The organism is Streptomyces albus subsp. albus (assembly GCF_000725885.1).
GTDB lineage: Bacteria > Actinomycetota > Actinomycetes > Streptomycetales > Streptomycetaceae > Streptomyces > Streptomyces albus.
The window spans coordinates 1-55,579 of the sequence record NZ_JODR01000019.1 but is presented as its reverse complement, the minus strand read 5'-3'; the positions used below and the strand labels follow the sequence as shown (position 1 = coordinate 55,579).

General features: G+C 72.0%; 56 protein-coding genes (1 of these 56 cut by a window edge). 37 read left to right on the top strand and 19 right to left on the bottom strand.

Features of this window, described 5'->3' with window-relative positions; genetic code table 11:
• Both IO40_RS0122530 and IO40_RS0122525 read right to left on the bottom strand, forming a co-directional pair.
• On the bottom strand, positions 1-765 hold the 5' portion of the coding sequence (locus IO40_RS0122530) for a LacI family DNA-binding transcriptional regulator (RefSeq protein WP_031176017.1). 285 nt of this gene lie to the left of the window's left edge; only the first 765 of its 1,050 coding nucleotides appear in the window; its start codon is at positions 763-765; the stop codon falls past the left edge of the window.
• A 162-nt stretch (positions 766-927) separates the two neighbouring features.
• The gene (locus tag IO40_RS0122525) at positions 928-1,710 is read right to left on the bottom strand and encodes a response regulator transcription factor (RefSeq protein ID WP_016472299.1); all 783 of its coding nucleotides are present in this window, start codon (positions 1,708-1,710) and stop codon (positions 928-930) included.
• Positions 1,711-2,038: 328 nt separating this feature from the next.
• Between IO40_RS0122525 and IO40_RS0122520 the strand changes: the two genes are divergently transcribed.
• The 11 genes from IO40_RS0122520 to ygfZ all read left to right on the top strand — a co-directional run bounded on the left by IO40_RS0122520 (position 2,039) and on the right by ygfZ (position 11,868).
• Positions 2,039-3,106, top strand: a complete 1,068-nt coding sequence (locus IO40_RS0122520; protein ID WP_016472298.1) for an alpha/beta hydrolase family protein — start codon at positions 2,039-2,041, stop codon at positions 3,104-3,106.
• 12 nt (positions 3,107-3,118) lie between these two features.
• Positions 3,119-3,385, top strand: a complete 267-nt coding sequence (locus IO40_RS0122515; protein WP_016472297.1) for a MoaD/ThiS family protein — start codon at positions 3,119-3,121, stop codon at positions 3,383-3,385.
• On the top strand, positions 3,382-5,007 hold the full coding sequence (locus tag IO40_RS37710) for a hypothetical protein (protein ID WP_176572830.1): 1,626 nt from the start codon (positions 3,382-3,384) through the stop codon (positions 5,005-5,007). The genes IO40_RS0122515 and IO40_RS37710 overlap by 4 nt, the downstream gene beginning before the upstream one ends.
• A 103-nt stretch (positions 5,008-5,110) precedes the next feature.
• Positions 5,111-5,824 (top strand): LmeA family phospholipid-binding protein, encoded by a 714-nt coding sequence (locus tag IO40_RS0122505; protein ID WP_031176013.1) that lies wholly within the window; start codon positions 5,111-5,113, stop codon positions 5,822-5,824.
• Positions 5,825-6,414: 590 nt separating this feature from the next.
• Entirely contained in the window at positions 6,415-7,251 is an 837-nt protein-coding gene (locus IO40_RS0122500) for a sulfurtransferase (RefSeq protein ID WP_031029133.1), read from the top strand.
• Positions 7,252-7,292: 41 nt separating this feature from the next.
• On the top strand, positions 7,293-7,580 hold the full coding sequence (locus IO40_RS0122495) for a DUF1416 domain-containing protein (RefSeq protein WP_016472293.1): 288 nt from the start codon (positions 7,293-7,295) through the stop codon (positions 7,578-7,580).
• 90 nt (positions 7,581-7,670) lie between these two features.
• Positions 7,671-8,042, top strand: a complete 372-nt coding sequence (locus tag IO40_RS0122490; RefSeq protein WP_016472292.1) for a DsrE family protein — start codon at positions 7,671-7,673, stop codon at positions 8,040-8,042.
• 233 nt (positions 8,043-8,275) lie between these two features.
• Positions 8,276-8,839, top strand: coding sequence for a heme-binding beta-barrel domain-containing protein (locus IO40_RS0122480; RefSeq protein WP_016472290.1), 564 nt, complete (start codon positions 8,276-8,278; stop codon positions 8,837-8,839).
• Positions 8,840-9,321: 482 nt separating this feature from the next.
• Positions 9,322-10,152 (top strand): LAETG motif-containing sortase-dependent surface protein, encoded by an 831-nt coding sequence (locus tag IO40_RS34945; protein WP_031176012.1) that lies wholly within the window; start codon positions 9,322-9,324, stop codon positions 10,150-10,152.
• A 76-nt stretch (positions 10,153-10,228) separates the two neighbouring features.
• Positions 10,229-10,705, top strand: coding sequence for a Fur family transcriptional regulator (locus IO40_RS0122470; protein ID WP_016472288.1), 477 nt, complete (start codon positions 10,229-10,231; stop codon positions 10,703-10,705).
• 152 nt (positions 10,706-10,857) lie between these two features.
• Complete coding sequence (ygfZ, locus tag IO40_RS0122465; protein WP_041968944.1) at positions 10,858-11,868, top strand: CAF17-like 4Fe-4S cluster assembly/insertion protein YgfZ; 1,011 nt, start codon at positions 10,858-10,860, stop codon at positions 11,866-11,868.
• 353 nt (positions 11,869-12,221) lie between these two features.
• Here ygfZ and dtd read toward each other — a convergent pair whose 3' ends face one another.
• A complete protein-coding gene (dtd, locus tag IO40_RS0122455) occupies positions 12,222-12,647 on the bottom strand; it encodes a D-aminoacyl-tRNA deacylase (RefSeq protein ID WP_030407969.1) in 426 nt (141 codons plus the stop codon).
• Between the two features lie 159 nt (positions 12,648-12,806).
• On the opposite strand from dtd, the gene IO40_RS0122450 reads away from it, so the two are divergent.
• The 3 genes from IO40_RS0122450 to IO40_RS0122440 all read left to right on the top strand — a co-directional run bounded on the left by IO40_RS0122450 (position 12,807) and on the right by IO40_RS0122440 (position 14,891).
• Entirely contained in the window at positions 12,807-13,385 is a 579-nt protein-coding gene (locus tag IO40_RS0122450) for an RsiG family protein (RefSeq protein WP_016472285.1), read from the top strand.
• Positions 13,386-13,497: 112 nt separating this feature from the next.
• Entirely contained in the window at positions 13,498-14,448 is a 951-nt protein-coding gene (locus tag IO40_RS0122445; protein ID WP_031029147.1) for an asparaginase, read from the top strand.
• Between the two features lie 23 nt (positions 14,449-14,471).
• A complete protein-coding gene (locus IO40_RS0122440; RefSeq protein WP_016472283.1) occupies positions 14,472-14,891 on the top strand; it encodes an ankyrin repeat domain-containing protein in 420 nt (139 codons plus the stop codon).
• Between the two features lie 255 nt (positions 14,892-15,146).
• Here IO40_RS0122440 and IO40_RS0122435 read toward each other — a convergent pair whose 3' ends face one another.
• The 3 genes from IO40_RS0122435 to abc-f all read right to left on the bottom strand — a co-directional run bounded on the left by IO40_RS0122435 (position 15,147) and on the right by abc-f (position 18,674).
• Positions 15,147-15,905 (bottom strand): class I SAM-dependent methyltransferase, encoded by a 759-nt coding sequence (locus IO40_RS0122435; protein ID WP_030407971.1) that lies wholly within the window; start codon positions 15,903-15,905, stop codon positions 15,147-15,149.
• Positions 15,906-16,080: 175 nt separating this feature from the next.
• Positions 16,081-16,980 (bottom strand): Vgb family protein, encoded by a 900-nt coding sequence (locus IO40_RS0122430; protein WP_031176010.1) that lies wholly within the window; start codon positions 16,978-16,980, stop codon positions 16,081-16,083.
• Positions 16,981-17,027: 47 nt separating this feature from the next.
• Positions 17,028-18,674, bottom strand: a complete 1,647-nt coding sequence (gene abc-f, locus IO40_RS0122425; RefSeq protein ID WP_031176009.1) for a ribosomal protection-like ABC-F family protein — start codon at positions 18,672-18,674, stop codon at positions 17,028-17,030.
• A gap of 482 nt (positions 18,675-19,156) precedes the next feature.
• On the opposite strand from abc-f, the gene IO40_RS33920 reads away from it, so the two are divergent.
• Positions 19,157-19,762 (top strand): TetR/AcrR family transcriptional regulator, encoded by a 606-nt coding sequence (locus IO40_RS33920; protein ID WP_033229461.1) that lies wholly within the window; start codon positions 19,157-19,159, stop codon positions 19,760-19,762.
• Between the two features lie 96 nt (positions 19,763-19,858).
• On the opposite strand, the gene IO40_RS0122415 is transcribed toward IO40_RS33920, so the two are convergent.
• A complete protein-coding gene (locus IO40_RS0122415) occupies positions 19,859-20,839 on the bottom strand; it encodes an ArsR/SmtB family transcription factor (protein ID WP_031176008.1) in 981 nt (326 codons plus the stop codon).
• 593 nt (positions 20,840-21,432) lie between these two features.
• On the opposite strand from IO40_RS0122415, the gene IO40_RS0122410 reads away from it, so the two are divergent.
• Positions 21,433-22,728 (top strand): MFS transporter, encoded by a 1,296-nt coding sequence (locus IO40_RS0122410; protein ID WP_063830988.1) that lies wholly within the window; start codon positions 21,433-21,435, stop codon positions 22,726-22,728.
• A 15-nt stretch (positions 22,729-22,743) separates the two neighbouring features.
• Here IO40_RS0122410 and IO40_RS0122405 read toward each other — a convergent pair whose 3' ends face one another.
• Positions 22,744-23,670: an NAD(P)-dependent oxidoreductase gene (locus IO40_RS0122405; protein WP_078659752.1), complete on the bottom strand. Its 927-nt coding sequence runs from the start codon at positions 23,668-23,670 to the stop codon at positions 22,744-22,746.
• A gap of 64 nt (positions 23,671-23,734) precedes the next feature.
• On the opposite strand from IO40_RS0122405, the gene IO40_RS0122400 reads away from it, so the two are divergent.
• Both IO40_RS0122400 and IO40_RS0122395 read left to right on the top strand, forming a co-directional pair.
• Positions 23,735-24,100: a winged helix-turn-helix transcriptional regulator gene (locus IO40_RS0122400; RefSeq protein WP_031176005.1), complete on the top strand. Its 366-nt coding sequence runs from the start codon at positions 23,735-23,737 to the stop codon at positions 24,098-24,100.
• A 201-nt stretch (positions 24,101-24,301) separates the two neighbouring features.
• Positions 24,302-24,907 (top strand): GNAT family N-acetyltransferase, encoded by a 606-nt coding sequence (locus IO40_RS0122395; protein WP_031176004.1) that lies wholly within the window; start codon positions 24,302-24,304, stop codon positions 24,905-24,907.
• A 47-nt stretch (positions 24,908-24,954) separates the two neighbouring features.
• Here IO40_RS0122395 and IO40_RS0122390 read toward each other — a convergent pair whose 3' ends face one another.
• Together IO40_RS0122390 and IO40_RS0122385 are read right to left on the bottom strand one after the other, a co-directional pair.
• Positions 24,955-26,139, bottom strand: coding sequence for a GDSL-type esterase/lipase family protein (locus tag IO40_RS0122390; RefSeq protein ID WP_031176003.1), 1,185 nt, complete (start codon positions 26,137-26,139; stop codon positions 24,955-24,957).
• Positions 26,140-26,217: 78 nt separating this feature from the next.
• Positions 26,218-26,790, bottom strand: a complete 573-nt coding sequence (locus IO40_RS0122385) for a TetR/AcrR family transcriptional regulator (protein WP_030407979.1) — start codon at positions 26,788-26,790, stop codon at positions 26,218-26,220.
• A gap of 71 nt (positions 26,791-26,861) precedes the next feature.
• Between IO40_RS0122385 and IO40_RS0122380 the strand changes: the two genes are divergently transcribed.
• Entirely contained in the window at positions 26,862-27,362 is a 501-nt protein-coding gene (locus tag IO40_RS0122380; protein ID WP_016472269.1) for an FBP domain-containing protein, read from the top strand.
• A gap of 536 nt (positions 27,363-27,898) precedes the next feature.
• Here the strand turns inward: IO40_RS0122380 and IO40_RS33915 are convergent.
• A complete protein-coding gene (locus IO40_RS33915) occupies positions 27,899-28,405 on the bottom strand; it encodes a MerR family transcriptional regulator (protein ID WP_016472268.1) in 507 nt (168 codons plus the stop codon).
• A gap of 7 nt (positions 28,406-28,412) precedes the next feature.
• Here IO40_RS33915 and IO40_RS0122370 point away from each other — a divergent pair, with 7 nt between their 5' ends.
• The 4 genes from IO40_RS0122370 to IO40_RS0122355 all read left to right on the top strand — a co-directional run bounded on the left by IO40_RS0122370 (position 28,413) and on the right by IO40_RS0122355 (position 31,614).
• Positions 28,413-29,183 (top strand): methyltransferase domain-containing protein, encoded by a 771-nt coding sequence (locus IO40_RS0122370; RefSeq protein WP_030407980.1) that lies wholly within the window; start codon positions 28,413-28,415, stop codon positions 29,181-29,183.
• A 413-nt stretch (positions 29,184-29,596) separates the two neighbouring features.
• Positions 29,597-30,061, top strand: coding sequence for a helix-turn-helix domain-containing protein (locus IO40_RS0122365; RefSeq protein WP_031176002.1), 465 nt, complete (start codon positions 29,597-29,599; stop codon positions 30,059-30,061).
• Between the two features lie 322 nt (positions 30,062-30,383).
• Positions 30,384-31,058, top strand: a complete 675-nt coding sequence (locus tag IO40_RS0122360) for a hypothetical protein (protein WP_031029174.1) — start codon at positions 30,384-30,386, stop codon at positions 31,056-31,058.
• Between the two features lie 211 nt (positions 31,059-31,269).
• Positions 31,270-31,614 (top strand): DUF2516 family protein, encoded by a 345-nt coding sequence (locus IO40_RS0122355; protein ID WP_016472263.1) that lies wholly within the window; start codon positions 31,270-31,272, stop codon positions 31,612-31,614.
• A 387-nt stretch (positions 31,615-32,001) separates the two neighbouring features.
• On the opposite strand, the gene IO40_RS0122350 is transcribed toward IO40_RS0122355, so the two are convergent.
• Together IO40_RS0122350 and IO40_RS0122340 are read right to left on the bottom strand one after the other, a co-directional pair.
• Positions 32,002-33,459: a PP2C family protein-serine/threonine phosphatase gene (locus tag IO40_RS0122350; protein WP_394298498.1), complete on the bottom strand. Its 1,458-nt coding sequence runs from the start codon at positions 33,457-33,459 to the stop codon at positions 32,002-32,004.
• 272 nt (positions 33,460-33,731) lie between these two features.
• Positions 33,732-34,772 carry a C40 family peptidase gene (locus IO40_RS0122340; protein WP_016472261.1) on the bottom strand — a complete coding sequence of 347 codons (1,041 nt, stop codon included), beginning with the start codon at positions 34,770-34,772 and terminating at the stop codon, positions 33,732-33,734.
• A gap of 375 nt (positions 34,773-35,147) precedes the next feature.
• On the opposite strand from IO40_RS0122340, the gene pstS reads away from it, so the two are divergent.
• The 4 genes from pstS (at position 35,148) to pstB (ending at position 39,324) form a co-directional block, all read left to right on the top strand.
• On the top strand, positions 35,148-36,272 hold the full coding sequence (pstS, locus tag IO40_RS0122335; RefSeq protein ID WP_031176000.1) for a phosphate ABC transporter substrate-binding protein PstS: 1,125 nt from the start codon (positions 35,148-35,150) through the stop codon (positions 36,270-36,272).
• Positions 36,273-36,495: 223 nt separating this feature from the next.
• On the top strand, positions 36,496-37,464 hold the full coding sequence (gene pstC / locus IO40_RS0122330) for a phosphate ABC transporter permease subunit PstC (protein ID WP_031175999.1): 969 nt from the start codon (positions 36,496-36,498) through the stop codon (positions 37,462-37,464).
• Complete coding sequence (gene pstA / locus IO40_RS0122325) at positions 37,461-38,534, top strand: phosphate ABC transporter permease PstA (RefSeq protein ID WP_030407986.1); 1,074 nt, start codon at positions 37,461-37,463, stop codon at positions 38,532-38,534. Before pstC ends, pstA begins: the two co-directional genes overlap by 4 nt.
• Before the next feature lie 13 nt (positions 38,535-38,547).
• Positions 38,548-39,324, top strand: coding sequence for a phosphate ABC transporter ATP-binding protein PstB (pstB, locus tag IO40_RS0122320; protein ID WP_016472257.1), 777 nt, complete (start codon positions 38,548-38,550; stop codon positions 39,322-39,324).
• Between the two features lie 145 nt (positions 39,325-39,469).
• Here the strand turns inward: pstB and IO40_RS0122315 are convergent, their stop codons facing one another.
• Entirely contained in the window at positions 39,470-40,465 is a 996-nt protein-coding gene (locus tag IO40_RS0122315; protein WP_031175998.1) for an inorganic phosphate transporter, read from the bottom strand.
• 6 nt (positions 40,466-40,471) lie between these two features.
• A complete protein-coding gene (locus tag IO40_RS0122310) occupies positions 40,472-41,092 on the bottom strand; it encodes a DUF47 domain-containing protein (protein ID WP_016472255.1) in 621 nt (206 codons plus the stop codon).
• Between the two features lie 206 nt (positions 41,093-41,298).
• Between IO40_RS0122310 and IO40_RS0122305 the strand changes: the two genes are divergently transcribed.
• Positions 41,299-41,667 (top strand): metal-sensitive transcriptional regulator, encoded by a 369-nt coding sequence (locus IO40_RS0122305; RefSeq protein ID WP_016472254.1) that lies wholly within the window; start codon positions 41,299-41,301, stop codon positions 41,665-41,667.
• 374 nt (positions 41,668-42,041) lie between these two features.
• On the opposite strand, the gene IO40_RS33910 is transcribed toward IO40_RS0122305, so the two are convergent.
• Both IO40_RS33910 and IO40_RS0122295 read right to left on the bottom strand, forming a co-directional pair.
• Positions 42,042-42,272: a hypothetical protein gene (locus IO40_RS33910; RefSeq protein WP_016472253.1), complete on the bottom strand. Its 231-nt coding sequence runs from the start codon at positions 42,270-42,272 to the stop codon at positions 42,042-42,044.
• A 144-nt stretch (positions 42,273-42,416) separates the two neighbouring features.
• A complete protein-coding gene (locus tag IO40_RS0122295) occupies positions 42,417-43,361 on the bottom strand; it encodes an SCO4651 family lipoprotein (RefSeq protein WP_031175997.1) in 945 nt (314 codons plus the stop codon).
• Positions 43,362-43,475: 114 nt separating this feature from the next.
• Between IO40_RS0122295 and IO40_RS0122290 the strand changes: the two genes are divergently transcribed.
• A complete protein-coding gene (locus IO40_RS0122290; protein ID WP_031175996.1) occupies positions 43,476-43,676 on the top strand; it encodes a hypothetical protein in 201 nt (66 codons plus the stop codon).
• Positions 43,677-43,832: 156 nt separating this feature from the next.
• Here IO40_RS0122290 and IO40_RS0122285 read toward each other — a convergent pair whose 3' ends face one another.
• Entirely contained in the window at positions 43,833-44,543 is a 711-nt protein-coding gene (locus IO40_RS0122285; protein ID WP_031175995.1) for a phosphatase PAP2 family protein, read from the bottom strand.
• A 263-nt stretch (positions 44,544-44,806) separates the two neighbouring features.
• Complete coding sequence (locus tag IO40_RS0122280; RefSeq protein WP_016472249.1) at positions 44,807-45,787, bottom strand: C40 family peptidase; 981 nt, start codon at positions 45,785-45,787, stop codon at positions 44,807-44,809.
• 374 nt (positions 45,788-46,161) lie between these two features.
• On the opposite strand from IO40_RS0122280, the gene IO40_RS0122275 reads away from it, so the two are divergent.
• The 8 genes from IO40_RS0122275 (at position 46,162) to IO40_RS0122240 (ending at position 55,512) form a co-directional block, all read left to right on the top strand.
• A complete protein-coding gene (locus IO40_RS0122275; RefSeq protein WP_016472248.1) occupies positions 46,162-46,470 on the top strand; it encodes a hypothetical protein in 309 nt (102 codons plus the stop codon).
• A gap of 66 nt (positions 46,471-46,536) precedes the next feature.
• Complete coding sequence (locus tag IO40_RS0122270) at positions 46,537-47,184, top strand: O-methyltransferase (protein WP_016472247.1); 648 nt, start codon at positions 46,537-46,539, stop codon at positions 47,182-47,184.
• Positions 47,185-47,393: 209 nt separating this feature from the next.
• Complete coding sequence (locus IO40_RS0122265; RefSeq protein WP_031175994.1) at positions 47,394-48,257, top strand: maleylpyruvate isomerase family mycothiol-dependent enzyme; 864 nt, start codon at positions 47,394-47,396, stop codon at positions 48,255-48,257.
• Between the two features lie 339 nt (positions 48,258-48,596).
• Complete coding sequence (locus tag IO40_RS0122260) at positions 48,597-49,451, top strand: DUF8175 domain-containg protein (RefSeq protein ID WP_031175993.1); 855 nt, start codon at positions 48,597-48,599, stop codon at positions 49,449-49,451.
• The gene (locus IO40_RS0122255; RefSeq protein ID WP_031175992.1) at positions 49,441-50,781 is read left to right on the top strand and encodes a hypothetical protein; all 1,341 of its coding nucleotides are present in this window, start codon (positions 49,441-49,443) and stop codon (positions 50,779-50,781) included. The genes IO40_RS0122260 and IO40_RS0122255 overlap by 11 nt, the downstream gene beginning before the upstream one ends.
• Entirely contained in the window at positions 50,778-52,343 is a 1,566-nt protein-coding gene (locus tag IO40_RS0122250; protein WP_030409790.1) for an SCO6880 family protein, read from the top strand. The genes IO40_RS0122255 and IO40_RS0122250 overlap by 4 nt, the downstream gene beginning before the upstream one ends.
• Before the next feature lie 84 nt (positions 52,344-52,427).
• Positions 52,428-53,858, top strand: a complete 1,431-nt coding sequence (locus tag IO40_RS0122245; protein WP_016472242.1) for an ATP-binding protein — start codon at positions 52,428-52,430, stop codon at positions 53,856-53,858.
• A 94-nt stretch (positions 53,859-53,952) separates the two neighbouring features.
• Positions 53,953-55,512 carry a type IV secretory system conjugative DNA transfer family protein gene (locus IO40_RS0122240; protein ID WP_031175991.1) on the top strand — a complete coding sequence of 520 codons (1,560 nt, stop codon included), beginning with the start codon at positions 53,953-53,955 and terminating at the stop codon, positions 55,510-55,512.
• Positions 55,513-55,579 lie beyond the last annotated feature (67 nt).

The window sequence follows — 55,579 nt, the reverse complement described above, 5'->3', positions numbered from 1 at the left end:
GGCCTGGTCGTCGGTGGCGCAGAACAGCGCGGTGGGCCGGTCGGGCCGCGCCAGCAGGCCGAGGGCGACCCGGTAGGTGTCGTACCTGTTGTACGGGGACTGGAAGAGCCGGCCCTCGGTGGACTTGCCGGCCTCCCGCATGGCGCGGGCCCAGCCCTCGATGTGGTCGGTGACGGGGTCGCCGTGCTTGGGGGTCTCCTCGACGCCGCCGAGGCAGGCCACGTACTCGTGACCGTGCTCCAGCAGGTGCCGGGTGGCGAGCTGGGCGCCGCCCACGTCGTCGAGGACCACGGCCACGTCGTCGATGGCCTCGGGCCGCCGGTGCATCAGTACGACGCGCGCGTCCCAGGCGTCGATCTCCGTGGCCGCGTGCTCGCTCAGACCGGCGCTGATGAGGATGAGTCCGGAGACGCGCATCCCCAGGAAGGCGCGCAGGTAGTGGACCTCGCGCTCGTCCAGGTAGTCGGAGTTGCCGACGAGCACCATCTTCCCGCGCTCGGCGGCCACGCGTTCGACCGCGTGGGCCATCTCCGCGAAGAACGGCTGGCGGGCGTCGGGGACGACCAGCCCTATCAGGTCCGTACGCCGGGAGGCCATCGCCTGAGCCACGCGGTCCGGGCGGTACCCCAGCTCCTTGATCGCGGCGAGCACCCGCTCCCGCGTGGCCGGGGCGACCGGCCGGGGACCGTTGTTGATCACATAGCTGACGACGGCCGTCGAGGTTCCCGCCATTCTCGCCACGTCGTCCCGCGTCACCTTGGCCACGGGCCAGAGTCTACGCGGGATGAGCGGCCTTCCGCCCCGGCGCGGCACCGGATCTCCGGCACCGCGCCGGGACCCTCGCCGCGCGCGGCCCGCACCGGGACGGGGGCCACGCGGGGCGGGGGCCTCACGGGGGCGAGGGGCCGCCGCGGGACGGCGGGGCCGTCAGTCGCCGCCCGTGGACGGACGCCGGCCGGACGGGGAGTTCGCCGCCGCCCGCGCCACGCGCTCGGCCTCGTCCGCGACGGACCCGCCCGGCTCGGCGGGCGCCTCCGTCTTCTCGGACGAGACGAAGCGGTACCCCACGTTGCGGACCGTCCCGATCAGGGCCTCGTGCTCGGGGCCCAGCTTGGCGCGCAGCCGCCGCACGTGGACGTCCACCGTGCGGGTCCCGCCGAAGTAGTCGTAGCCCCACACCTCCTGGAGCAGCTGGGCGCGTGTGAAGACCCGGCCCGGGTGCTGCGCCAGGAACTTGAGCAGCTCGAACTCCTTGAAGGTCAGATCCAGCACCCGGCCCTTGAGCTTGGCGCTGTAGGTGGCCTCGTCCACCGACAGATCGCCGTTGCGGATCTCCAGCGGGCTGTCGTCGGCGGCGATCTGCCGCCGCCCGGTGGCCAGCCGCAGCCGGGCCTCGACCTCGGCGGGGCCCGCCGTGTCGAGGAGGACGTCGTCCACGCCCCACTCCGCGGTGACGGCGGCGAGCCCGCCCTCCGTGACGATCAGCAGCAGGGGACAGCCCGGCCCGGTGGAGCGCAGCAGCTGGCACAGGGAGCGCACCTGCGGCAGATCACGCCGGCCGTCGACCAGGATCACATCGGCGGACGGGGCGTCCACCAGTGCCGGGCCCTCGGCGGGGGCGACCCGCACGTTGTGCAGCAGCAGGCCCAGGGCGGGCAGCACCTCCGAGGAGGGCTGAAGAGCGTTGGTGAGGAGAAGCAGCGAACTCATGCGCGGGCCCCCTCCCGCTGTACGAGGGGGTGGATCGGGGGCTGGGGCGGACGTGGATGGTGCGCTTTCGAACGGCCTCGGTTCCGGTCTCGGCTCTGCATTCGCTTGCCCATGACGTCGAAGTTCCCTCCTGGCGCCCTGCGCCCGGGCGCCACCCGGGCCGTCGCCCGGGGGAATGTGGCGGCACTGCTTCGTACGGCACTGCCCGAGGGCTGGGCCGCGGCCTCGGTCCCGGCCCGGCCCCCAGAAAGCACAAAAGGATCCGGGGGCGACGCTGCCCGGATCCTGCTTGCCCAGCAGAATACCCGCAGGAATGACGGAGCGGCATGTGACATCGCTCGCCCTCCTCGAACGGATCATGACGGAGCGTGACCACGTGGGCCAGGTACGGACGCGGCTGCGGACGGCGGACGGTGTCCGGATCGAGGCGGAACACCTCCCCCGTACGACGTCCGCCGCCCCCGCGCCCGACGCGGGGGTGATCGTGCTGGCGCACGGTTTCACCGGCTCGCTCGACCGGCCCGCGGTACGCCGCGCCGCGGGCGTCCTCGCGGCGCACGCGGCGGTCGTGACCTTCTCCTTCCGCGGTCACGGCCGCTCCGGCGGGCGTTCGACGGTCGGCGACCGCGAGGTGCTGGACCTGGCGGCGGCGGTGGCCTGGGCGCGTTCCCTCGGGTACCGCCGGGTGGCGACGGTCGGTTTCTCGATGGGCGGTTCGGTCGTCCTGCGGCACGGCGCCCTCTTCCGCGACGCGGCGGCCGGCCCCGCAGACGGTCACGCTCCGTCGAATGGCGAGCCAATGGTGCACGAGGGGCGCACGGTCGCGCGGCCGGTGGGCAGTCCCACGGCGGACGCCGCAGCGCACGCCGACGCAGTGGTGGCCGTGAGTGCGCCCGCGCGCTGGTACTACCGGGGCACCGCCCCCATGCGACGGCTGCACTGGGCCGTCCAGCACCCGGTGGGCCGGCTGGTCTCCCGGTACGGGCTGCGCACCCGCGTCCACCACCGCGACTGGGAACAGGTACCCCTCTCCCCCGTCGCCGCCGCTCCGCTGATCTCCCCGGTGCCGCTGCTGCTCGTCCACGGCGACCAGGACCCCTACTTCCCCCTGGACCACCCGCTCTCCCTCGCCGAAGCCGCCGACCCGGCCCGCACCACCCTGTGGCTGGTGCCCGGTTTCGGCCACGCCGAGAAGGCCGCCGCGCCGTCACTGCTGCACCGGATCGGCGACTGGGCGGCCACCTGGCTGCACGCGCCCGCCGCGAGGCCCCATCATGGGAGCCGCGACGGCACAGTCGCGGCGGACGGCACGGACGGCGCCACCCTCCCGGACAGTACGGACAGTTCGGGCGGCACGGTCGGCGCCGTCGGCAGCACCGACGGCACGGACGGCTGAGAGGGACCCACCATGGCCAGCGGCACGATCCGCTACTGGGCGGCGGCGAAGGCCGCGGCAGGCACGGCAGAGGAGCCGTACGACGCCGGCACGCTCGCCGACGCGCTCCGGCACGCCCGGGAGACGCACACCGGGCAGCCCGAGTTCGCGCGCGTCCTGCTGCGCTGCTCCTTCCTGGTCGACGGCAACCCCGTCGGGACCCGCGCCCACGAGACCGTCTCCCTCAGCGAGGGCGGCACGGTCGAGGTGCTGCCCCCCTTCGCGGGCGGCGCCCGATGACCGACCGCACCCCGCACCAGGATCACGACCCGCACCAGGCGCAGCAGCCGCCCCACCCGTACGGCGGGGACGCCCACGGCCGGCCGCTCCCCCCGTACCAGTCGGAACCACAGCCCGCCTGGACACCGCCCGCGTCCGGAGCCCCGCAGGGTCAGCAGTACGCGCCCCAGGACGAGTCCCAGCCCCACCACCAGCCCCACCACCAGTCGCAGTACGAGCCGCAGTACGGGTCGTCGTACGACGCGATGTACGAGGTGACGTACGAGGTCACCCGGGTCACCGACTCCGCTGGCCCGCCCGGCTCCCCGCAGCCGTACGCCCCGGAGCAGTACGGGCAGCCGGCGCCGGGACCCTCGCACGGCCCCGGCCCCCTCCCGGGCCCCGCCCCCCAGCCGCAGCCGCAGCCGCAGCACATGGCACAGCCCCAGCCCCAGCAGACGGCGCAGCCCCAGCCACCGCACCAGCCACAGCCGTACGCCCACCCCGGTGCCGCCGGCCCCCTCCCACCCGAACACCACCCCCGGTCACAGCCGATGCCCCAGCCCCAGCCGCACCCCGCGCCGCACCCGCCCGCAGGCTCCCAGCCGCAACCCCAGCCGTACGCCCAACCCCACGCGCACCCCCACCAGCAGCCACCACCACAGCCGCACGCGACCCCGTACGCGCCGCAGCCGCACCCCCAAGCACAGGGCCACCCACAGGCACAGGCACAACCCCAAGCCCCCCAGGCTCAGCCCCATCCGCAGTCCCAACCCCATCCGCAGGCCGCTCCGGGCGGTGTCGCAACGGCGGCAGCCCCCGCAGCACCGGCCGGGGCGGCGGCCCCCGCCGCCGGCACCCCGGGAACCGCCGCCCCCGCGGCGGCCACGTCCCGCGGGGCACGGCCGCGTACCGGGTCGCCGATCATCCCGCCGGGCTTCCCCTCGGCGGGCGTCACAACGGTGCTGGCCGCACTGCTGGCGGCCACCGCACCGCTGGGGCAGGGCGCGCTGACCGCCGCCGTGGTGCTGCTCCAGGCGCTGACCGCGGCGGGCTGGTACCGCCTCAACGGGATGTGGCCCGCCCGGCAGGGCATCGCGCTCGCGTTCGTCGCGGGACTGTCGGCGGACGCCGGACTGCTGCTGACCGACGGCCCGGGGAGCACTCCCACGGTGCTGATCGGCGCCGCCGGCGTCTGGTGCGTGCTGTCCCTTGTGCTGCAGTTGCGCAACAACTCCAGCCCGGACGAACGCCTGTACGCGGTCACCGCCGGATTCGCCGCCACCGGGCTGACGGTGCTCGCCGCCGGGGTGATCCCCGCCGAGCCGGAGGCGGTCACGCTGGGGGCCGCCGCCGTCGCCGGGGCGGCGCTGCTGCGTGCCGTACCGCTGCCCGCGGTGCTCTCGCTGCTGATCGCGCTCGCCGCCGCGGCCGGTGCCGCCGTGGGAGCGGCCCAGCTCAACGGGGTGGAGAACCTCGACGCGGCGCTGCTCGGCGCCGGCGTCGGGGTGTGCGCACTGGTCGGGCTGCGGGTGGCCAGCTACGACTGGCCGTCCCGTTTCGTCCATATGACGGCGGGGGTCGCACTCCCCCTCACACTGGCCACCCCCGCGCTCCACATCCTGGGGAACGTACTGCTGTGAGATGAGTCGTACGGAGACGGCCGGGGGTCTCGCGCCACCCGGAAACCCCGGCCGTCGCGTTACGCTCGCCGCTAGCCAGCCGACTCATGGGGGAACGGACGCGATGCGCGCACTACGCACGGTGGTGGTGATCCTGGTGGTTCTCGCCGGGCTGTTCGTGGCAGCCGACCGGATCGCCGTCAACCTCGCCGAGGACGAGGTGGCCAAGAAGCTCAAGGGCGAACTGGGCTCCACCTCGGCCGGCGAGCCGTCGGTGTCCATCGACGGCTTCCCCTTCCTGACCCAGGTGGCCGGAAAGGACCTCGACAAGGTCACCGCCGAGGTGGAAGGCGTCACCGCGACGGCGGGGGACCGCCGGGTACGGCTGAGCAAGATCACCCTGGAGGCCGAGGACGTCAAGCTGTCCGGCGACTACAGCTCGGCCGTCGCCGACCGGGCCACCGGCACCGTGCACCTGTCGTACGCGGACCTGTCCGAGGCGGCGGACGACGGCGTGCGCGTCGAGTACGGGGGCAAGAACGCCTCCGGCAAGGCCCAGGTGAAGGTCACCGGCAGTGTGGTGCTCCCCGTGCTGGGCACCGTGGAGCGCAGCGTCTACAGTACGGTCAGCGTCGGCGAGGGCAACACCGTGCGGCTGCGGGCCGACGAGATACCGGGCGACAAGATCCCCGGCATCGAGGGCGCCATCCGCAAGAAGACGGACTTCGACCGCACGATCGACAAGCTGCCCCAGGGCATCAAGCTGACCGGGGTGAGCGCCGACAAGGACGGCGTGGACATCTCCATGGAAGGCTCCGACGTCCACCTGGCCGGCTGACCCCCTCCTTTCCGGGCAGGGCATGCGGGGCCGCCCGCACGACAAGGTGCAGACGCCCGGCACCCGGGCAGCGGGTTCCGCGATACGAGACGGCACGAGGCGCGCGCAGCCGTCCCGGACCGAACGCGGCGGGAGGCGGCGGGTGCCGCCCCGCGCCGCAAGCTCTTTGATCCCACATCACGGACGTCTTCGTCTCGCCATCCGGATCGGCGGTGACACGGCCCGCCCGTCGTCCTTACGATCGGGCCCATGAAGCGACAGGCGGACCTCACGAAGCGCCGGGCAGTGGACCTGTGCCGCATCGCCGCCATGCTCTGTCGCGGCTCCCGCTGACGCGTTCCGCCCGTGCCTCGGCAACCGGCGCCCACCAGCGTGCCGGCGCTCCGCAGCGCACCGTCCGGCGGCGCGGCAGCCCGCCCTCGCGTACGCCCGCCCGCGCACCCTCGCCCTTGCCCGCCGCCTCCCCGGCCGCATTCCGCGTGGTGCACCCGACCCGTGGTCCGCGTCGATCCGCACCACCGCGTCGACGCGTACGCGTACCCCTGTTCGCCCCTCCCCGCCGCATCCACCCACCCATGAGGAGAGACAGCATGAGCCGCAACGACGTCCTCGTCGACGCCGACTGGGTCGAGGCCCACATCGACGACCCGAAGGTGGTGATCGTCGAGGTGGACGAGGACACCTCCGCCTACGACAAGAACCACATCAAGAACGCCATCCGCATCGACTGGAAGCAGGACCTCCAGGACCCGGTCCGGCGCGACTTCGTCGACCAGGAGGGCTTCGAGAAGCTGCTGTCCGCCAAGGGCATCGCCAACGACGACACCGTCGTCCTCTACGGCGGCAACAACAACTGGTTCGCCGCCTACGCCTACTGGTACTTCAAGCTCTACGGCCACCAGGACGTCCGCCTCCTCGACGGTGGCCGCAAGAAGTGGGAGCTGGACTCCCGCGACCTGGTCGCCGAGGTCCCCGAGCGCCCGGCCACCGAGTACAAGGCCAAGCCGCAGGACACCTCCATCCGCGCCTTCCGCGACGAGGTCGTCGACGCGATCGGCACCAAGAACCTGGTGGACGTGCGCTCCCCCGACGAGTTCAGCGGCAAGCTGCTGGCCCCCGCGCACCTGCCGCAGGAGCAGTCGCAGCGCCCCGGCCACGTGCCGACCGCGCGCAACATCCCCTGGTCGAAGTCGGCCAACGACGACGGCACCTTCAAGTCCGACGAGGAGCTGACGGAGCTGTACCAGGGCGAGGGCGTCGACCTGGGCAAGGACACCATCGCCTACTGCCGCATCGGCGAGCGCTCCGCCCACACCTGGTTCGTCCTGCACGAGCTGCTGGGCCAGGAGAACGTCAAGAACTACGACGGCTCCTGGACCGAGTACGGCTCCCTCGTCGGCGTCCCGGTCGAGCTGGGCTCCAACTGACCACCTGACCACCCGCCCCGAGAACCACCAGGAGAGACACCATGTGCGGAGCACAGGCAGGCGGCCCGGACGCCGCCACGATCAAGCCGGGCGAGACGACCATCCAGGGCAGCGTCACCCGTGACGGGGAACCCGTGACCGGGTACGTACGGCTGCTCGACTCCACCGGGGAGTTCACCGCGGAGGTGCCCACCTCCGCCACCGGCCAGTTCCGCTTCTACGCGGCGGAGGGCACCTGGACCGTCCGGGCCCTGGTGCCCGGCGGCACCGCCGACCGCACGGTGGTGGCCCAGCAGGGCGGCCTCGCCGAGGTCACCATCGCGGTGTGACCCCGGCCCGGGGTGCGGGGCAGGAGTGCGTCCCCGGCGCACGCCCGCCCCGCACCCGGGTGGCCGGCGGCGAACCGTAGGCTGAGCCGTATGAGCCGTCGCAGCAAGCTCGTCGTCAAGGTCACCGCGGGCGCGGACGCCCCCGAGCGGTGCTCGCAGGCGTTCACCGTGGCGTCCGTGGCCGCCGCCAGCGGCACGGAGGTGAGCCTCTGGCTGACCGGGGAATCGTCCTGGTTCGCCCTCCCCGGCCGCGCCGCGGAGTTCACGCTGCCGCACGCGGCGCCCCTGCCGGATCTGATCGCGGCGATCCAGGCGGGCGGCGGCAGCATCACGCTGTGCACCCAGTGCGCGGCCCGCCGCGGCATCGAGGAGAAGGACCTGATCGAGGGGGTCCGGATCGCGGGCGCCCAGGTCTTCGTCAGCGAGATCATGGCGGAGGACGTGCAGGCCCTCGTCTACTGAGCGGCCCCTCCGCAGGCCGCCCCACCGGCCGCCGACTAGACTCGGCCGGGTAAGAGAACACCGCGCCAAGGAGAGCCGCCCCGTGCTTGAGGCATTCTTCACCGCCCTGATGGTCCTGGTCTGCGTCGGCACCGTGGCGTTCGCCGGGCTGACCTTCAAGAAGCTGTACCAGGGCCAGCGCTGAGCGCCCGACCGCCGCTGCCGCGGGCCGCCACCGACCGACAGAGCACATCATGATCGAGATTCCGTCCGACCTGCACCCCGACCTCGTCCCCCTCGCCTTCCTGCTGGGCAACTGGGCGGGCGCCGGCGTCGCAGAGTTCGAGGGCCAGGACAAGTGCAACTTCGGGCAGGAGGTCACCTTCACCCACGACGGCCGTGACTTCCTGGAGTACGTCTCGCACTCCTGGGAGCTGGACGCGGAGGGCAAGAAGGTCCGCCCGCTGGAGACCGAGACGGGCTACTGGCGGATCGACAAGGACCGCAAGGTCGAGGTCGTCATGATCCGGGACCAGGGGATCGCCGAGGTCTGGTACGGCGAGCTGGCCGACCAGAAGCCGCAGATCGACCTGGCGACCGACGCGGTGGCGCGGACGGCCGCGGCCGGCGAGTACAGCGGCGCCAAGCGGCTCTACGGCTATGTGAAGGGCGACCTGATGTGGGTCGGCGAGAAGGCCACCCCGCAGGTGCCGCTGCGGCCCTACATGTCGGCGCACCTGAAGAAGGTGGTCGACCCCAAGGAGTGGGCGAAGGACGTCGTGGACCTCCCGGACGACGGCATCGCCTTCTTCCGCTGACGCAGTCCGAAGCCCGCAGTCCGAAGCCCGAAGTCCGCCGACAGGCCTCTGTCGGCGGTCTTCTGCTGACGGCCCCCTGTCGGCAAGCCTCCGGTCCGCCTGACGGAGGCCGTACGCGGCCCGTTTCCCTCCCCCTTCCCGCCCCCCGTCCGCTTCCGTACGTGTGTGCGTGTGTGCGTACGGAACCAGGCGTCTCAGTGGTGTCACGAATGTGAAAGCTCCGGCATAGCCGCTCCGGCGGAACGGGCGGCTCCTTCGCTCACCGGCCCGGTAAGCGCAACGAACTCGCAGGTCACAGCGGGGTCGTAGACGCTACCGGGCCGTTTTGTGACTCAGCGCAGCGGAGCTAATGCGCAGCCGTGAGTGATAAGAATGGCGTAAACATTCAGCGGCACGGACGGAACCGGCGTCGCCCGCGACGCGTTCCGAGACGCGGCGGCACCGCCGCTCCCGGCCGTCCCAACGGGGAAAAGGCTCTTTCAGTGAATCGTTCACGCATCACCTCCGCCGCCGTCGGCCTCGCGCTCCTCGGCGGACTGGCAACCACCCAGGTGGCCACCGCGGCAGGCGCATTCGCGTACGAGAGCGGCGCCGAGATGACCGTCGGCCTGACGTCGGGGATCGTCTACGACAAGAACACCGGCAAGGTCCTCGGCGACGGCATCGGCGGCACGTTCGGCAACCACGGCCCCGAGGCCGACACGGCCACCGTCACGGTGACCGCGGTCAAGAACGTGAAGTTCACCGCCAAGCCCAAGGTCGACAAGGGCACCGTGAAGTCCTGGAACGCCGAGAAGGTCGTCATCGAGGCCGAACTGGCCGCCAACGGCGACGAGCTGGAGAAGATGGACCTGCCGGCCAGCCTCTCCGGCAAGAAGCAGACGCTGCGTGCCGAGATCAAGGGCATCAAGACCGACCCGGACACCAGCAACAACACCGTCACCCAGACCTACAGCGTCGACGCCACCAAGCCGAAGCCGACCGACAAGCCCACGGACAAGCCCACCGACGACCCCACGGACAAGCCCACCGGCAAGCCGTCCGGGAAGCCGACGTCCAAGCCTTCCGAGAAGCCCACCGACAAGCCCTCCAGCAAGCCTTCCGCCACGCCGGGGGACGACTCCTCGCCGGCCAACACACCGGCACCCGCGGGCGGTTCGGACAAGGGCGGCGGTACGGGCGGTGACGGCAGCCTCGCCCAGACCGGTGGCGGCTCCCACACCCCGCAGCTGATCGGCGGAGCCGGCGCCCTCGTGGTGCTCGGCGGCGCCGCCCTCGTCCTGGCCAAGCGGAGGAAGAGCGGCCAGAACTGATCCCTTCCTCCTTCCGGAACAGCGGGTCCGGGTGCCACGGGGGCACCCGGGCCCGCGCCGCTTCTACACTGGACGCGTGGCTACCACCGACTGGCAGAGCGATCTCCGAGCGCGCGGATACCGGCTCACTCCGCAGCGCCAGCTCGTGCTGGAGGCCGTGGACAAGCTGGAGCACTCCACCCCGGACGACATCCTCGCCGAGGTCCGGCGTACGGCCGGCAGCGTCAACATCTCGACGGTCTACCGCACGCTGGAGCTCCTGGAGGAGCTGGGACTCGTCTCCCACGCCCACCTCGGCCACGGCGCCCCCACCTACCACCTGGCCGACCGGCACCACCACATGCACCTGGTGTGCCGGGACTGCACGGACGTGATCGAGGCCGACCTGTCCGTGGCCGAACCCTTCACCGCCACCCTGCGTGAGCGCTTCGGTTTCGAGACGGACATGAAGCACTTCGCGATCTTCGGCCGCTGCGCCGACTGCGAGGCCAAGGCCACCGGGGCGGACCAGGGTGGAAAGGGCGGCCCCCGGGGCGACGGGCACGAGTCTTGAGACGACGAGCCCGAAGGGGCCCGGGGAGCGTCCCGGGGCGACGGGCACGAGTCCTGAGACGACGGGCCCGAGAAACCTGGGGCGACGGGAACGAAGGGCCTCGGGGCGACGGGAACCGTGAGGGCGCGGACCGGCCGTCGTAGGCTGGCCGTATGTCCTCCAGCAGCCCGAGCGACAGCTCCGCTCCCGCTCCCAGTCCCCTGCTCACGCTGCCGGGCGCCGTCGCCGCCGAAGCCCCCGACGAAGGTGTCGCCGCCCACTACGGCGATCTGTTCAAGGAGCAGCGTGCCCTCGCCGACGGCACCGGATTCGTGGATCTGTCGCACCGCGGCGTGGTCACCGTCTCCGGCGCTGACCGGCTCTCCTGGCTCCACCTGCTGCTCACCCAGCACGTCGAGCAGTTGCCGCCCCAGCAGGCCACCGAGGCGCTGATCCTCTCCGCCAACGGGCACATCGAACAGGCACTCCAGCTCGTGGACGACGGGACGACGGTGTGGATGCACACCGAGCCCGGCAAGCAGGGCGAGCTGATCGCCTACCTGGAGAGCATGCGGTTCTTCTACCGGGTGGAGATCGCCGACCTGACCGACGAGGTCGCCGTCGTCCACCTGCCCGCCGGCTCCATCGCCGAGATCCCCGGCAGCGTCCGCGCCGTACGCGAGACCGCACACGGACGTGACCTTTTCCTGCCGCGCGCCGAACTGAGCGCCTTCGCCGCCTCCCACGGCCCGGCCATCGGCGTCCTCGCCCACGAGGCGCTGCGCGTCGAGGCCCGGCGGCCCCGCCTGGGCATGGAGACCGACCACCGCACGATCCCGCACGAGGTCGGCTGGATCGGGTCCGCGGTGCACCTCGACAAGGGCTGCTACCGGGGGCAGGAGACCGTCGCCCGTGTCCACAACCTGGGGAAACCGCCGCGCCGGCTGGTCTTCCTGCACTTGGACGGCAGCGAAGTGCGGCTGCCGGTGCACGGCGACGCGGTCCGGCTGGCCGCCCAGGGTCTGGAAGGACGGCAGATCGGTTTCATCACCACCTCCGCCCGCCACCACGAGCTGGGCCCGATCGCCCTCGCCCTGGTCAAGCGGAACGTCGACCCGGAGGCGGAACTCATCGTCGGCCCCGACGCGACGGCGGCAGCACAGGAAGTGGTCGTCGCCCCCTGAGACGGTTGTCCCTTGGGGCTGGCCCTGGGACGGCTGGCCCTGGGGACGGCTGGCCCTGGGAGCGGTCACGTCGTGAGGCGGTTGGCCTCTGGGGCGGTTGCGCGCGCCTTGGAGCGGCTGCGCGCCTTGGAGCGGTTGCCCCTTGCGGCGACGCCTTCGCCGGGCTCGGGCGGGGACGGGCCGTCCGTCGAGCTCGGGCCGGTACGGGAACGGGCCACGTCCGTCGGGACGGAGACGACCACGTCCGTCGGGACGGAGACGACCACGTCCGTCGGGACGGGTCAGGCCGGGGCCGTCCCCGTACCGGGTCGCCCGCCGTGCCGGGACGGCGGAGGAGGCCGGCGCGTGCCCCCTCACACCTCCAGCAGGACCGTGAAGGGGCCGTCGTTCGTCAACGACACCTTCATGTCGGCGCCGAACTCGCCGGTGGCGACCTCCGCGCCCATCTCCCGCAACCGCGCGACGACTTCGTCGACCAGCGGCTCCGCGACCTCGCCCGGCGCGGCCCCGTTCCACGTGGGACGCCGCCCCTTCCGCGCGTCACCGTAGAGAGTGAACTGGCTGATCACGAGCAGTGGCGCCCCGGTGTCCGAACACGACTTCTCACCGTGCAGGATCCGCACGGACCACAATTTCCGCGCGAGCTGCGCTGCCTTCTCCTTCGTGTCGTCGTGCGTCACTCCGACCAGCACGCACAAGCCCTCGCCGACTATCCGACCAACGGTCCGGCCGTCCACGGTGACGCTCGCGCCGTCCACCCTCTGCACCACAGCTCGCATGCCGCCCATCATGCCGTGCCGGCCCGACCCCCGACGCGCGGCTGTCCCACGGGGCGCAGGCGGTGCGAGCGGGGGCCACGGAGTGGCACGATGCCCACACGCGGTGCGTTCAGCAAAGAGCGCGAGCTACCGCGCGATGGGGATGAGGGGACACAGCCCATGAGCACAACCGGAGCGGGCCGGGCTCGGATGCCGCAGCAGCCCCGGGCCGGGGAGGCTGCCGCGGACGGGGAGACGGGGGAGGTGCTGCCGCCGGAGGACGGCCAGCCGGACCTGCACACACTGAGCCTGCCGGAGCTGCGGGCCTTGCGGCGCACGGCCCAGCAGGACGAGGCGGACCTCAGCTATGTGCGCAGACTCCTCCAAGGACGTATCGACATCCTCCGGGCGGAACTGGCCCGGCGCAGCTCGGCGGGCTCGCCACTGCTCGACCGGCTGCCGCAGATCCTCGCCGACGCTCCGGCCGGCCACCGCTCCGCGCGTCATGTGACTCTCGCCGCACCGCGCGGCGGGGAGTACCGGGCGCTGGCGGAGAAAATGCTCGCCGAAGTCGGGCTGAGCGACCTGGAGGCACGGACCGACGGCGAGCTCCAGACGGCGATGGGAAGTCTGGTCCGCTACGAGCAACAGGTCTCCCGCCGCCGCCAGTCGCTCCAGCGGACCGCCGACGGATGCAGCACGGAAATCGCCCGGCGCTACCGGGAGGGCGAGGCCCAGGTGGACGATCTGCTGCCCTGACCCGGCGGCGGACGGTGCGGGGGGTGTCCGCTTTACGGTTCCGCAGGTCCGGTTACCGTGAAGGGTCACTTGTTCGAAGCGTGGTACGCCGTACATCACCGGAAGGTCCGAGATGCCCGACATACTCCCCGTGCTCGCCGAGGTCGTCAGGTCCGGCTTCACCGAGGGGCGGCACCGGGGCTCACTGGTGGTGCTGGCGGCGGACGGCAGCGTCACCTTCGCGCTGGGCGACCCGGAAGCCCCCGTCTTCCCCCGCTCCGCGAACAAGCCCTTCCAGGCATCCGCCGTACTCCGCAGCGGCGTCCGGTTGAGCGGTGAACGACTGGCCCTCGCCGCGGCGAGCCACTCCGGCGAACGGTTCCACCTCGACCTGGTGCGCACGATGCTCGCCGAACACGGGTTGGACGAGTCACACCTGCAGTGCCCCGCCGCACTGCCGCTCGACCCGGAAGAGGCCGAGTCCTATCTCGCCGCCGGTCGCACCCGCTCCCCGCTGGCCATGGACTGCTCCGGCAAGCACGCCGCGATGCTGGCCGCCTGCCGGGCCAACGACTGGCCGCTGGACAGCTATCTCGACCCCGCGCACCCGCTGCAACAGCGCGTCCGCGCCACCCTGGAAGAGGCCACCGGCGACCCCGTGGCCCACACCGGTGTGGACGGCTGCGGTGCCCCGCTGATGGCCGTCTCCCTCACCGGACTCGCCCGCGGCTTCCGCGCCCTCGCCCTGGCCGCGCCCGACTCCCCCGAAGGACAGGTCGCCGCGGCGATGCGCGCCCACCCCGAGTACGTGGGCGGCACCCGGCGCCACGACACCTGGCTGATGCGGGACATACCCGGGGCCGTCAGCAAGATGGGCGCCGAGGCCGTACAGGCCATCGCCCTGCCGGACGGCCACGCCCTCGCCTTTAAGGTGGAGGACGGCGCCTCACGGGCACTGGGCCCGGTGGCGGCCCGCGCCCTGTCCGCCCACATGGGAGTGAGCGCCGATGTCCTCGAACGGATCGCCACCACGCCCGTGCTCGGCGGCGGCCGACGCGTCGGCGAGGTCCGCGCCGCGTTCTGACCACCATCCGTACGCTGGTGGCCATGACCGACGCACCCACCCCCGAGAGTGACGAGCCCGCACACGACCCGGAGGTCCTGGAGCTGGCGCAGAAGGTGTTCGACCTGGCCCGGCACGGCGACACCGACACCGTCGCCGCATACGTCGGCGCCGGCGTCCCCGCCAACCTCACCAACGACAAGGGCGACACCCTGGTGATGCTGGCGGCCTACCACGGCCACCCGGAAACCGTCCGCACCCTCCTGGCGCACGGCGCCGACCCCAACCGCCCCAACGACCGGGGCCAGACGCCCCTCGCGGGCGCGGTCTTCAAGGGTGAGGAGGAGATCGCCCGCATCCTCGTCGAGGCCGGCGCCGACCCCCGCGCCGGCACCCCGTCCGCCGTCGAGACGGCCCGCATGTTCGAAAAACGGTCCCTGCTGGACCTCTTCGGCGAGAACTGACGACCCCCTGCCGGCACCTTCCTCTGGTGGAGCCCCTGCTGGCGCTGCCGGCTGGTGTGATCAGCACTGGGGGGGGGCGGGCGTGCCCGGTGGCGCACCGGGTCGGCGGCACGTGGGCTGGTGCCCAGCACCGGGGCGTGCCCCGCAGGGCGCCACGCCCGGCCGGGTGGCGGCACGCGGGCGGCCCGCCGATGGTGCGCCACCATTCCGTTCGGCCCTTCCGCCGGGGGCCGAGGGGGCCGAGTGGCGGGCGGGTCAGATCGGTTTGCGGGCCTCTATGAGGAAGCGGGCCGAGTGGGCGACGAACGGGCCGTCCGTCTCGATCCGTTCGTGGAGGTCCCGCAGCCGGTCGCGGTACCGCTCCACCGTGAAACCGGGCACCATCCAGATCACCTTGCGCAGGAAGTAGACGACGGCCCCGACGTCGAAGAACTCCATACGGAGTCGCTCCGCGCGCAGATCCACCACCTCCAGTCCGGCCGCCTCCGCCTCGGCGCGCTCGTCCTCGGGGCGCCGCCGTCGCCTGGCCTCCGGCTGCGGTCCGAGGAAGAACTCCACCAGTTCGAACACCGACGCCGGGCCGACATGCTGCGCCAGATAGCTGCCGCCCGGCTCCAGCACCCGGGCGATCTCCGACCACCAGGCCCGCACCGGATGGCGGCTGGTCACCAGCTCGAAGGCGTTGTCGGCGAACGGCAGCGGCGGCTCGTCCCCGTCCGCGACGACGATCACCCCGCGTGGACGCAGCAACGCGGTCGCCTTGGCCACGTTGGGCGGCCACGCCTCCGTGGCCGCCATCGCCGGTGGCAGCTTCTCCGCCTCCGCGAGGACCTCCCCGCCACCGGTCTGCACATCGAGTGCGGAGGACACGGTGGCGAGTCGGGCACTCATCAACCGCTGGTAGCCCCAGGAGGGGCGCTCCTCGGTGGCACGGCCCTCCAGCCAGGAGAAGTCCCAGCCGTCCACGGAAACGGAAGCCGCCTCGGCCACGAGGTCATCGAACGATCGAGCCATACCCGTATCCTCGCTTTCCGTTTCTCGCTCAGCCAGCCGATTCCGCCGCGGTCCCGCACCCCGGGCCGACCCGGGGTGAGCCGGCCCGGGCTGACGGCCCGGGCTGACGGCTGGGGCTGACGGCTGGGGCTGAGCCCGGCCGCGGCGTCGTCGTGCCTTTTCCGGGCCGGCGCGCTCAGTTCTCCGACGGCGAGGGGCTGACGCGGACCACCTCCCCGGCCTCCAGAGCGACATACACCGCGCCGTCGGGCCCCACCGTGAGCCCGTGCGGCTCCGCCTCGGCGTGCGGCAGGGGATACGCGGTGAACCGGCCGGAGGGAGCACGGGCCGTGACACGTCCGGCCGCCCACTCGGTGACCCAGCAGGTGCCGTCCGGGGTCACCGCCACCGCATGCGGGCGGGCGGCACGGTCGGGCAGCGGATACTCGACCACCCGGCCCTCGGTGCTGATCCGGCCCAGTTGTCCGGCGCCGATCTCCACGAACCACAACTCGTCCCGGCCGTCCTCGCCCGGGCCGCGGACCAGCCCCACGGGGGCGGCGCCCTCGGTCGGCAACCGGTGCACGGTGATCTCACCGTCCAGGGCGATCCGGCAGAGCGCGTCCGCCTGGTTGAGCGTGCACCACAGGGCGTCGTCCGGCCCGGCCACCAGCGCCGAGGGGAACGCTCCGCTCACCGGCAGCGGGAACTCGGTGATCTCACCGTCGGTGGTGAGGCGGCCGATGCGGTTACCGGTGGTCTCGGTGAACCACAGGGCACCGTCGGCGCCCGCGGCGATACCGAACGGGGCGCACTCGGGCGTCGGCAAGGCGAAGGACTCCGCGACTCCGTCCGTGGTCATCCGGCCGATGCGGTGGTCGTGGGTACGGGCGAACCACAGGGCGCCGTCCGGGCCGGGGGTGATGACGGTGGGCCCGCAGCCGGACACGTCCAGGCCGTGCATCCTCACCTCGCCGTCCGGGCTGACACGGGCGACGGCTCCGGCAGCCACGAGCGTGACCCACAGGGCACCGTCGGGTCCGGTCACCACGTCGTAGGGGCCCGCATCGGCGCCGAAGGCGGCCACCGTGGTCACGGCGGTGCTCGGGCCGGCGGCACACTCCGCGAAGGGCTGCTGCGCGGTCACGGGCGGCTCCTCTCTTCGGCCGCCCCCGCGAGGAGCGGACACGGTCCTTCCGTCAGCGCGAGGTGTGCCCCGCGCCAGCGCTGCCGCAGTCGGCGGTCGTGGCTGACGACGACCAGCGCGCCGTCGTACTGCTCCAGGGCCCTCTCCAGCTCTTCCGCCAGAGCGGGCGACAGATGGTTCGTCGGCTCGTCCAGCAGCAGGACGTCGGCGGGCTCGGTCACCAGCCGGGCCAGTGCCAGCCGCTGCCGTTGGCCGGTGGAAAGCCTGCCCACCGGCGTCTCCAGCCGGTCGGCCGCGAACAGGCCGAGCGACATCAGCCGTTCCGCGTGCTGCTCCAGGGGCCCCGGCCTGCCTGCCGCGAACGCCTCCAGCAGGGTCGTGCCCTCGCGCACCGCGAACTTCGGCTCCTGGGGGAGATGTCCCACCCGCCCCCGGCGCACCACCCGGCCGGTGTCCGGTTCCAGCGCGCCGGCCAGGATGTGGAGCAGGGTGCTCTTGCCCGCGCCGTTCGCCCCCGTCACCAGCAGGCGCTGCCCTGCCGTGAGGGTGAGACCGGTGCGGCCCAGCCTTCCGCCGACGCTGATGTCCTCGGCTTCCAGGACCGTCCCACGCATCCCCGAACCGGTCGGGGCCCCGGTGAAGCGCAGCGGCTCGGGTGGTGGCGGCACCGGTTCGGCAAGCAGCCGGCGCAGCCGTTCCTCCGCATTGCGGACCCGGCTGGCGAGGGACTGCTGGACCCGGCCACCCGCGCGGTCGTACGCCATCTTGTTGCCGTCTTTCATCCCCCTGCCGGGGGCGACCCTGCGGGCGGTGGTGGCCGCCGTCTCCCGCAGGCGGTCGGCCTCGGCGCGCCAGCGCTCGTGCGCCTCCGCCCAGCGGCGGCGCGCGGCGGCCTTCTCCGCCAGATAGCCCGCGTATCCGTTGCCGTACCGCACCACCGTGCGGCGGTCGGCGTCCACTTCCAGCAAGGTGGTGGTGACACGCTCCAGGAAGACGCGGTCGTGCGAGACGACCACCGTCGTACCGCGCCGGGCGCGCAGATGTTCCTCCAGCCAGCGCAGCGCGGCGTCGTCCAGGTGGTTGGTCGGCTCGTCCAGCAGCAGCACTTCGGGGCTCGCCGCGAGCAGCGCGGCCAGCCGGAGCCGTACCCGCTCACCGCCCGAGAGCCCGCCCACCGCGCGGTCCCGGGGCACCACGCCCAGCCCGAGCCCGTACAGCGCGCGCTCGACACGGGACTCCGCCTCGTAGCCGCCGCGCAGCTCGAAGACGGTCAGCAGTTCCCCGTACTCCCGCAGCACCGACTCGTCGCCCGCGGACATGGCGGCTTCCAGCTCGCGCAGTCGCCGCTCCATGGCGCGCAGCTCCCTCATCGCGCCGTCGATGATCTCCTGGACGGTCGACGCGTGCGGCAGCGCTTCTTCTTGGGGGAGATGCCCCACGCCGCCCTCGGCGTGCACGACGATCTCTCCCTGGTCGGGTTTCTCCTGCCCCGCGAACAGGCGGAGCAGCGTGGTCTTCCCCGAACCGTTCTCCCCGACGATTCCGGCGCGCTCACCGGCGGAGAGCGCGCAGCTCACCCCGTCCAGAACCGTCCGACCGTCGTACGACTTCGAGACGGCCGAAGCCGTCAGCTGCGTAGGCATGCGTGCTCTCCAAAGCGATCGAGGGTGAGGCGGCCTCGACGGACCGCAGAACCGGGTGAACGCTTCGGATGAGCATCGGCGACTCCTCTTCCGTGCCGCGGCGGGCGCGGCTCGACTGACTCGGACGGACAACCGGCGGCCTGTTACCGCGACGGCTGTCGCGTTAAGATGGTGACACGCGACGACCCCTGCCGCAAGGGGGATCGGAGATTGATCGGGAAATGACCCACGACACCCCCAGAAGACCCAGCACTCCCAAAAACCCCGGCAGCCCCGGTGACTCCGGGCACCCGAACCCGCATTCGGACCCGGACCTGCCCCCGGAACCGGACCTGCCCCCGGGCCCGGACCTATCCCCGGACCCGGACCCGACTCGGGACCCGAACCCGCCCCCGGCCCCAGACAGGACGGCGGACGGAGACGGAAGCGGGTCCGGGTCCGGACCCGGACGCGGCCCCCGCCCCGGGCCGCCCCCGCCCGGGGTGCAGCGTCCCGGCGGGCGCACGGCCCGGGTCCGCGAGAAAGTGCTGGACGCCGTGGGCCCGCTACTGGTGGAGCACGGGTACGACGGCCTGACCGTGGATGCCGTCGCCGCCCGTTCGGGAGTGCACCGGGCGACGGTCTACCGCCGGTGGCGGGACGTCGGCGGTCTGCTCGCGGACGTGCTCGACGCCGCCGGCACGGACTCCTGGACGCCGCCCGACACCGGCTCCCTCGAAGAGGACCTGCGGGTACTGAACGAAGAGGTGTGCGACGCCCTGACGGAGGAACCCTCCGTCGCCAAGGCCCTGATAGCCGCCTCTTTCCGCTCCGAGGGAGCGGCGGACGCGCTGCGCCGCTTCTGGGACGACCGCTACGCGCGCTGCGTCCCCGTGGTGGAACGTGCCGTATCGCGCGGCGAGTTGCGGCCCCCGGTGGACGCCCACCGACTGCTGGTCGCCGCCACCGCGCCCCTCTACCACCAGTTGGTGCTGTTCCGCACGGACCCCGACCCCGCGCTGCCGTCCGAGGCAGCGCACGCGGCCGTACTGGCCGCTCGCGCCGGGGCGTTCGCGCGGCGGACGGACCACGCACAGGCCGGGAGATAGCCGCCCGGGCCCCTCGTCCCGGGGGGGCCACCGGCCACGTACAGCGCCCGCCCCGGCGTCGTGGCGGCCGGCCGGGCCCTCACACGTCCGGGAGGGTCAGCGTGCCAGCCGTTCGCCGAGCTCGGTACGGCGGTAGAGGACGTACCGCCCGGCACGGGTCCTGGTCACCAGCCCGGTCTCGTGCAGGACGCGCAGATGCTGGGACACGGCGCCGGGGGTGACGCCGGTGCGGCGGGCGAGTTCCGCCGTGGGGAGGGCTTCGCCGTCACCGAGGAGGTGCAGCAGCCTCGCCTTGGGCACGCCGATCAGTGCGTCCAGCGCCGAGGGGTCGGGGTCGCCGCAGTGCTCCCACACGGTGGCGCCGCCCCGGCTGGGATAGGCGAGCATGGGCGGCTCGTCGGGGCTGAGCGGCGGCACCGGCTTGTACGCGAACAGCGAGGGCACCAGTGGCAGCCCGCGCCCCTGTGCCGCGATCTGATGGCGGCCGATCATCTGCCGGATGTGCAGGGCGCCGTTCTCCCAGCGCAGGTTGGGGTGGAGCTCGTCGAACAGCAGCCGCGCCCCGCCGCTGACCAGGTGGCGCGCCCGGTAGGTGATGTCGGCTTCGAGGGCGAGGCGCATCCGCTGCCAGTGGGGCCGGAAGACGAGGTCCCAGTAGTGGGCGAGAAGGTCGCACAGGGCGCCCAGGAACCGGTCGGCTGCGGCGGGTCCGCCGTCGACGGCCGGCCGCAGCACCTCGGGTACGAGTGCGGGTGCATGGGCGGCCACCAGGTCCCGTCGTACGGTCTCGCGCGGAGTACGGCGTACGAGCGCCCCCTGGTCCTCGAACGTGGGGGTGAAGACGGCCGGTGGCGGGGTGAGGAAGTCCGGCAGCGCCAGCCGGGGGCCGACCAGGGCCAGCAGCAGCCGGGTGTCCTGCGGGCGGAGCCGGCTCAGGACCGTACCGGCCCAGGGCAGGCGCACGGGGTGGCGGCCCGGTGTGCGCAACGTCCACAGGCTGCCCATGAGTTCCTGCAGCGGTGAGACCGCGAACCGGGTGTCCGCGAGATCGTCGACGTCCAGCAGAAAGCTGATCATTGAGTCAGAAGCTAAATGAATCGGCGCCCGCGGCGATACCGGCTGAACTTCCCCACGTGACACACGCAGAAGCGCGCAGGGGCCCGGCCGACCGCACGGCCGACCGCACGACTGGCCGTCATACCGGCCGTCCCGCAGGCCGTCTCGCCAGCCGTCCCGCAGGTCGTCGGGTCAGCACCGCGAGTGCCGAAGCGGAAAGCAGCGTCCCGGAGGGCGACGGTGCGGGCAGCCCGCAAGGAGATCTACCGGTGGCCGCGCCCAGGACGGACGCGCCCGCAACGACCGCGCACGGGAAAGCCGCAGGCAAGGAGATGTCCCCCGGAACGGCGACGCACGGCGAACCCGCACACAGGCGGCCCGCACGCTGGTGGACCGCATACAGACAAACCGCGCACGGACAAACCGCGCACAGACAAACCGCGCACAGAGAAACCGCGCAGAGACGGACCGCCCACCGGCCGACCGCAGACAGGCGGACCGCAGACAGGCACAGCCCAGACAGGCGCGCCGCACACAGGAAGGCCGCACTCCCGCAGGCCCCGCACGGCGGCGGCCCGGCGGCCGTCGGCCGGCTGACGGTGCTCCTGTTCGCCGTGACCTGCGGCGTCGCCGTCGGCAACGTCTACTTCCCGCAGGCGGTCAGCCCGGTGCTCGCGGACGGGCTCGGTGTCCCGCCCGGCGCCGCGGCCACGGTGGTGACTGCCGTCCAGCTCGGTTACGCGGCGGGCATCTTCCTCCTCGTCCCGCTCGGTGACCGTTTCCGGCACCGGCCGCTGCTGGTCACCCTGCTCGCCGTCGCCGCACTCGGGCTGCTGTGCGCGGCGGCGGCGCCGGGACTGCCGCCGCTGGTGGCCGCGAGCGCCGCGGTGGGCGTCGCGACCGTGGTGGCGCCGCTCGTCGGGTCGATGGCCGCCGGGCTTGTGCCCGAGGAGCGGCGGGGCGCCGTCAGCGGGACACTGCTGAGCGGTTCCCTCGGCGGCATGCTGCTGTCGCGCACGTTCGGCGGCTCCCTCGCCGAAGATCTCGGCTGGCGGGCCCCGTACCTGCTCGCGGCTGCGCTCACCCTCACGGTCGCCCTCGCACTGGCCCGCGCGCTGCCCCGTGCTGTCGCACCTGTGCCGTCCCGGCAGCGTTACCCGGCGCTGCTGGCGGAGACGGTACGGCTGTTGCGTACGGAGCCGCAGCTGCGGCGTTCCTGCTGCTACCAGGCCGCGGTGTTCGCGGGGTTCTCCGCCGTCTGGACGGCGGTGGCCCTGCTGTTGACCGGTCCGGTCCACGGCCTGGGTGCAGGTGCGGTCGGGGCCCTCGCCCTGGTGAACGCCGTGACGATGCTGTGCACCCCGTTCGCCGGCCGCCAGGTGGACAGGCGCGGGCCCGACGCGGTGAACGCCGTCGCCGTGCTGACAGTCCTCGTCGCCGCCGCCGTACTGCTGTGCGGCACACGCGGCGGCGCGGTGGGACTGGCGGCGCTCGTGGCGGGGACCTTGCTGCTGGATGTCGGTATGCAGTCGGGCATGGTCGCCAACCAGGTACGGATCTACACACTGCGCGCCGAGGTGCGCAGCAGGCTCAGCACCGCCTACATGACGTGCGCCTATCTCGGCGGCAGTCTCGGCTCGTGGGCGGGCGCGCACGCCTACGGGCTCGCCGGGTGGCCCGCGGTGAGCGCCCTGCTGGCCCTGCTGGCGGCGTTCCCCGGCGGCGACCTGCTCCTCCGCCGCAGGCGGGCGGCACTTCGGGAGACCGCACCCCGTAAGGCGGCGCCTGGAAAAGCCGCACCCCGGGAGGCCGCTTTTGCAGAATCCGCACCCCGGGAGGCCGCCCTTACAGAGGCCGCTCCCCCAAAGGCCACGCCCCGGAAAGCCACCCGCCGCAACACCGGAAGGTGAAAAACCACCCACCCGTCAGCGGCGGGCCAGGAGCTCCGTGAGGCGGGAGAAGCCGTCGCCGCCGTGGCCGAGCCCGATGGCGCGGCGGGCCCAGCCCTCGGCCACCCGCATCGGACCGGCGTCGATGCCGTGCGCCTCGGAGGCGTCGATGACGTGGGTCATCGAGGAGGCGGCCGAGGTGAGCGGGTTGCCCTCGCCGGAGTAGGTGCCGCCGGCCACGTCCCGGGCGTACTCGTCCATGACCGGCGGGATGATGGCGCCGATGCCCTTGGCGAAGGGGGCCAGTTCGGTGGCGCTGATGCCCTCGGCGTCCGCGACGGCCAGTGCGTGTGCGTATCCGCTCATCGCCGTCCAGAAGATGTCCAGCAGCGCCAGATCGTAGGCAGCCGCCCGGCCGATGTCCTCCCCGAGGTGGGTGTGGGTACCGCCAAGAATCTCCAGCACGGGCCGGTGTTCCTCGTACAGGTCGGCGGGGCCGCTGTGCAGGAACACCGCGTCGGGCGTGCCGATCGTGGTGGTGGGCGTCATGATGGCGCCGTCGAGACAGCGGATGCCGTGGTCGGCCGCCCAGCGGCCGGCGGAGCGGGCGCGGGCGGGGGTGTCGGCACTCAGATTGACGACAGTGCGGCCCTTGAGGGCGGCGGTGACGGCTTCCTGGCGCAGTACGGCGTCGGAGGCGTCGTAGTTGACCACGCAGACGACGACGAGGTCGCCGGCCGAGACCGCTTCCTCGGGCGAGGCGGCACCGGTGGCGCCGCGGTCGATGAGGTCCCGGTCCTTGCCGGGGGTCCGGTTCCACACGGTGGTCCGTATGCCGCCCTCCAGGAACGCGCCGGCGAGTGCGCGGCCCATCGGTCCGAGCCCGAGCACGGTGACAGTGACGGTGGCGGAAGTGTTCGCGGAAGAGCCTCGTGCGGCGCGGTGTTCGGCGGTCGGGAACATGTTCCGTTCTCCTTCGTGAAGCAGATACGCAATTTCGGTACGGGCAATGACAAAAGGGGCGACAATGACGCGCAGCCGTGCTCAGGATCTGAACGTGTGCGGGGTCACCGCAGCTGTCGCCGTGATCGACGGCAAATGGAAGACCGCACTGCTGTGGCTGCTGGAGCAGGGCCCGCGCCGCCCCGGAGAACTGCGCCGGAGCCTGCCGGGCCTGCGCGAGAAGGTGCTGACGCAGGCGCTCCGCGAGATGGAGACCGACGGACTCGTGCACCGGGAGGTCCACGACGTGGTGCCGCCGAAGACCGAGTACTCCCTCACCCCGTTCGGTCAGGAGCTGGCCGACGCGCTGGCGCCGCTGTCCGAGTGGGGACACCGCCGGCTGGAAAAGCTCGCCGCCGCCTCCGGATCCGGTCCCGCGCCGGCCGCCTGATCCGCCGCTCCCTCCCCTTCGTCCGCGTCAGGCGCCCGTCCCGCGGTGGCGTCCTCGCCGCCCGTGTCACCAGGGTCGCCACACTGCCGGGCGCTGCCAAGTACCCACAAAAAAGTGGGTGCAGGGCGAACGGCCGTCCCGCGGGCGGCAGGGGCGAAAACTCGCTGGCGGAGCCGTACCCGATGCGGTGAGGATCGCGGCATGGACGCCTTCCTGGAGACCGAGCGGCTGGTGCTGCGGCCGTTCACCGAGGACGACACCGAGGACGTGTGGGCGCTCGACAACGACCCGCAGGTCATGCGGTTCCTCAACGGCGGCCGGCCGGTGAGCCGTGAGGTCGTCCGTGACCGGACCATGCCGCGGCTGCTGCACGACCATCCGTGCACCGGTACGCGCGGTTACTGGGCGGCGCGGCGCAAGGAGGGGGACGTCTTCCTCGGCTGGTTCGAGTTCCGTCCGCTGAACGAGCACAGTGCGGCGGTGGTCGAACTCGGCTACCGGCTGACCAGAGCCGCATGGGGGCACGGTTACGCCACCGAGGGTGCGCGTGCCCTCGTCGCGAAGGGCTTCACCGAGCTGGGCGTGGAACGGGTGACCGGCAACACGATGGCGGTCAACACCCGTTCGCGGCGGGTGATGGAGAAGGCGGGTCTCTTCCTTGTCCGGCATTTCACCGGGGACTGGCCGGAGCCCCTTCCGGGTTCGGAGCACGGCGAGGTCGAGTACGCCGTGACCTCGACCGCCTGGGCCGCGTCCCGGCGGTCCCGCACCGAACCGATCGGACCCCGACAGGCCCGGCGCCCATGACCGGCCGGCTGTGCGGCGCGCGGTCCCGGGGCGCCGGGCGCGTGGTCTCAGGACGCCGAGGCCGCGAGGGGCCCGCCCTCGGCGAAGGCCAGCGCTGCGAAACGTTCGCCGATGCGCCGGTGGGTGGCGGCGTCCGGGTGGAGCCCGTCGGGCAGCGGCAGTTCGTCGTGGTCGGCCTCGCCGTACAGCTCGCGGCCGTCGAGAAGATGCAGATGCGGGTCGTCGGCCGCCCGCTGTTCCACGATGCGGGCCAGTTCGTCGCGGATGATGCCCAGCGTCAGCTTCCCGGCGGCGCGTTCGGCCGGGTCACCGGTGGCCCGGAACCGCAGCTGCCCGGCGGCGAGCCCCTCGGGATCGAACGCGGAGGGGCCGGGCGTGTCCTCGTGCATGGGGCACCACAGGGGCGAGACGACGAGCAGCGGCGTCGTCGGGTGGCCCTCACGCAGGGTGTCGAGGAAGCCGTGCACAGCCGGGGTGAAGGCCCGCAACCGCATCAGATCGCTGTTGACCAAATTGATGCCGATCTTGACGCTGATCAGATCCGCGGGAAGGTCCCGCATGGTGCGGGCGGTGAACGGATCCAGCAGGGCGCTGCCGCCCAGCCCCAGGTTGACCAGCTCCACACCGCCCAGCGAGGCGGCCAGCGCGGGCCACGTGGTGGTGGGGCCCGCCGCGTCCGAGCCGTGGCTGATCGAACTCCCGTGGTGCAGCCAGACCTTGCGGCCCCGGTCCGGCACGGGGGCGACGGGCGCGTCGGTTCGCAGAGCAACCAGGCGGGTCGTCTCGTTGTGCGGCAGCCAGATCTCGACGTCCTTCTCCCGGTCGGGCAGCCCGGTGAAGCGGAGGGTGCCCGGGGTGCCGGACTCCACCCCTCCTGGACCGCCGGTCAGATCGACGGTGACGGTGTCGCCGCCGTTGACCGTGCCCTGCCCGGCCGGGCGGCCGTCGACGAGCAGTTCGTACACGCCGTCGGGGCGGGGCGGGGCGCCGGGGTAGACGCGCTTGAGGGGCAGCGTGTCGAGTTCGACGGCGGTGGCGCGGGTGCGCAGGGCGAGCCGGACGCCGGAGGGCTGGGACTCGGCCATGGCCAGTTGCCCGTCGGGGCACTGGGCGCGGGCCCAGCCGGGCAGCCGGTGGGGCAGCACGCCGCGGTCGGTGTGCTCCAGCTCGACGGCGCCGCGCAGCAGCTCCGCCGTGAGGGGCGTGGTGATCCAGGGGGTGTCGGTGTGCATGGTCTTGCCTCTGCGTCGGGGAGATCGGGGAAGGCGGAGAAGCCGGAGGAGTCGGGGAAGCCGGGGAGAACAGGGCGGTCAGGAAGGCGTGGGCCAGTTGCGCAGCAGGGCGTCGAGGGCGTCCAGGGTGCGCTCCCAGGTCTCCTGGGTGTCGGGGGCGCTGTGGTCGAACCCGCCGCCCATCTCCAGGCCGACGTAGCCGTGGAAGACGCTGCCCAGCAGCCGGACGGCGTGGGTCTGGTCCGTCCCGGTCAGGTCGTAGCCGCGCAGTACGGCACGGGTCAGCTGTGCGTGCCGGACACCCGCGCTGGCGGCGGCGGTGGCCGGGTCGAGCCGCAGCTGCGCGGCGGCGTAGCGGCCGGGGTGTTCGCGGGCGTAGTCGCGGTAGACGTTGGCGAGTGCGGTGAGCGCGTCCTTGCCGGCCCGTCCGGCGAGTGCGTCGGCGGCCCGGTCGGCGAGTTCCTCCAGGGCGAGGAGGGCGATGCGGGTCTTGAGGTCGTGGGAGTTGCGGACGTGCGAGTAGAGGCTGGCGACCTTGACGTCGAACCGGCGGGCGAGCGCCGAAACGGTCACCTGGTCGAAGCCGACCTCGTCGGCCAGTTCGGCGCCGGCTCGCACCAGACGCTCCGTGGTCAGTCCTGCGCTCACCATGATCTTCCTCTCATCCACCGAAACCAATAATGCCTTTGCCTAAACCTTTTAGGCAAATTAGCCTGCGTTTCATGAAACCCCTCACCGAGCAAGAGATCCGCAGCGCCTTCGTGAACCGCACCAAGGGCGAGTCCAAGCGCCTGTACGTCCCCCGCGACCTGGCCGACCGCCCCTGGGAAGACCTCGACTACCTGGGCTGGCGCGACCCCCAGGCCACCGACCGTGCCTACCTCGTCACGGTGCTGGACGGCACCCCCCGCGCCGTCGCCCTCCGCTCCTCCGCCAACGGCGGACCGGCCCAGAGCAGGCGGAGCGTGTGCTCGCTGTGTCTGACCACCCACACCGCCGGCGCCGCCCTCATGGTCGCCCCGAAGGCGGGCAAGGCGGGCCAGCAGGGCAACTCCGTGGGCACCTACATATGCAGCGACCTGTGCTGTTCGCTCTACCTGCGCGGCAAGAAGGACACCGGGATCGGCACCACGCATTACGAGTCGCTCACCCTGGAGGAGAAGATCGAGCGCACCATGACGAACCTCGCGGCGTTCCTCACCAAGGTGACGGCCCGCCCCTGACGGTCCCGTCACACCGAAAGCGGACCGGCACACGCCGTGCGGGGCCGCAACGAGAACCCGGCAGCGCGCAGCAGCCGGCACGAGCGCGGCGCTCCTGGACGAGGGCTTCACGGACCGGCGACGGCGTGGCCGCACTCGCCCCCGGCAGCCGGCAGGCCCTGCCTCCGGTCACCGTCGGACCCGGCCGGGGTCCGACGGTGGGACACGGACCGCCCGCATCACCGCCGGCGGCACCACCTCCTGGCCCGGCCTCTCCCCGCCCCGCACGGGCCGAGGCGCCCGAGTCCATACCTGCATCCCCGCCCTCGACGTGCGGGCAGTCCGGGCGGCACTCAGCGCGCCGACGCGATACCCGCCAGAACGGCTTCGAGCACGCGGTCGGACTCCGCCTCCGAGCCGGAACCGGTCAGTCGGGGTACGAGTTTCGGCCAGTGCCGGATACGCGCCGGCGTCAAGCTCCGGCACCGGTCTCAACGTCTCCGGCACTCGAACATCCCGAGAAGCACCCGCTCCATCGGAACGCCCTTGGCTAAAAATCAGGCAGGTGCCACGGCCTCGGCCACCGGCTCTCCGGCCGGGCTTCGCGGATCGGAGCGCTCGGTGATCCGCTCGGTGATCCGCTCGGCGATGAGTCGCCGGTAGCCCGGGCACTGGGTGACGTCCTCGTACTCGCAGTTCAGGCCGCCCTCGATGAGCTCCAGCGACGCCTGGGCCGCTGCGATTCTCGACCGGAGTTCCTCCGCCGTGGGATGGAGGATCTCGTGTCGGGTGGCGCGGTCGGCGGTTGCGGACAGGACCCTGATGGTGTTCAAGCCAAGGCCGGCCTCCTTCAAGACGAGGATCGTCGCCACGCGGGTGAGGTCGTCCGCACCGTAGCGGCGGCGCCCGCCGGCATCCCGCGCGGGGTGCAGCAGGCCCATCGCCTCCCAATGTCGCAGCACGTGCGTGGCCAGACCGAACCGTGCCGCGAGGGCGCCGATGCCCAACGTGCCTGCGTCGCCGTCGCCTTCGCTTGACTTCATGCCGACATTAAGTCGCAGCATGACGTCCATGTCCAAGAGCCAGGAAGCGGTGGGAGAGCACCGCGGCACCGAAGCCCTGCTGGCCGCCCTCGACGCTGCGGACCAGACGCCGAACGCCACTCGGCTGCGGGCCCGCTCCTACGAACTGCTGTCTCCCGTCCCGGGCTCAACCGTGGTGGACGTCGGCTGCGGCGCCGGACGAGCCGTCGCCGAGCTGGCCGAACGCGGCATCCACGCGGTGGGCGTGGACCCCAGCCCGTGGATGCTGGCCGCGGCCCGGAAGCGGTGGCCGGAGGCCGAGTTCCGGGAGGCGGGGGCGGAGGATCTGCCGTTCGCCGACGGAAGCGTGCACGGCTACCGTGCCGACAAGGTCTTCCACGAACTTCAGGAGCCGGGGCGCGCGGTGGCGGAGGCACGACGGGTTCTCCGCCCGGGCGGCAGAATCGTCCTGGTCGGTCAGGACTGGGACGGCATCATGATCGACTCGGACGATGCGGCGCTCACCCGCACGATCGTGCACGCCCGCGCCGACCTCCTGGGCACCCCCCACGCCGGCCGCCAGTACCGCAGCCTGCTCCTGGCCGGCGGCTTCGACGACGTCACGGTCGAGGTGCACACCGATGTCTTCACCGACCCCGCGATGCTGTCGCTGCTCGCGAGGCTCGCCGAGCCGGTCTGCGCCGCCGGCGTCGTCGGCCGTGACCAGGCAGACGAGTGGCTCGCCGAACAGCGCCGACGCGCCGAGGCCGGCCGCTTCCTCGTCGCCATTCCGTTCTTCGTGGCCTCCGCCGCCGCCTGAGTGCTGGCCGCGCGCCTGCGTCGGGAAACCGTCCGAGAACCTCGTGGTCCTTTGCCGCCGGTTCCTGTCGAACTCCGGGATGCATCACCTCAAGCGGCCCACCTTGCGTCGTCTCTCCCCGACCGTCGGCGTACTCCAGCCGGAGGTCCTCCGCTTCCACCAGCCACCACCCGGCGCCGACCAGGGAGGACGGCCGTACGGGGCGGAAGAGGTCGGCACCTCGGATTGATCGGGACGTCGTACCGGCTGCCCGAGACTGAGCGGTGACGTGCGAGCTGATGCGTCACGAAGACCGGGACGGCCTTGACCTCGGCGGAGACGGGACAGGCGGCAAACCGGAGAGAGCGAACCCGCCTTCGACACTTGCAAGCGGGTTGCTTGCAAAAGTTAGCGGACGGGTGCACTCTGGAGTCATGGCCTCGCTCAACGTCGGGAACCTCGGGGAGTTCCTCCGGGAACAGCGGCGGACCGCGAAGCTGTCCCTGCGGCAGCTCGCGGACGCCGCCGGTGTCTCGAACCCGTACCTGAGCCAGATCGAGCGCGGCCTGCGCAAGCCGAGCGCGGAGATCCTCCAGCAACTGGCCAAGGCGCTGCGGATCTCCGCGGAGACGCTGTACGTGCAGGCCGGGATCCTCGACGAGCGGGACCGTGAGGACCTGCTCCAGGTGCCCGCCGCCATCCTCGCGGACTCGTCGATCACGGAGCAGCAGAAGCAGGCGCTGCTCCAGATCTACGAGTCGTTCCGCAAGGAGACGGCCCACCAGCGCGCGGCCGGGCACGAGACACCGGGCCCGGCCGACGAGCGGGCCGACGAGCGGGCCGACGGCCGGACCGAGGGCCCGTCTCCGGGCCGGACGGCCGAAGGGCCCGCGGAGTGAGGCCGTGGCGGCGGACGGGGATACGTCCGGCAGCCGCCGCACGATCCGCCCACATCTGAACACCGACTACCCACATCGAGCAGCCGCGCACCGAGCGCCCGTACGGCGAGCACCCGGCCGGCCATCCGGCCGGCGCTCGCCGGGCACCGGAGCAGCGGGCCGCGGGGCCTTCGGGCTCCGCACCCGGGACCCGGCGAAGCGCGCACCGAGCGCACCACGAAAGAGCATCCAGCCGGACCGGGGCGATGCGGGCCGACCCGCTCACGACGGTCGGCAACCGGTCGCCCCACCACGCGAGTTCAGCCACGAAAGGCGTACGCACATGCCCATCGCGAACGATCTGCGCAAGACCCTCACCGACCCGACGCCGCTCTACTTCGCCGCCGGCGTCGTCGACAAGATCCGCGAGGAGGCGCCGCAGGCGCTGGCCGCCGTGCGGGAGACGGACCCCAAGGAGGTCCAGGCGAAGCTCACCAAGCAGGCCAAGGAGACCCAGGCGAAGGTCACCGAGACCCTCAGCGGGCTGGACACCGACCTCAAGAAGCTCCGCGAGCAGGCGCAGCACCTGGCCCTCCAGGGCGTGGGCGTCGCCGCCGAGTACGCGGTCAAGGCGCGTGAGGCCTACGACGAACTGGCGGTACGCGGTCGCGAGGCGGTCAAGAACTGGCGGGGCGAGAACGGTGGCGGCGAGGCCCCCGAGGTGACCGTCGAGCGGGCGCCCGCCCAGTCGGTGAAGGTCGCCGAGCCCCCGGCCGAGGAGGTGGCGGCCCCCGAGCCGGCCGCGCCCAAGTCCGCCGCCCGGAGCGCGGGCTCCCGCAACGGCACGGCCGCCGGCGCATCCGGCAAGAGCACCAGCGGCACCACCAGCACCACCGGCAAGGGCGCTGCCAAGAGCACCGGCGGCTCCGCGAAGACCGGCACCGCGCGGAAGTCGGCGGGCACCACCCCGCCGGCCGCCCGGAAGCCCTCCGCGAAGGAGACGGAGACGGACTCCTGACCGGCTCCCGGCACCCGGCCGGCACGCGGCTCCTGCTCGGGTCCGGGGCCCTCATCGGCGCCCCGGGCCCGGACCGCGGACGGGAGGGGCGGGAACGGGGCGGGCACCTTTCGCGGGCCCGGCCCGTTCCTCCCGTGCTGGGGTACGGTTGCGGCAAAGCGCCCTTTACGAACGAGTCAAGCGTCCGAGACCGACCGGGAGTGTGAGCACGATGTTGTTCCAGGGCTTCCAGGCCACCGTCATGGGGCTGATCTCCCTCGTGCTGCTCGCCCTGGCGGTTTTCGCCTTCGTGGACGGGGTGCTGCGGCGGGAGGACGCCTACCGCGCGGCCGACAAGCAGACCAAGCAGTTCTGGCTGATCATTCTGGGGCTCACCGTCGTGGTGAACCTGGCGGTGCCGTGGTTCTTCCTGCTGCAACTCATCGGCGCGGTCGCCAGCATCGTCTACATCGTGGACGTCCGTCCGGCGCTGAAGCAGGTCATGGGCCGCGGCGGCGGGCGCCGACGCGGCGGCAGCAGCAGTGACGGCCCGTACGGCCCCTTCAACGGCCGGTGAGCCCCTTCGATGGCCGGTGACTGGCCGGGCGGCGGCAGCCCGTCGCTGACAGCCCGCCTCCGGCAGTCCTCGTCCGACGGCGGACCCGGCTGAGGGACCCCGCCCGACGACCCCGTGCTGGCGGGCCTGGTCGACGCTCCCTGATGTCCCGGGCCTCCGCCTGACGGGTCCCGGGCCGGTAGCCCTCCGCCGACGGACCTCCGGTGAACGGCTTTCGCCGACGGGGCCCGGCTGAGGGAGCCCCGGCTGAGGGAGCCGAGTGCCGGCACCGCACCACGGCACGGCCGCGCGAAGAACCTTCCGTCCGGCCCGCCCGGGGGCGGAGGCGTCCGCCGCGCCGGCTCCGCCAGTCCTCCGGGCGGGTTCTCCTGCGCGGTCCGTCCGCCCTCAGCGTTCCCTGTCCAGCAGGACGACCGCCACGTCGTCGGTGAGTTCGCCGCCGTTGAGCCGGCGGACTTCCGTCATCGTCTCCTCCAGCAGCCGTTCGCCGCGGGCGCCCTCGGCCATGCGCCGGGCCACGATGTCGAGCATGCCCTGCTGGCCGAGCCGCTGCGTGCTGTCGGTGCGGCCCTCGTCGACGCGGCCCTCGATCAGCCCGTCCGTGTACATCATCAGGCTCCAGGAGCGGCCCAGGGTGACCCGGCGGCGGGGCCAGCCGACCTGCGGGAGCAGGCCGAGCGCCGGGCCGCTGACGTCCTCCGGGAGGAGCCGGGGCGTCGCGCCGCCGCTGCCGGCGAACAGCGGGGAGGGGTGGCCGGCCAGGTGGACGTCGGCACTGCGTCCGTCCGGCGCGATGTCGACGGTGCACAGGGTCGCGAAGATCTCCTCGCTGTCCCGTTCGTTCTCCAGCACTTTCTGCAAGGTGGCGAGCAGTGCGTCGCCGCTGAGCCCGGCGAAGGTGAGGGCGCGCCAGGCTATCCGCAGCTCGACGCCGAGGGCCGCCTCGTCGGGGCCGTGCCCGCACACGTCGCCGATCATGGCGTGCACGGTGCCGTCGGGGGTTCGGACGGTGTCGTAGAAGTCGCCGCCGAGCAGGGCGCGGGAGCGTCCGGGACGGTAGCGGGCGGCGAACCGCAGTTCGCTGCCCTCCAGCAGCGGCCTGGGCAGCAGTCCGCGCTCCAGGCGGGAGTTCTCCTGGGCGCGCAGCCGGGACTCGGTGAGCTGGCGCTGGGCGAGGTCGGCGCGTTTGCGGGCGACGGCGTAGCGGATGGCCCGGTTGAGCAGCCGGCCGTCGAGTTCGTCGCGGAAGAGGTAGTCCTGGGCGCCGACCCGTACGGCGTCGGCGGCGCGTTCGGCGTCGGTGCCGTCGGTGAGCGCGAGCACGGCGTGCCGGGGCGCCATCCGCAGGACGCGGCGGAGTATGTGCAGTTCGTCCGGTTCGGTGGCGGGGCTGCCGGAGGCGGAGGTGCCGGAGGCGGGGGTGCCGTCCGCCTCGTCGTCGCCCGCGCAGGCCCCGGTGGGGGCCGCCTCAGCCGGGCAGGGCCCGGCCGCGGCGGGTGCGCCGTCGCCGTGGTGGTCCCCGCCCTCCTCGTGGGGCAGGGCGAGGTCGAGCAGGATGCAGTGGACGTCGTCGGTGAGCAGCCGTGCCGCTTCCGTGAGGTTGCGGGCGGTACGGACGCGTACGGGCTTGCCGCAGGCGTCGAGCATGCGGGGCACACTGAGGTCCCCCGCGGGGTCGTCCTCGATGACGAGCAGATTCAAGGCGGTGCCGGCCGACTGCGCGGACTGCGGGGCCTGCGCGTCGGCGGGCCGCGTCGCCGCCCCGGCCGCGGGCGCGCTTACGGGCATGCTGGAACCTCTCCCTCCCCCGAGGGCGTGGTGCGCGCGCCGTACGGCGGCCACCATGGATCGGCCCGGAACGGCGCGCGGTGGTCGGACGCTCGTCATCCCGGGCTTACCGAAGGGACCTTAACGCCCTTGCCTGTGCGGGCGGAACGGCTGACGATAATCCGCCCCTGTCATATGACCGGGCCAGACCGGGAGTTCACCGCCCGACAGCACCGATATCGCTGGTCAGTACATGACCAAGCTCACGCGCCGGAAGCCGCCGAACGACCACAGAGCGAACAGAAGAGGAAGGAAACAGGCCACAATGGTGCACGTCGCCGTGACGCCGCTCACTTGTCGGGCCGCACAACCCCCAGGATTGGCATCGAACCGGCGCCCTCGATCGTGATCTGCCGCCCCGTACGCGGCGCGTGCAGCAGCGCACCGTCGCCCACGTAGATCCCCACGTGGCTGGCGTCCTTCTTGTAGATGATCAGGTCGCCCGGTCGCATCTTCGCGACCGGCACGTGCGGCAGCTGCCGCCACTGCTCCTGCGAGGTGCGCGGGATCCGTACCCCCGCGGCCTCCCAGGCGCGCATCGTCAGACCCGAGCAGTCGAAGGTGTCGGGGCCCTCGGCACCCCACACGTAGTCCTTGCCGAGCTGCTTGGTCGCCCACGCGAGGGCCTTCCGGCCGGCCGGTGACGCCTTGCCGCCGACGCCGTCGAGCGCACCCGACTTCAGCCACTTGGCCTGCCGCGCCTTCGCCGCGTCCTCCTCCAGCCGGCGCAGCCGCTCCCGCTCCTCCTTCTTGAGGCCCGACTCGATCTTCTTCGCCTTCTTCAGCTGCGCGGTGATCTTCTTCTTCGCCGCGGCCTTCTTCTTGCGGGTCCTCTCCAGCTGACGCCACTCGTCACTGGCCTCCTTGGCGTCACCGCGCAGCGAGGAGCGGGTCTCGGTGAGGGTGTCGAGGAAGGAACGGGTGGCCTGCTGACCCTTGTGGGCGAGCGAGAGCCCGTCCAGGAAGTCCTCCGGGTCGTCGCTGAGCATCAGCCTGGCGTGGGGTGGCATGCCGCCGTTGCGGTACTGGGCGCGGGCCATCGCGCCGGCCGTCTTGTTGAGCTTGTCCAGTTTGCCCTGGGTGGCATCGATCCGCTTGGCCAGCCGGACGATGCGCTTCTGCTGCTTCTTGACCGCGGCCTCCGCCGCGTTGTAGGCGTCCGTCGCCGACCCGGCCCTGTCGTGCAGCCGCTCGATCTGTTTGCGGATCTCCTCCAGGCTCGCACCCCCGCCGCTCCGCCGCGCCGTACCGCTCGCATCGGGCGGTTGCGGGTCGGCGTAGGCGGTGCCGAGTGCCGGCCCCATCAGCAGGGCCATGGTGCAGACCACCATGAGTGGGCCACGCCTGCCGGACGTCGGGAGGGTCGAGCTGCTCAGCGGCCGTCTCACCCGGGCCACCCCCTGTTTGTATGGTCAACTCAGGCCAGTGCAGCGGATAGTGCCATGCCGACCGGAAAGACAACAGAGGAACGTACTGACGAGTATCAAGCAGTGCGTACTGTGCGGCCCTCCCCGGGGCACGCACCGGGCTGACCGCCGAGGTTCACTCTGCGTTCACTCAGCTCCGTCGGCCACGTCACCTGATCTGTCTAATTTCGGCCTTACGAAGAGCGCGGCACCCCGCGAAACCGGAACCGCGCCCCATAGCCAGAGAGCCCGACGGCCGGCCGGTCGTCGCTCCCGGGCCCAGGAAGGAACTGAACGAAAGTGAAGCTTCAGCGCACGATCCGGCTCCGCACCGCAGCTGTCGGCGCTCTCGTGGTCTCTGGCGCCCTGGTTCTGAGCGCCTGCGGCTCGGACGACAACTCCGGCGGCTCCGGCAGCGAGACGAGCAAGGCCGCCAGCAACATCAAGTGCGACGGCGAGGGCAAGCTCCTGGCCTCGGGCTCCAGCGCCCAGAAGAACGCCATGGACGTGTGGACCCAGACCTACCAGTCGGCCTGCAGCGGCACCCAGCTCAACTACAAGCCGACCGGTTCGGGCGCCGGCATCCAGGAGTTCCTCCAGGGCAAGACCGCCTTCGCGGGCTCCGACTCGGCGCTGAAGCCAGACGAGGTCGCCAAGTCCAAGAAGGTCTGCAAGAGCGGGCAGGCCATCGACCTGCCGATGGTCGGCGGCCCGGTGGCCGTCGCCTACAAGCTCGACGGCGTGGACGACCTGGTGCTGGACGCCGACACCCTGGCCAAGATCTTCGACTCGAAGATCACCAAGTGGAACGACCCGGCCATCAAGAAGCTCAACCCGGACGCCGATCTGCCGGGCACCAAGATCCAGGCGTTCCACCGCTCCGACGAGTCGGGCACCACCGACAACTTCACCAAGTACCTCAACACCGCGGCCCCCTCCTCCTGGAAGCACGAGCCCGCCAAGGCGTGGGCCGGCAAGGGCGGCCAGGGCGCCGACGGCTCGTCCGGCATCGCCACCAACGTCAAGCAGAACGACGGCGCCATCGGCTACGTCGAGCTGTCCTACGCCACGGGCAACGACCTGAGCACGGTCAAGCTGGACACCGGCGCCAAGGAGCCCGTCGAGGCCACCACCGACAACGCCTCGAAGGCCATCGCGGACGCCAAGGTCGTCGGCCAGGGCAAGGACCTGTCGCTGGAGCTGAACTACAAGACCAAGGCCGAGGACGCCTACCCGATCGTCCTGGTGACGTACGAGATCGTCTGCGACAAGGGCAACAAGAAGGAGTCCCTGGACGCGACGAAGTCCTTCCTGAAGTACACCGCGAGCGAGGACGGCCAGAAGTCCCTCGCGGAGAAGGGCTACGCCCCCATCCCGGACGAGATCATCACCAAGGTCCGCTCCACGGTCGACAGCCTGAAGTAACCCTCCCCGCCGGGAACGCGGCTCCTTCCGCCGCCCCGGCACCAGCCCGACGGTGTGGTCCGGCGGTGCCACGGCACCGCCGCCCGCCCCACCCATGCCGAGCCGCACCCCTTTTGTCCCGGATCATCCGGGTACGTGGCACGGCGGAACGATCCGGTGCACCGCCAAAGGACCGCAGCACGCCCGCCGTGCGGCGCTCCGCACCAGCCAGACCGGAGAAACCATGGCTACCGAAAACCCACCCGCCCCGGCGGGGCCCACGCGGGGGGACACCCGCAAGGGCGACCGCATATTCCTCGGCCTCTCCCGGGGCTCCGGGATCACCCTCCTGGTGATCATGGCCGCGATCGCCGTCTTCCTCGCCTGGCGGGCCGCACTCGCCATCAGCGCCGACGAGGCGAACTTCCTCACCGCCTTCGAATGGGACGCCAACGCCGACCCGCCCCGGTTCGGCATCGCGGTCCTCGCCTTCGGCACCGTCGTCAGCTCCCTCGTCGCGATGGTCGTCGCCGTACCGATCGCCGTGGGCATCGCGCTGTTCATCTCGCACTACGCGCCGCGCAGGCTCGCGACCCCGCTGGGCTACGTCATCGACCTGCTGGCCGCCGTCCCCTCCATCGTCTACGGCCTGTGGGGCGCGCTCTTCCTCGTCCCCCACCTCACCGGTCTGTACGCGTGGCTGGACGACTACCTCGGCTGGACCGGCATCTTCAGCTACGAGGGCGGCGCCGCCCGCTCCCTGTTCACCGCCGGGATCCTGCTCGCCATCATGATCCTGCCGATCGTCACCAACGTCTCCCGCGAAGTCTTCCGGCAGGCCCCCAAGATGCACGAGGAGGCGGCCCTCGCCCTGGGCGCCACCCGCTGGGAGGTCATCCGCATCTCGGTGCTGCCCTTCGGCCGGTCCGGCGTCATCAGCGCCTCCATGCTGGGCCTGGGCCGCGCGCTGGGCGAGACCATGGCCGTCGCCACGGTCCTCTCCCCCAGCTTCGTCATCCAGGCCAGCCTGCTGGAGCCCGGCGGCGGCACGTTCGCGCAGAACATCGCCGCGGGCTTCAAGGAGGCCGGGTCCATGGGCCGGGACGCGCTGATCGCCTCCGGCCTCGTCCTGTTCGTCATCACCCTGCTGGTCAACGGTGCGGCACGACTGATCATCGCGCGCCGCAAGGAGTACACGGGAGCGAACGCATGAGCCAGACCGTCATGGCCGACGCCGCGCCCCGTGACGCCGCCGCCCCCACCCCCACACTGCGCCGCCCCCGGCTGCCGCGCTGGGCCCCCGCCGGACTGGCCGCCCTCGCCGTCGCCCTCGGCTGCGGCATCGGCCTGATCGGCGGGCTCGACAGCCGCATCCAGTGGGGCCTGATCGCCGCCGTGCTGTACGTGGCCCTCACCGCCGTACTGGCCGGCGCCGTCGAAGGCGCCCGGCAGGCCAAGGACCGGCTGGCCACCAGTTTCATCTGGGTCAGCTTCCTGCTGGCCGTCATCCCGCTGGCCTCCCTCATCTGGGAGACGATCGCCCGCGGGGTGAAGGTCCTCGACGGCTACTTCCTCAGCCACTCCATGAACGGCGTCATCACCATGGAGGCCGGCGGCGGGATCTACCACGCACTGATCGGCACCCTCGAACAGGTCGCCCTCGCCACCCTGATCGCCGCCCCGGTCGGGCTGCTCACCGCGATCTACCTGGTCGAGTACGGCACCGGACGGCTCGCCAAGGCCGTCACCTTCTTCGTGGACGTCATGACCGGCATCCCCTCCATCGTGGCCGGGCTCTTCGTCCTCTCGTTCTGGATCATCATCCTCGACTTCGGCTACTCCGGGTTCGCGGGCGCCATGGCGCTGGCGATCCTGATGATGCCGATCGTCGTCCGCTCGACGGAGGAAATGCTCAAGCTCGTCCCCAACGAGCTGCGCGAGGCGTCGCTGGCGCTGGGCGTACCGAAGTGGAAGACCATCCTCAAGGTCGTCCTGCCGACCGCGGTCGGCGGCATCACCACCGGCATCATGCTGGCCGTCGCCCGCGTGGCCGGCGAGTCGGCCCCGATCCTGCTGCTGGTCTTCGGCTCCGCCCAGATCAACGCCAACCCCTTCGAGGGCGCTCAGTCCTCACTGCCCTACTACGTCTACGAGCAGTGGGCCAACGGCAACGAGCCGTCCTACGACCGCGCCTGGGCCGCCGCCCTCGTGCTGATCGCCTTCGTCATGATCCTCAACCTGGTCGCCCGCGGCATAGCCCGCTGGAAGGCCCCCAAGCACTAAGGCAGTGATTCCCATGGCCAAGCGCATCGACGTCAGCGGCCTCTCCGCCTACTACGGCGGCTTCCGCGCCATCGACGACATCTCCATGACGATCGAGCCGCGCTCCGTGACCGCCTTCATCGGCCCCTCCGGCTGCGGCAAGTCCACCTTCCTGCGCACCCTCAACCGCATGCACGAGGTCACCCCCGGCGGACGCGTCGAGGGCAAGGTGATGCTGGACGACGAGGACCTGTACGGCAGCGACGTGGACCCCGTCTCCGTCCGCCGCACCATCGGCATGGTCTTCCAGCGGCCCAACCCCTTCCCGACCATGTCGATCTACGACAACGTCGCGGCCGGCCTGCGGCTCAACGGCAACCACCGCAAGAGCGAACTCGACGACATCGTCGAACGGTCCCTCAAGGGCGCCAACCTGTGGAACGAGGTCAAGGACCGGCTCGGCCGCCCCGGCTCCGGCCTGTCCGGCGGCCAGCAGCAGCGGCTGTGCATCGCCCGGGCCATCGCGGTGGAACCCCAGGTGCTGCTGATGGACGAGCCCTGCTCCGCGCTCGACCCGATATCCACCCTCGCCATCGAGGACCTGATCGGGGAACTCAAGTCGCGGTTCACCATCGTGATCGTCACCCACAACATGCAGCAGGCGGCACGCGTGTCCGACCGCACCGCCTTCTTCAACCTCGCCGAAGTGGGCGCGCCCGGCAAGCTCGTCGAGATCGACGACACCGAGCGCATCTTCTCCAACCCGTCGGTGCAGGCCACCGAGGACTACATCTCCGGCCGCTTCGGCTGACCCCCCAAGGGGTCCGGCCCCGAGACTGCCCGCGGTGCGGCATGGCGGTGCCACCGCGGGCTCCTCGTACCGCTGCCCCGCCCTCCTCGTACGGGGACGCCGAGGAGGGCGGGGCAGCGGAAGGGAAGCGGAGAGACGGGCGCCGTCAGCCGAAGACCAGCTTGACCGCCCAGTAGATGACGGCCGCGACGACCGCCGCCGCGGGCATGGTGATGAACCAGCCCACGATGATGTTCTTGGCGACGCCCCACCGCACCGCGCTGACCCGCTTCGTCGCACCGACACCCATGATCGCCGAGGTGATCACATGCGTGGTCGAGATGGGCGCGTGGAACATGAAGGACGCGGTGTACATCACGGACGCCGCGGTCGTCTCCGCCGCGAAACCCTGCGGCGGGTCCAGCTCGATGATCCGCCGGCCCAGGGTCCGCATGATGCGCCAGCCGCCCGCGTAGGTGCCCAGCGACAGCATCGCGGCGCAGGCGATCTTGACCCACACCGGGATCTCGTTGTGCTCCTGGACGTCCGCGATGGTGAGCGCCATCACCACGACACCCATGGTCTTCTGCGCGTCCTGGAGACCGTGCCCCAGGGCCATCCCCGCCGCGGAGACCGTCTGCGCGATGCGGAAGCCCCGCTTCGCCCGGTGCGGGTTGGACTTGCGGAAGAGCCACAGGATGACGCACATCACGAAGTAGCCGAGGACCAGGCCGATGATGGGCGAGAGGAACATCGGCAGGACGATCTTCTCGATCACCCCGGACCAGAAGACGGTGATGCCGCCGGCCAGCGCCGCGCCCACCATGCCGCCGAACAACGCGTGGCTGGAGGACGACGGGAGCCCGAAGTACCAGGTGATGAGGTTCCAGGCGATGGCCCCCACGAGCGCGGCGAACAGGATGCCCATGCCCGCCTCGCCGTGCGGGGTCACGATCAGCCCCTCGCTCACCGTCTTGGCGACCCCGCTGCCCAGGAAGGCACCCGCGAGGTTCATCACGGCGGCCATGGCCAGTGCGGCGCGCGGGGTGAGCGCCCGGGTGGAGACCGACGTCGCGATGGCGTTCGCCGAGTCGTGGAAGCCGTTCGTATAGGTGAAGAAGAGCGCGACACCGACGGTCACGATCAGCGCGAAGGTGTCCACGGAAGTTCAGGACTCCTTGACCGCGATGGTCTCGACGGTGTTGGCCACGTGCTCGAACGCGTCCGCGGCCTCCTCCAGCACATCCACGACCTGCTTGAGCTTCATGACCTCGATGGCGTCGTACTTGCCGTTGAACAGGTGCGCCAGCAGCTTGCGGTGGATCTGGTCGGCCTGGTTCTCCAGCCGGTTGACCTCGATCCAGTACTCGGTGAGGTTGGCCATCGTGCGCAGGTTCGGCATGGCCTCGGCCGTCAGCTCCGCCGCCCGCGACAGCACCTCGATCTGCTGCTCGACCCCCTTGGGGAGCTCCTCGATCTGGTAGAGGACGACGAGGTCGACGGCCTCCTCCATGAAGTCCATGATGTCGTCGAGGGAGGACGCCAGGTTGTAGATGTCCTCACGGTCGAACGGGGTGATGAAGGAGGAGTTGAGCTGGTGGAAGATCGCGTGTGTCGCGTCGTCACCCGCGTGCTCCGCCGCGCGCATCCGTTCGGAGATCTCGGTTCGCGCGGAGGAATCCGCCCCGAGCAGTTCCATGAGGAGCTTGGAGCCGGTCACGATGTTGTCCGCGGAGGCCGCGAACATGTCGTAGAAGCTCGTCTCCCTGGGGGTCAGACGAAAGCGCACTGGGGGTCCTCGGATGCATCGATGACGGTCTCGTTGATGCTAGGCGCATCATCCGGCCACAGCGAACCGGCCTCCCCCAGTGTCACCCATGGAGGCCCGCGCCCTGAAGCGGGCTCCGAGAAGTCCGGTATCATATACCCAGTAGGGGTATCAGAGGCCCGGGGTCACGGCCTTCGACCGCCCCTCGTCACCACCTGGAGGACCGCATGACGCCCCCGCAGACCGCGCCGGACACACCGAACACCGTGGCCGAAGCCACCTCCGAGTGCTGCTCCGCACACGCGGCCACGGGCGAGCACGGCTACACCAAGAACAAGGACGCTCACGTCAAGCGACTGCGCCGCATCGAGGGCCAGATCCGCGGCCTGCAGCGGATGGTGGACGAGGACGTCTACTGCATCGACATACTCACCCAGGTCTCGGCCTCCACCAAGGCTCTCCAGTCCTTCGCCCTCCAGCTCCTGGAGGAACACCTGCGGCACTGCGTCGCCCACGCCGCACAGGACGGCGGCGCGGAGATGGACGCCAAGGTCGAGGAGGCCACAGCGGCCATCGCCCGCCTCCTGCGCACCTGAGCCCCACCGGCCGGCACGGCCGCACTCCCGTTGTCCGCACCGCCACGCCCTGTGGTCGGGGCCGGCCCAGCCTGGCGGCTTCAGCGGAGGGGACGGGGCCCGGCGGGCGCAAGGCGGCCGGATCGAAGCGGCCCGGAGCGGCGGGCGGGCCGGGGACGGCCGGATCAGCCTCCGGAAGCGCTCCGGGCCTGACGGGAGCGCACGCGTTCCGCACCAACGGCGGGAGCCGGCCGGACCAACGTCGGGAAGCGGACCGGGTGGCGGGCCCGCAAGCGTTGCCGGACCGACGGCCCTGGCTGACGGCCCCGACCGACGGCCGCGGACCGGCGCAGCGGCCGGGAGCGGACCGGCTCCGCGTCCCGGAACCGGCCGCCTCAGCGGAGGGGGCCGGGTACGTCGTCCAGTTCGGCCGCGGCGTGGCGCAGGACCTCGTCGATACGGGCCAGCGTCAGCGGACCCTCGGCCGCGGAGGCGGCGATCATCAGTTCGCCGCACAGTTCGATCTCGGCGAGGGCTGCGTGGTCCTGGTGATCCTGCAACAGTGAGCGCCCGCGGGGGTGGCCCCCACGGCCGTCGCCCCTGTCGTCACGCTTCCGTACAGGCACACGAATCACCTCCCGTGCTCCACGGATCACCGGGCGGAATGCCACGGCTGGGCCGGGGGCCCGGCCTCCCAGCGTAGGGAGTGCCCCACGGTCCGCGCATGGCACTTCCGAACCATTTACCGGACCGATCTCCGGCCGCCCCGGCTAGGGAACGGCGATGGTGCCCGCCCAGATGTCCCCCGGCTCCGGCATGGTGAGGTGCACGGGAGCGCCGAAGTCGTGCAGCGTCGTGGTGGAGGTGACCGTCAGGTCCACCTCGGGCGTCGGCTCGCCCGTGCTGCCGTTCCGCCCGCCCGGGGCCGTCGCCTCGACGGTGTTGCCCCGCGCGTCCGTGGTGAAGGCGAACCGGTGCTGGACCTTCCGCAGCCGGCCCCGCCCGTCGAGATAGGCGTCGAAGGGGACCGTCCGCCCGGAGAACCCTTTCTCCGCCGCACGGAGCTGACGCCGCGCCTGACGTGGGGCCCCGGCGGCGGCCCGCTCGATGTCGACCACCCCGCTGTAGTGCCACACCCGGACGCCGTCCAGCTCGGCGGTGCCCTCGAAAGCGGTCCGGCGGGCCCCGCGCAGCAGCCGTGCCGCAGTCAGCGGGTCGGTGGCCCCGCCCGTCACCAGATTCCCGTCGGGGAGGCCGGCCGTCGCCACCCGTACCCACTTGTCGGCGGGCACCCCGGCCCGGTTGCGCATGTAGAGCGAACCGGGCGTGAGCAGCTCGGTGACCGGGCGGCGCTCCCCGGGCGGCGCCCCGTCCGCGCCGGGCGGCAGGGTGACGCGCAGCCTGCCGGTGCCGCGGGCCAGGTCGAAGACGCCGTGGCCCTCGATGGTGACGCGGGTGGCGCCGCTGGACATCTCCATGGCGGTGTGCACCCGTGCGCTCCCGGCGCGGGACAGTGTCCGGGCCGCAGCCACGACGGCCGCCCGGCCCGGGCCCGCGTCACGGGCCGCCGTCGGCAGGCCGTCGGTGGCCACGGCACCGTCGCCCGAGCAGCCGGCCAGCGCGAGTGCCACGAGGGCCGCGCCCAGGGCGGTCGCCAGCAGGGGAGCGGTCGCCGCACCGCCTCCCGACCGTCGCCACAGCCGCCCCACTGTCATCTCCCGCCGACCCCTCGTGTCCGGTCGTTGCCGGCACCGGTCGCGGGCCGGTCCGGATCGGACGGTTCAACGAGGCCCGGTCGGCGCCCGTCACGGCCCGAGTACGGTGGTCACGTGCGAGAGCGAGCCCCCGAACACCCGGACCCTCCCACCGCGCACCACATCTCGCTGACCGAGCGGGGGTCCTTCTGCTCCGCGTCGTGCAGCTGCGGCTGGCGCGGCCCCGCCCGCCGCGCCCGTGACCGCGCCCGCACCGACGCCGACACCCACCTGCGGGACGGAACGCCGCAGGCGGGGACCGCACCGGGCATGTGAGGCCCCGGCGCCGGGCCGGGTGACGTACACAGGTGCGGGGAAGGCCGCACCGTTCGGCCGCACCACACGGCAGCGCCCCCGCCGCGTGATGCGACGGGGGCGCCGAGGGTCGTCATACGGGCCGACGGCCCCCTCACCCAGGGGCCGGGCCGGTCGTCAGGCCGCCAGATCGCGGTCCGAGGCGCGGCGGGGCGCAGCCGTCCGTCCGGCGGGCTCGTCCACGAGGGCACCGCCCCCCGCACCGGACGTACCGCCGGCCCACAGCAGGGACTCGATCCGGGCGTTGCCCGCCAGCTTCCGCACCAGCGGGGTGAGGGCCCACATGGCGACCGGGGCGAGCAGCAGGGCGACAGCGGTGCCCAGGGCCAGGCCACCGACCACGTCGGTGGGGTAGTGCACCCCCATGTATACGCGGCAGAAGCCCTCCAGCACGGCCAGGGCGATGGCGATGAGACCCGGCTTGCGCTGCACCATGAAGATGCCGACCGCGATGGCCATGGTCAGCGTGGCGTGGTCACTGACGAACGAGAAGTCGGTCTTGCCCTGGACCAGGACCTCGACGCCGTCGTGGTCGAGGAAGGGCCGTGGCCGCTCCACGAAACCGCGGATGGGGATGTTGACGGCCAGTGCGATCAGCGCGGCGAGCGGGGCCCACACGAGCCCGGCGAAGCCGCTGAGCGCTTCCTCCCGGCTCTCCCTCTTGCGGGTCACCCCCCACCAGGCCCACAGACCCAGTACGACGAGGCCGACGGCGATGCCGTACTCCCCGACGTACTCCATGGTCCGGTCGGCCCAGGTGGGCGCGTCCTTGGCCAGGCCGTTGATGTCGTAGAGCAGTTCGACATCGGGGTTGTCCCAGAGTGCCATCGCGGTGCGGCCCCTCACTTCGGCTGTTGCTCATCACTGGATCTGCGCTGACGACCCCCCGTGGTCGCGGTGCGGAAGTTCCATTCCGCGGACAAAAACGCGCGGCGGCAGGTGAACCGTTCCGTTCTTACCGAACGATCACCAGGACGTTACCCAAGGGTGACCCATAGACGCAGCTCAGGGCCTGTGCCTCACGGATTGTTGACGCAATCCCTGCCCTGTGCGCACAACCGCCCACGCCGGACGTGACGGACGGCACGCCCTCACTTGGCGCTCGGCCGGGTCGCCCCGAAGTAGTCCGGGGTGTCGATCGGGTCGTACCGGATCTTGGCTCCCGTGTAGGGGGCGTTGATCATCTTGCCACCGCCCACATAGATGCCGACGTGGTGGATGCTGCGTGAATTGGTCAGGTCCGAGGCGAAGAACACCAGGTCCCCGGGGAGCAGCTCGCTCCGCTTGGGGTGCGGCCCGGTGTTGTACTGGTCATTGGCCACCCGCGGCAGCGTGACACCGACCGTCCTGTACGCCGCCTTCGTCAGCCCCGAGCAGTCGAACCGGCCCCCCTGCTCCGGCGTCCCGTTGCCGCCCCACAGATACGGCGTCCCCAGCTTGCTCTGCGCGAAGCTGATCGCCCCCGCACCCGCCTTCGTCGGGTTGAGCCGGCCGGTGGGCGCCGTGAAGCTCTCCGCCATCTTCCGGATGGTGGCCACGTAGTTCTTCGTCTCGCTGTACGGCGGCACACCCGCGTACTTGATCACGGCGTACGGTCCCGCGTTGTATGCCGCGAGCATGTTGTCGGTGACGTTGCCCGGCGCGTCCTTGACGTACTTGGCCAGCTTGCAGTCGTACATCGCGGCGGACGGAATGGCGTCCTCCGGGTCCAGTACGTCCTTTCGGCCGTCACCGTTCGCGTCGACCCCGTGGGTGGCCCAGGTCCCGGGGATGAACTGCGCTATCCCCTGCGCGTTCGCAGGGCTGCGCGCCTTGGGGTTCCAGCCGCTCTCCTGGTTGATCTGGGCGGCCAGCACCGCGGGGTTGAGGGCCTTGCACTTGTTGCCCCACTTCTCGATGAGCTGCTGGTAGGCGGCCGGTACCGCACCCTTGGCGAGGCTCACCGCCCCGCCGCCGACACCGAAGAGCCCCGCGGCGGCCACGTACGTGCCCACCACGAGCAGCGCGACGAACAGGGACAGCACACCCAGCCCGCCGCCGATCGCCAGCAGCCACACTTTCTTACGGCGCACGCCCCAACCCTCCCCCAGGGGACACCCGTTCACCACCCGGCAACTCCCCACATCATTCCAGCCCGGACGCCGAAGCGGAACGGCGGACGAGCGGCGCGGGGGTGAACACCGTGATCACCGGCCCCGCAGGGCCGGCCGCAGCGACCTGTCACGGCGTCAAGGGCGCACGGGCGCGCACGTGCCACCGGCCGATGCGGTACCCGACGGCGCTGAGCTCCAGGGGCCTCGCACACACCCGCGACGGATCGATTCGGCACCGCCGGGCAAGGCACCGCGAAGCGGGGCCACTTCGGGCAAGCTCGACAGCCCCGATGTCACCGGACCATGGCACAATCCGTCAGAGACAAACCTTGAAACTAGGCGGTGAGTTCACCATGTTCTTGGCGGCTGACAAAGGCGATATCACCACCATCATCGGCGGCATCGCGCCCGACTGGGGGCCGTTCGGCTCGCTCGGGCACGAAGCGCGCGTCATGATCGAGGTCATCATGGCGGTGGCCATCCTGCTCTGCCTCGGCATCGCCATCTGGGGCGCTGCCAAGCAGCGCATCGGCGCGACCGCGCTGCGCGACACCTTCAGCGCCGAGCAGGGGAAAGGTTTGATCGTCGCCGGGCTCACCGGAGTCTTCATCATCGGCTCGCTCGGCACCCTCTTCACCATCGTCTACGGCATGGCGGTCTAGCCGCCCCACCGGCGCAGCACCCATCCCGGGCGCCCGCCCGCCCTCATCCGCTTCCGGAGGAGCCGCATGGACATCGTGAGCCCCGCCCTCGACGACTACCTGCTGGCCCACTGCACGCCGGCGGACGACATCCTGCGCGATCTGGTCGAGGAGACCCACGCCCTCGTGCCGGGCACCTCGATGCAGATCACGCACGACGAGGGCGAGTTCCTCACCATGCTCGTACGGCTGACGGGCGCCAGGACCGCCGTCGAGGTCGGCGTGTTCACCGGTTACTCCTCCGTCTGCATCGCCCGCGGGCTGCCCGCCGACGGCCGCCTGATCGCCTGCGACATCTCCGAGGAGTGGACGTCCGTCGCCCGCCGCTACTGGGAGCGCGCCGGCCTCACCGACCGCATCGACCTGCGCCTCGCCCCCGCCGACGAGACGCTGCGCGCCCTTCCCGAGGAGCCCTTCGTCGACTTCGCCTTCATCGACGCGGACAAAGAGGGCTACCCCACCTACTACGAGGAACTGGTGCCCCGGCTGCGCCCCGGCGGTCTCCTCGTGCTCGACAACGTACTGCGCACCGGCCGCGTGGTGGACCCGGAGGCGCAGAGCCCGGCGGACGTCGCCATCCGCCGGATCAACGACAGGATCACCGCGGACGACCGCATGCAGTCCGTCATGCTGCCCCTGCGCGACGGAGTGACCCTCGCCCGCAAACGCACGTGACACCCACGCGGGGCACGCAGCACCTCACAGCACCTCATACCGTCGTCGGGGCCGCCCGGGTGATGCGGGCCCCGACGGCGGTACGGACGCCGCAGCATGCGCGCCCCACGGCGCGCTCCGTGCCCCACGACCACCCCGCGTCCCAGGGCGCACGCCCGTCCCCGCATACGCGATGGCCCAGGCCCGGACCGGTCGCTAGCCTCGCCGCCATGGCCTACGCATTCGACCACGAACGGTACTGCGCCGAACTCGCCCACCAAGCCGGACTCTTCGAGGCCGCCCTGGGCGCCGCAGGCCCCGACCGACTGGCCGCGCCCGTCCCCACCTGCCCCGAGTGGACCCTGCGCGAACTGACCGTCCACCTGGGCGGCGCCTACCGGTGGTTCGCCCACATCGTCCGCACCCGTGCGACCGAGCCCGTCAGCCCCGCCGATGTCGCAGGCGGCGCAGGGCCGGGCGACGACACCGGCCTGGACGAACTCGCCGAATGGTTCGCGGACGGCGCCCGCGACGCCGTCACCGCCCTGCGCGAGGCCGACCCGCACGCCCCCACCTGGTCGTGGGCCGACGACCACACCCCCGCCTTCTGGGCCCGCCGCGCCACCCACGAGACCGTCGTCCACCGCGCCGACGCCTGCCTCGCCGCCGGCACCGACTTCCAGGTCTCCCCCGAGATCGCCGCCGACTGCGTGGACGAATGGCTCCACCTCCTCACCCTCCCCCAACTGCGGGCCCGCAAGGAGTCCCTGCGGCTCCTCGACGAGCGCGCCGGGGCCCGCCTGCACCTCCACCCCACCGACACCCCCACAGGCCCCCACGACGCCACCGACGACGCGGCTCCCGTCGAATGGGTCATCGACCTGACCGCACCGGCCCAGGACGCCACCGAAGGACCCGCCCACGGCCTCAGCTGGCACCGCGGCCACGCCAAGGCCGACGTCGCCCTGCGCGGCCCCCTCACCGACCTGCTGCTCGTCCTCCAGCGCCGCCTGCCGTCGCACAGCCCACGCGTCGAAGTCCTCGGCGACCGCACCCTCCTCGACCTGTGGCTCCGGGCCACCAGCTTCGACTGACCCGCTCCCCCGTCCCGGGCATCCCGCCCCCGGGAGCCCCCTCCCGGCAGCGCCGAACGCCCCGGACGTGGGGCACGGGGGCACCGGGGGCGCGCGGCAGCGCGGGACCGGCCGCGCCGGTCACCCGCATCACACACGTCCCACGTCCAAGGCCGCCCCGGCGGCGTAGACGGCCCGTCAACGGGCACGACGCACCCGGCGCACCGTCCCGGCGTTCGAGATGCTGCCGAACACCTCGCTTGCACACGGCACATGCGAGCGGTGCCCCCGCTACCGTCATCTGAGGAGACAATGCAGTGACGGCAGTTGAGTGACGAAGGTCGAGGGGGCCAGCCCGGCATGAACATCGGTGGCGGCGACGGGTACGACGGGCGTACCCGCACGAGCGACAGCGCGCCCGAGGGCGGCCCGACGGCGACGCGGACGCGCCTACCGGGCGGCGACACCGACGGCCGGCCACCGACACGGCCCGGCCGCAGCCTGGTCACCGTCGTCGCGGTCATCGTCCTCCTCATCGCCGCGATCGCCTTCGCCAACCGGGGAGGCGGCGGCGGTGACGACGACTCCGCCACCGGCGACAACCGCTCCGGCAGCGCCCCCCGGGCGGACTCCACCGCACCCTCCGGTGAAAAACCCGTGAAGAACAAGGAAGCCGGCATCCCCTCCGGCTTCCCCCACAGCCGCCAGGGAGCACAGAGCGCGGCGGCGAACTACGCTGTCACGCTGGTGTCGCCGGACATGATGAAGGCGAAGGACCGCCAGGCGATCGTGCAGCGGATCTACGCGCCGGATCGTGTGGACAGCACACTGCGCAAGATGAACAAGGCGTACTCGCCCAAGTTCCTCGCGGCGTTGGGCCTGGACGAGGACGGCAGCCCGACCAAGGGCGCCACGTTCGTGTCCCGTACCGTCCCGGTGGGCACGAAGGTACGCGAGTACACCGAGAACTCGGCCAAGCTCGACGTCTGGTGCACGGGCGTCTTCGGCAACGCGGGGAAGAAGTCCACCAACCCGGTACGGAACGATTGGTTCACACTGAGCCTGGATCTCAAGTGGTCGGACGGTGACTGGCGTGTACAGGACTTCGCGCAAAAGGAAGGTCCCGCTCCCGTGAACGGCGACAACAGGGCCTCGGGCGCGGAGGAGATCTCGGACGCCGTGGACAGCTTCGGAGGCTTCACCTATGCCCGCTAATTCTCACCGCCGTTTCCTCGCCGTGGGTTCGGTCCTGGCAGGCCTCCAGCTCGCGGCGGTCGCGTTCGGCCCGCACGCCTGGGCCGAACCGAAGGACGATTGCGAATCCGTCCCCGGCCCCTTCCAGGAGGACTGCGACTCCGGCGCCGGCGACGACACACCCGGCAGCCCTCTCGACGACCCCGCCGCCGCGGCCGACCCCCTCTCCTCCCTCGCCAAAGGCTGTGCCGAAGCCGCCAGCTGGACGGTGAACAAGCTGGCCAAGCTGGTGGACACCTCCACGAAGGTGGACTTCACCAACACGGAGTTCCTGCGGCAGTACGCCGTGGTCTTCGCGGCCTCCACCATCCTGACGCTCACCCTGTGGCTGCTGGCGGTGGCCAAGCGGGCGGTGCGCGGGGTGCCGTTCACGGAGGCGATCACCGAGGCGGTCGGGTTCCTGTGGCTGACAGTGCTGGCGTCGGCGTTCACCCCGCTGATCCTCTACACGGTGGTGTCGGCGACGGACTCGGTGACGGACATCGTGGCGTCGGGCACCGACAAGGAGACCGACAAGTTCTTCGGCACGTTCTCCGCGGCGCTCAAGAAGGGCGACGACATCGGCGGCGGCCCGATCATGCTGATCGTGGTCTCGCTGGTGTCGGTGCTGGCGGCGGGCGTGCTGTATCTGGAACTGGTGGTACGGGCGGCGCTGCTGTACGTCGGCGCCCTGCTGGGCACGGCCGTCTACGCCGGTCTGGTCGACAAGAACCTGTGGGGTCATGTCCGCCGCTGGGCAGGCATCATGATCGCCGTGATCCTCGTGAAGCCCGTCATCGTGATCGTGCTGGGGCTCGCCGGCGCGCTCGCGGGCGGGGACGGCCCGGACTCGGTGTCCGCGGTGGTCTCCGGGCTGGCCATCATCCTGTTGGCGATCTTCGCGAGTGCGATGATCTACCGCTTCGTCCCCGGGTTCGGCGACGACATCGCCAACCACCGCAACGCCCTGCGCTCCTCCTCCCGGGGCGCGGCGGCCGTCGTGTCCTCGCCGGCCGCGCTGGTCCGGCAGGGCATCACCACGCACGGCGGCCGGGGCGGCCAGAACACCGCCGCCGCCTCGTCCTCGACTGGTGGCGGCGGCAAACCGTCGGGGTCGGCCGTCACGGGCGGCGTGGCCGCGCACAGCACCCGTGGCGGCGGCGCCCCGGAGGAGGCGGCACCCCGCCCGGCGGCTCCCGCACCGGCCGCCACCGGCACCCCGCATTCGGCCCGTCCGCCCCGGCAGAGCAGCCCGGGCCCGGCGGGTTCCGCATCCCATCGGCCTCGTCCCTCCGGAGGTGACCGCGGATGACGTCCCCCTCGCAGACCGCGGGGTCGGGCCTGCCCGCACCACGCCGTACGTACATGATCGGCAAGGCGCGTCCGAACGCGATCGTCGGCAAGAACCGCGAGACGGGCGAGATCGCCCTGATCGTCGTCGGCGCGTTCTTCGGGATGATGAGCGGCCTGCTGATCCCCGTGCTCTCCTTCCGTATCCCCGCCCTCGTCGGCTTTCCGGCGCTCGCGCTCGCCGCGGTGTACGTGCCGTACCGGGGCCGCACGTTCTACAGGTGGTTCGAGATCAACCGTTCCTACAAGCGGCTGCTGCGCCGCGGTACGTCGTATCGTTCGGACGCCGCCGAGGCGGGCATCTCCCTCGACGGGCGTGAGGTGGAGATCGGCCCGCCGCCCGGGGTGGGCCGTATCACGTGGCTGTCGGCGCCGTTCGGTCCCGACGAGATCGCCGTTCTGCTGCACGCCGACCGGCGCACGGTGACCGCCGTCATAGAGATCGAGGGCCCCGGCGTGGGTCTGCGCGACAGCGAGGACCAGGAGGCACTGGTCGACCGGTTCGGCACGCTGCTCAAGCACGTGGCGAACGGCGACGGCTATGTGACGCGGCTCCAGATGCTGGCCCGTACGCTGCCGGCCGACCCGGACGCGCACGCCAAGGACGTCGCCCAGCGCGGCAACGAGCGCGCCGCGGACTGGCTGCGCTCCTCCTACGACCAGCTGCTGTCGATGGTGTCCACCTCCAGCGAGCAGCACCGCGCCTACCTGGTGGCGTGCATGCACTACACCCGCGAGCTGGCCACCGAGGGCGCCACCATCGCCAAGGCGGCCCGCCGCACCGCGGGCCGCAAACTCTCCCGGGACGAGGGACTGGCCATAGTGATGGCCAGGGAACTCACCGACATCTGCGCACGCCTCGCGGAGGCCGACATCCGGGTGCGGCAGCCGCTGGGCCAGGCCCGGCTGGCATCGCTCATCCACTCCATGTACGACCCGGACCACCCCATCGACCACATCCAGGCGATGTCCCGGCGGAACGCCTGGCCGGCCGAGCTGGACGCGAGGGAGCCGACGTACCTCCAGGCCAAGACCCGCGAGTCGACCACCCGCGACCCGTGGTGCCACGCCACCGCGTGGGTCAAGGAGTGGCCGATGACTCCGGTCGGCGTCAACTTCCTCGCCCCGCTGCTGGTGCACACCCCGGACGTGATCCGCACGGTCGCCGTGGTGATGGACCTGGAGCCGACCGAGCTGGCCATCGAGCGCATGCTGACGGAGAAGACGAACGACGAGGCCGAGGCCAGCCGTTCGGCGAAGATGAACCGCACCGTGGACCCGCGTGACGTGGCCGCACAGGGCCGTGTCGACCAGCGCGGTGAGGACCTGGCCTCGGGCGCCGCCGGCGTCAACCTCGTCGGATACATCACCGTCTCGTCCCGCTCCCCCGAGGCCCTGGCCCGCGACAAGCGCACCATCCGCGCCTCCGCGGGCAAGAGCTATCTGAAGCTGGAATGGTGCGACCGGGAGCACCACCGTGCCTTCGTCAACACCCTGCCCTTCGCCACCGGCATACGCCGCTGAGGTGCCCCCCATGAATGACGCCCGCCTCGTCGCCGTACCGCCGCTCCACCCCCGCACCGCCGCTCCAGGCCGGAGGTAGCCAGCATGGCCGCGCTCGATCCGCTGACCGCCATCACCGAAGCGTTCACCAGCTTCCTGTTCGGCAAGACGGAGACGACCCGCCTGCCCGTCCGCACGTCCACGGGCCAGGCACAGGCCGTCTACCTGCCGACCGCCGCGCCCGGCCTCGGCGACTCCGGCGTCATCATCGGCCGCGAGGTCTACAGCGGGAAGGGCTACGTCTACGACCCCTTCCAGCTGTACGGCCAGCAGCTGCCGGCCCCGCACTGGCTGGTGCTGGGCGAGTCCGGCAACGGCAAGTCGGCGCTGGAGAAGACGTACGTGCTGCGCCAGCTGCGCTTCCGGGACCGCCAGGTGGTGGTCCTGGACGCGCAGGGCGAGGACGGCGTGGGCGAGTGGAACCTCATCGCCGAGGAAATGGGCATCACCCCCATCCGGCTCGACCCGACCGCGGCGCTGGACCAAGGCATCCGCCTCAACCCGCTCGACCCGTCCATCACCACCACGGGCCAGCTGGCACTGCTGCGTACCATCATCGAGGTGGCGATGGGGCACGGTCTGGACGAGCGTTCCGGCTTCGCCCTCAAGGTGGCGCACTCGTACGTCAACGCCACCACCACCGACCGCCAGCCGATACTCACCGACATCGTCGAACAACTGCGGCACCCCAAGCCGGAGTCCGCCGAGGCGATGAACGTGGCGCTGGACGACGTCCGCGACTGGGGCCTGGACGTCGCCCTCGTCCTCGACCGCCTCGTCGACGGTGACCTGCGCGGCATGTTCGACGGCCCGACGACGGTCGGCATCGACCTGGACGCCCCGCTGATCGTCTTCGACCTCTCCCACATCGACCGCAACTCCATCGCCATGCCGATCCTGATGGCCATCGTCGGCGTCTGGCTGGAGCACACCTGGATCCGGCCCGACCGGCGCAAGCGGATCTTCCTGGTGGAAGAGGCCTGGCACATCATCAACAGCCCGTTCGTCGCCCAGCTCTTCCAGCGGCTGCTCAAGTTCGGCCGCCGGCTGGGCCTGTCGTTCGTCGCCGTCGTCCACCACCTGTCCGACGTCGTGGACGGCGCGGCGGCACGCGAGGCAGCCGCCATCCTCAAAATGGCCTCCACCAGGACGATCTACGCCCAGAAAGCCGACGAGGCCCGCGCCACCGGCAAGGTCCTGGGCCTGCCGCGCTGGGCCGTCGAGATCATCCCGACCCTCTCGCCCGGTATCGCCGTGTGGGACGTCAACGGCAACGTCCAGGTCGTCAAACACCTGGTCACCGAGGCCGAACGACCCCTCGTCTTCACCGACCGCGCCATGACGGAGAGCTCCACCGACCTGGACTCCGGCCCCTTCGACGCCGCACTCGACGCCGATCTGGACGCCGAGACCGAGGCCCGCGCCCTGGCCATGGAACGCTCCGCGGGCCGCTCGTCCGGCTCGACGGTGGCCTAAGCGCCCCAGCCCCACCCCGGCGCGGCCAGGACAGCGATCTTGACCAGGGCGGAGCCCTTGCCGCGCCGGACCCGCCCGGATTGAATCGGTGCCGATGCCATACGACGACCGCGAGCACCCTCACCCTGCGGGTCACGACCCGTACCGGACACGCCGTACGGCCGGTACGCACGGGGGAGGTATCCCCGACGGCCTGCTGGTGGGCAGCCTCGCCTTCCTCCTGGGCCTGTGCGTCTTCGTGTGGACCGCCACCGGACTGGCGGGCCTCCTGGCACACGGCGCCTGGCCGGACGACGTCACCTTCGCCAACACCCCGGTCGCCATACGGGAACTGGTCACGGAGCCCCACGACATCAAGGGCGCCTGGCCGAACACCCCGCCCGGCCAGCTCTCCGGTTACGGACTCTTCTGGGGCATCTTCATCAGCCAGCTGATGGTCCTGGTGGTCCTCACCGTCTTCGTGATGGCCACCGTCGCCCGGGCCCGCGCCGTACGGAAAGCCCGCCGCCTGGCACGCCGGCACGCCCACGAACGCGAGAGCGACAGCGGCCGGGAGGACCCCACCACCCACACCGGACCGCACTCGGCGGGAACGACCACCGCCGCGGGCACCGGCACGGCTCCCGCGCCTCCGGACCCCCGCCAGTCCCCCGACGGACCCCCGCAGGCCGGCACACCGCCAGAGCCGCCCTGCACAGCCCAGCCCGTACCGCCCCCCGCAGCGCCGGCAACCCCCGCCACGACACCACCGGGCACAGCCACCGAGCAGCAACCGCCTGCCCCGACACCCCGGTCGGACCCCCCGACTGCCGTCTCACCGCTTCTGGGCGCCATGGCAGCGGCACAACCGCGCCGGGCGAACAGCACGCCTCTCCCAGGGAACGAGGACGACACACAACCCGCCGCGTACGACCCGGTCACCCGCATCCTCGAAGCGCCCGGGGCCGTACTCGTCGCCTCCCCCACGCCCGACCTCTGGGCCGCCACGAAGGCCGCCCGCGCCAAACTCGGCCCGGTCCACGTCTTCGACCCCACCCACGCCTGCGACACCCCCGACCGGCTCCGCTGGTCCCCGCACCACGGCTGCGCGGACCGCGCCACGGCCGCCGCCCGCGCGACCGCTCTGCTCGCGCCGCTGCGCTCCCCCCGCCCCATCGACGCGACCGTGCACACCACCGCGGAGACGATGCTCCGCTGCTGGCTGCACGCCGCCGCTCTCGAGAAGCGCCCCTTCAAAGAGGTGCACCGCTGGGCGCTCGCCACGACCCCCACCACGGACGCCGTACGCATCCTGCGCACCCACCCCAAGTCCACCGGCGGCGCTGCGGGCGAGCTGGAGGCAGCCCTCGCCGGGCACCCCCAACTCCGGGCCGACGCCGAGGCCCTGATCCGGCGCGCCCTGGCCCCGCTGGGACAGCTGCACGTCCGCAACGCATGCTCCGCCGAACGATCCGACCGGCTCGCGCTGGAATCCTTCATCGACGAAGCGGGCACGCTCTACGTAGTGGGCGCGGACCCGGACGTGCTGCCGATCCTCAACGCGCTCACCCAGAGCGTGGTCGAGCACGGCCGCCGCATGGCCGCACGGTCATCTGACGGCCGGCTCGACCCACCACTCACCGCCATCCAGAACCTCACCCCCGAAGGACGGTAACCCCAGCGGGGGATGCCTCCCGGAGACCGCACACGGGGCCGGTGTCCGCCAGCCGGCGGGAAAGTGA

What these genes read in the sequence shown, in the direction of transcription:
- IO40_RS0122395 (WP_031176004.1), top strand. Translation starts at nt 24,302, where the DNA reads ATGGACGCCTTCCTGGAGACCGAGCGGCTGGTGCTGCGGCCGTTCACC.
- IO40_RS0122515 (WP_016472297.1), top strand. Translation starts at nt 3,119, where the DNA reads ATGGCCAGCGGCACGATCCGCTACTGGGCGGCGGCGAAGGCCGCGGCA.
- IO40_RS0122355 (WP_016472263.1), top strand. Translation starts at nt 31,270, where the DNA reads ATGTTGTTCCAGGGCTTCCAGGCCACCGTCATGGGGCTGATCTCCCTC.
- IO40_RS37710 (WP_176572830.1), top strand. Translation starts at nt 3,382, where the DNA reads ATGACCGACCGCACCCCGCACCAGGATCACGACCCGCACCAGGCGCAG.
- IO40_RS0122370 (WP_030407980.1), top strand. Translation starts at nt 28,413, where the DNA reads ATGTCCAAGAGCCAGGAAGCGGTGGGAGAGCACCGCGGCACCGAAGCC.
- IO40_RS0122270 (WP_016472247.1), top strand. Translation starts at nt 46,537, where the DNA reads ATGGACATCGTGAGCCCCGCCCTCGACGACTACCTGCTGGCCCACTGC.
- IO40_RS0122385 (WP_030407979.1), bottom strand. Translation starts at nt 26,790, where the DNA reads ATGGTGAGCGCAGGACTGACCACGGAGCGTCTGGTGCGAGCCGGCGCC.
- IO40_RS0122505 (WP_031176013.1), top strand. Translation starts at nt 5,111, where the DNA reads ATGCGCGCACTACGCACGGTGGTGGTGATCCTGGTGGTTCTCGCCGGG.
- IO40_RS0122495 (WP_016472293.1), top strand. Translation starts at nt 7,293, where the DNA reads ATGTGCGGAGCACAGGCAGGCGGCCCGGACGCCGCCACGATCAAGCCG.
- IO40_RS0122350 (WP_394298498.1), bottom strand. Translation starts at nt 33,459, where the DNA reads ATGGTGGCCGCCGTACGGCGCGCGCACCACGCCCTCGGGGGAGGGAGA.
- IO40_RS0122255 (WP_031175992.1), top strand. Translation starts at nt 49,441, where the DNA reads ATGCCCGCTAATTCTCACCGCCGTTTCCTCGCCGTGGGTTCGGTCCTG.
- IO40_RS0122245 (WP_016472242.1), top strand. Translation starts at nt 52,428, where the DNA reads ATGGCCGCGCTCGATCCGCTGACCGCCATCACCGAAGCGTTCACCAGC.
- IO40_RS0122250 (WP_030409790.1), top strand. Translation starts at nt 50,778, where the DNA reads ATGACGTCCCCCTCGCAGACCGCGGGGTCGGGCCTGCCCGCACCACGC.
- IO40_RS0122490 (WP_016472292.1), top strand. Translation starts at nt 7,671, where the DNA reads ATGAGCCGTCGCAGCAAGCTCGTCGTCAAGGTCACCGCGGGCGCGGAC.
- IO40_RS0122365 (WP_031176002.1), top strand. Translation starts at nt 29,597, where the DNA reads ATGGCCTCGCTCAACGTCGGGAACCTCGGGGAGTTCCTCCGGGAACAG.
- IO40_RS0122500 (WP_031029133.1), top strand. Translation starts at nt 6,415, where the DNA reads ATGAGCCGCAACGACGTCCTCGTCGACGCCGACTGGGTCGAGGCCCAC.
- IO40_RS0122340 (WP_016472261.1), bottom strand. Translation starts at nt 34,772, where the DNA reads ATGGTGGTCTGCACCATGGCCCTGCTGATGGGGCCGGCACTCGGCACC.
- abc-f (WP_031176009.1), bottom strand. Translation starts at nt 18,674, where the DNA reads ATGCCTACGCAGCTGACGGCTTCGGCCGTCTCGAAGTCGTACGACGGT.
- IO40_RS0122435 (WP_030407971.1), bottom strand. Translation starts at nt 15,905, where the DNA reads ATGGCTCGATCGTTCGATGACCTCGTGGCCGAGGCGGCTTCCGTTTCC.
- IO40_RS0122285 (WP_031175995.1), bottom strand. Translation starts at nt 44,543, where the DNA reads ATGGCACTCTGGGACAACCCCGATGTCGAACTGCTCTACGACATCAAC.
- IO40_RS0122380 (WP_016472269.1), top strand. Translation starts at nt 26,862, where the DNA reads ATGAAACCCCTCACCGAGCAAGAGATCCGCAGCGCCTTCGTGAACCGC.
- ygfZ (WP_041968944.1), top strand. Translation starts at nt 10,858, where the DNA reads ATGTCCTCCAGCAGCCCGAGCGACAGCTCCGCTCCCGCTCCCAGTCCC.
- IO40_RS0122440 (WP_016472283.1), top strand. Translation starts at nt 14,472, where the DNA reads ATGACCGACGCACCCACCCCCGAGAGTGACGAGCCCGCACACGACCCG.
- dtd (WP_030407969.1), bottom strand. Translation starts at nt 12,647, where the DNA reads ATGCGAGCTGTGGTGCAGAGGGTGGACGGCGCGAGCGTCACCGTGGAC.
- IO40_RS0122450 (WP_016472285.1), top strand. Translation starts at nt 12,807, where the DNA reads ATGAGCACAACCGGAGCGGGCCGGGCTCGGATGCCGCAGCAGCCCCGG.
- IO40_RS0122260 (WP_031175993.1), top strand. Translation starts at nt 48,597, where the DNA reads ATGAACATCGGTGGCGGCGACGGGTACGACGGGCGTACCCGCACGAGC.
- IO40_RS0122295 (WP_031175997.1), bottom strand. Translation starts at nt 43,361, where the DNA reads ATGACAGTGGGGCGGCTGTGGCGACGGTCGGGAGGCGGTGCGGCGACC.
- IO40_RS0122390 (WP_031176003.1), bottom strand. Translation starts at nt 26,139, where the DNA reads ATGCACACCGACACCCCCTGGATCACCACGCCCCTCACGGCGGAGCTG.
- pstC (WP_031175999.1), top strand. Translation starts at nt 36,496, where the DNA reads ATGGCTACCGAAAACCCACCCGCCCCGGCGGGGCCCACGCGGGGGGAC.
- pstB (WP_016472257.1), top strand. Translation starts at nt 38,548, where the DNA reads ATGGCCAAGCGCATCGACGTCAGCGGCCTCTCCGCCTACTACGGCGGC.
- IO40_RS0122445 (WP_031029147.1), top strand. Translation starts at nt 13,498, where the DNA reads ATGCCCGACATACTCCCCGTGCTCGCCGAGGTCGTCAGGTCCGGCTTC.
- IO40_RS0122415 (WP_031176008.1), bottom strand. Translation starts at nt 20,839, where the DNA reads ATGATCAGCTTTCTGCTGGACGTCGACGATCTCGCGGACACCCGGTTC.
- IO40_RS33915 (WP_016472268.1), bottom strand. Translation starts at nt 28,405, where the DNA reads ATGCTGCGACTTAATGTCGGCATGAAGTCAAGCGAAGGCGACGGCGAC.
- IO40_RS0122480 (WP_016472290.1), top strand. Translation starts at nt 8,276, where the DNA reads ATGATCGAGATTCCGTCCGACCTGCACCCCGACCTCGTCCCCCTCGCC.
- IO40_RS0122525 (WP_016472299.1), bottom strand. Translation starts at nt 1,710, where the DNA reads ATGAGTTCGCTGCTTCTCCTCACCAACGCTCTTCAGCCCTCCTCGGAG.
- IO40_RS0122265 (WP_031175994.1), top strand. Translation starts at nt 47,394, where the DNA reads ATGGCCTACGCATTCGACCACGAACGGTACTGCGCCGAACTCGCCCAC.
- pstA (WP_030407986.1), top strand. Translation starts at nt 37,461, where the DNA reads ATGAGCCAGACCGTCATGGCCGACGCCGCGCCCCGTGACGCCGCCGCC.
- IO40_RS0122360 (WP_031029174.1), top strand. Translation starts at nt 30,384, where the DNA reads ATGCCCATCGCGAACGATCTGCGCAAGACCCTCACCGACCCGACGCCG.
- IO40_RS0122240 (WP_031175991.1), top strand. Translation starts at nt 53,953, where the DNA reads ATGCCATACGACGACCGCGAGCACCCTCACCCTGCGGGTCACGACCCG.
- IO40_RS0122275 (WP_016472248.1), top strand. Translation starts at nt 46,162, where the DNA reads ATGTTCTTGGCGGCTGACAAAGGCGATATCACCACCATCATCGGCGGC.
- IO40_RS0122305 (WP_016472254.1), top strand. Translation starts at nt 41,299, where the DNA reads ATGACGCCCCCGCAGACCGCGCCGGACACACCGAACACCGTGGCCGAA.
- IO40_RS0122405 (WP_078659752.1), bottom strand. Translation starts at nt 23,670, where the DNA reads ATGTTCCCGACCGCCGAACACCGCGCCGCACGAGGCTCTTCCGCGAAC.
- IO40_RS0122400 (WP_031176005.1), top strand. Translation starts at nt 23,735, where the DNA reads ATGACGCGCAGCCGTGCTCAGGATCTGAACGTGTGCGGGGTCACCGCA.